Source organism: Oerskovia flava (assembly GCF_026163685.1).
GTDB lineage: Bacteria > Actinomycetota > Actinomycetes > Actinomycetales > Cellulomonadaceae > Oerskovia_A > Oerskovia_A flava.
On the sequence record NZ_JAOXSR010000011.1, the window covers coordinates 114,202 to 171,476 of the forward strand.

Sequence of the window (57,275 nt, forward strand, 5' to 3'; positions counted from 1 at the left end):
GAGCGGACCGAGCAGGTCCTCGCGGGGTGGGGAATCCGGACTGTCGCCGAGCTCGCCGACGCAGACCTGGTGATGATCCAGGCCGCGCTCGGCCGGGTCGCGGGCGCGCACCTGCACGACCTGTCGTGGGGGCGTGATCCTCGTCCCGTGCAGGTCGCCCGCACCGAGAAGAGCATCGGTGCTGAGACGACGTTCGACCGGGACCGGTACGACCGGGGGGCGGTGGAGGGCACGGTGCTGCGGCTGGCGGACCGCTGCGCGGGCCGCCTTCGGCAGCAGGGGCTGGTCGCGCGCACAGTCACGGTCAAGGTGCGGACGAGTGACTTCGCCACGCTGACCCGGTCGCGGACCCTCCACGCACCGACGGACGTTGCCCGTGAGGTGTACCTCGTCGCCCGGGAGCTGGTCGCCGGGGTCGACCTCGGCGGCCTGCCCGTGCGGCTCGTGGGGGTGCGCGCCGAGAACCTCGAGCAGCGGAGCACGGCGGTCGTCCAGCCCACGCTCGAGGACGCGGTCGACACCCGGCAGGGCGCGCAGCGCAGGGCAGAAGCGGCTCTCGACCTGGTCCGTGACCGATTCGGGGTGAATTCGATCGCCCTGGGATCGACGGGACCACGCTCGACTACCAACGGCGCTGATGTCGAACTATCCTGAGGGGGACACTCATCAACCGCGGAGAAACGGGGGTGCTCATGCCTCTGTCTGAGTACGAGCAGCGAGTACTGGAACAGATGGAACGCGCGCTGACCTCGGACGATCCGCGGTTGGCCAGCACACTGCAGTCGTCCCGGCGCAAGTCTCCACTGCGCTTCGTGCTCGCCGGCGTCGGGGTGATCGGCGGGTTGCTCCTGCTGGTGCTGGGCGTAGCGATCTCGATGCCCTGGCTGGGCGTCGTGGGTTTCGTCCTGATGTTCGCCGGCGTCGTCTACGCGTTCTCGGCGCCACGCAAGCCCAGCGGCCCGGTCGGCGCCGTCGACGCGGACGGCCAGGTCGTGCCGCGCACCGCGACGCAGTCGAAGCCGTCCCGCGAGCGTCGAGGCTTCATCGACCGGCTGGAAGAGCGCTGGGATCGGCGACGCGAGCAGGACGGCCGCTGAGCTCGTCGTCCACGACTGCGACCGCGGTCTCGACGAGTTCGTCGAGGCCGGCGGCGTCCGTCGGAGTGCTGCGCCGCGCGTAGCGCTGGTTCTCGAGAGCCTGAGCCAGAGTCGCGAGCGCCTCGACGGCCTCCTCCGGGACTGGACGTCCCGTGCGGACGCGGACCTGGCCGACGATCTCCTGCGGGGCCCTGCGCGGGGTCACCGACACCGGCCACGAGACACCCACCTCGCCCAGCCTTGCGGCCAGGTCCTCCCACGCGCTCTCGGCGTCCCGGACGCCCGCTTCCGTCGGTCCCCGGCGTCGGAGCAGCCAGGCGGCCCCCCCGAGGACGAGCGCGAGGACGGCGCCGGCAGCGCCGAGCCAGGCCCACCCCGGCAGACCGCTCCCGGCCTGGCCGCCGACCTGCGTCGTCGGGGCGGTTGCGGCAGGCTCCTCCTCGGGCGCCGGTTCCTCGGCGGCACCCGCGGTGGGAACCTCGTCGGGCATCTGGCCTTGCTGCTCCCCGTCCCCGGCGACGACAGGGTCCGCCCAGCGCGGCACCGGCCCGGACTGCTGGGCGGGTGTCGGCTCGAACCGCACCCAGCCCTCGCCCGGGAAGTAGAGCTCGGGCCAGGCGTGGGAGTCGCGCCCGGTCACCTGGAACGTGGTGTCGGACGTCCGCTGCCCGGGCAGGAACCCGACGCCGACACGAGCCGGGATGCCGAGCGACCGCGCCATGACGGTCATCGAGGTCGCGTACTGGACGCAGTACCCGGTGCGGTCCTGGAGAAAGTCCCAGACCGAGTCGCCGGTCTCGCCGGGTGGCACCTCGGTCGAGTACGTGAACCGGGTGGTGTCGCGGAAGTAGGTCTGCAGCGCGAGTGCCTGGTCGTACCGCGACCCGGCCCCGGCGGTGACCTCGGCGGCCACCGCACCGATGTCCTCCGACCGGCTCGTGGACGGCACCTCGAGGTAGTTGGGATCGTCCGGGTCGGGACCGCTCGCGGTGCGCAGCGACTCGGGCGTGAGCGGTCGTGCGTAGGCCGTGACCGTGAAGGTCGTGCCCGACGACGTCCTGTCCGGCCCCCGCACCTCGTCACGTGTGGCGTCGTAGCTCCAGTCACCCTCGGCCTCGAGGGTGCGAGGCTCCGTCGGGAGCGGCAGCAACGTGTCGCGAAGGCTCTCGAGCGTGATGCGAGCTTCGCGGCCACCCTCGCGCTCCACGTCGGGGTTCGGCCACAGCATCTCGTCGGCGTCCGCGACGGGCACACCGTCGCGGTCCTGCCCGCGGCGCCAGTTGGTGCCGTCGAAGCCGGTGAGGGTGAACATCCGCAACGGCCCGAGGTTCTGTCCGGCCGTCTCGTAGGTGAGGACCCGCTGGCCCGACCGCTCACCGAGGTTGCGCTGCATGTCGAGGTCGTCGGAGAGTCGCACGGTCTGACCCTCGGACGCGAAGATCCGCGACCAGGACGAGCTGACGACCTGGGGCACGGCGGCGCTGCTCGAGCCCAGCACGAGAGCGCCGACCGTGACGGCCGCCGCCACGGCGAGCGACCCTCCCGTCCGCAGCCCGAGAGCGGCGCGCCGGGTGCGTGGGCTCGTGCTGACGGCAGACCTGCGCACCGCGCGGTACGGGTTGTCGACCGCGAGCATGAGCAGGAGGGAGAGCACGGTGACGACGAACGCGGTGGTGGGCACCGTGCCGACGAGTACCAGGCCGGGCACCCACAGCGCGAGCAGCGGCAGGCCGGTCGCCGCCGGGATGCGCAGACCACCGGCGACGAGGTCCGCGACCAGGAACACGACGACGACCCCGCCGACGGCGAGCAGCTCGATCGGCAGCGAGGGGTCGATCGGCGCGGTCTCGCTGGCCGTGAGCTCGCGGGCCGTCGTCAGTCGGCTGGTGAGACGCTCGACGTTCGTCAGACCGACCGCGATCGAGAACCGGTCGGTCGGTCCGCCGTACAGGCCGAGGAGGCCCCACACGGCCACGGCGGCACCGACCAGGCTCGGCGCGAGCGCCGCGGGTGGCGTGACCTGCTCACGGTCTCGCTCCAGGACGATCCGAGCGAGGCACGTGACGGCGGCGAGCACGAGGACGAGCCGCGTCCCCGTGCCCGTCCAGTCGCCGGCGACGATCACGGTCTCGAGCGCGTGCATCGACGCGATCACCGCCACGGCGACGAGCGCGCTCGTCCCGACCAGGCGGCCGGTGGCCGACGTCAGCGCAGTGCTCGGTCCCTGCGTCATCGTGCTCCCTCGGCGAGTCTGCTCCATGCGTGCTCGATGCTGGTGCGGTCGTCGGCCATGACGACGTGCCACCCGGTGGACCGCAGGACGTCCGCGGTCTCGGTGGCCTCCTGGTGGCCGGGCGTGCCCGGAGGGGGGGACTGGACGACCGCCCAGTGCAGGCCGTCGCCGGCCATCGCCGCCACGGCGTGCCGTGCGACGGGGCGCAACGGTCCGAGGACGGCGATCGTGATCTCGCCGGAGCGGCGGGCGCGGCGCAGCGCGTCAGCGGTCGCCGCGACGGCCTTGTCCGCCTCGCCAGGACCGCGGTGCCCCCGCAGGTCGAGGGTGTCGTCGAGGATGCGGGCGACGCCCTCGCTGCTGCGGCTGACGCTGTAGGCCACCGCCTCGACCACGGGCGCGCTCGAAGAGGTGACGAGCCGTGTCGGGTGCCCGGCCCGCAGGAGCGAGAGGGCGACCGACGCCGCGCACTCGACCGCCCACTCGCCTCGGGCGCGGGTCGTGCCGTCGTCGTTGGCGGGTCCACCGGTCGTGGCCGGGAGACTACCGCGGTCGAGGAAGACGGTGACCGGCGGCACACCGGCGCTCTCGTCCGCACGGACCATCAGCTGCCCGCGGCGGGCGGCTGTCGCCCAGTGCACGCGGCGGGGGTCGTCACCGAGGACGTACTCGCGCAGCACACTGTCGTCGTCGGAGGCGATCTGTGCGCCGGCGGCGCTGCGGTCGAACGCGCCGAAGGCGCGCGAACCGCGGACCGGGAGCTCGACGGTGCGCGGCCAGACCGCGACCGGGGTGGGGACACCGAGCGTCTGCGTGGCGCGCACCAGCCCGAAGACGTCGACGCGGCTCGTCAGCAGCGGGCCCAGCGGCCACCTTCCGCGCTGCCCGGGCTGGAGCCGGTAGCGGACGGCGATCCGCTCGCCCTGGATCACGAGCTGCGCGTGCAGCGCCCCCTGGTCGCACAGCTCGTTCGCGGCCTGCTCACTGATCCGCAAGCGGGAGAGCCGACCGTAGGCGGTCACGGACGGTACCCGCGCGCTCACGGAGAGCCGTGCGGTGGTGACCTGGCCGCGGACGGCAGGGTTGGGGTCGACCCGGCGCACGACGTGCAGCGCCCCGCGTCCGCGGTCGATCCTGCGCACGCTCATCCAGGCCCAGACGACGCCGACCGCGAGGAGCGGCGCGGCCCCCAGGCCGACGACGTCGGGCAGGCCGAGCGTGATGCCCACCGCGACCAGGACGAGGCCCGCGAGTGCAGCGCCGGCGCCCCGCGCAGTGGGGCGCACCCGGATCCGGACCCACTCCGGGCGTGCTCGCCGCGCTCGACGTCTCATCTCAGCGGCGCTCGCGCGGCTCGAGCGACGGGATGGGGGTGCGCCCTACGATCGCATCGACGATGCTCTCGGCGCGCTGGCCGGCGAGCCTGCTCTCGGTGCTGATGATGAGCCGGTGCGCGAGCACCGGGCGCGCGAGGTACTGCACGTCGTCGGGCAGCACGTGGTCACGGCCGGACATCGCGGCGACGGCCTTCGCGGCGCGGAGCAGCTGGAGCGACGTCCGCGGCGAGGCGCCCAGCCGGAGGCCGGGGTGCTGCCGGGTGCCGGTGACGAGGGCCAGGACGTAGCGCTTGACCGCCGCCGAGGCATAGACGGCGCGCGCGGCACGGGCGAGCCGGGCGACGCCGGCACCGTCCGTGACCGGGGTGAGGTGGGCGAGCGGGTTGTCGTTCTCCTGGCGGTCGAGCATCTCGAGCTCGGCGTCGAGCTCCGGGTAGCCGACGGTCAGGCGTGCCATGAAGCGGTCCCGCTGCGCCTCGGGCAGCGGGTACGTGCCCTCCATCTCGACCGGGTTCTGGGTCGCGACCACGAGGAACGGGCTCGGGAGCACGTGGGTCGTGCCGTCCACGGTGGTCTGCCCCTCCTCCATGCACTCGAGCAGCGCCGACTGCGTCTTGGGCGACGCGCGGTTGATCTCGTCGCCGATGACGATGTTCGAGAAGACCGGACCCGGACGGAACTCGAACTCGTGGCTCTGCGTCCGGTAGATGTTCACCCCGGTGAGGTCGCTCGGGAGGAGGTCCGGCGTGAACTGGATGCGCCCGACGTGGCAGTCGATCGTCCGGGCGAGCGCCTTGGCGAGGGTCGTCTTGCCCACCCCGGGGACGTCCTCGAGCAGCAGGTGACCCTCGGCCAGCAGCACCGCGACCGTGACGTGCACGAGGTCCGGTCGACCTGTGATCACCGACTCGATGCCCGACCGGATCCGGCCCGTGACCTCCACCAGCTCGTCGAGTCCGGCGAGGTCGTCACGAGGCGTGACAGGAGCGATGTCGGGCAGCACGGGTACCTCCGGTGGTGACGCCTGCGTGGGGTCCTCAGCGTAGTTGACCGTGGCCACCACTTCCCTCCACCCGCATCCCTGACCGCTGCCCGATCGGCGACCCCGCCGTGGTGCGTTCCGCCTACCACGAGCGTGCGACACACGGGAGGGTAGTTCTGCCCTCCACCTGTCCCCACCGTCCTGACCTGCGGAGATTCTGCGAAGGGGGGTGAATCTGCCGTGTTTCCCCAGGCCTGGTGGAGGGATGTGGAGTACTGTGGAGGACCTGGGAGCGAATGGGGAGGGCAGGCCGATGAGCGACGTTTTCGGCGGTTCTCCCAGTCTGCTCCTGGGGACGTACACGCCTCGTCTCGACGAGAAGGGACGCCTCATCCTCCCTGCCAAGTTCCGCGCCCAGCTCGCCTCGGGGCTCGTGATGACGCGCGGACAGGAGCGGTGTCTCTTCCTGCTCCCGATGGAGGAGTTCCGCCGGATGTACGACCAGATCCGCCAGGCGCCCGTGACGAGCAAGCAGGCACGGGACTACCTGCGGGTCTTCCTGTCCGGGGCGAGCGACGAGATCCCGGACAAGCAGGGACGGATCTCGATCCCGGTGAACCTGCGTCAGTACGCAGGGCTCGACCGGGACGTCGCGGTGATCGGCGCGGGAACCCGCGTCGAGATCTGGGACGCCGCCGCCTGGGAGTCGTACCTGGCGGAGCAGGAGGCGCAGTACTCCGACACGGCAGAGGAGGTGCTCCCTGAGCTCCGCTTCTGAGTCTTCCGCACGGTGAGGCCTCCTCCCGCCCGGTCTGGCGCACTTCCCCGGTGCCAGAAAGGACGCGGAGGGAGACCTGACCGGGCGGGGGACCGCGGCGCAGGCCACACGGCACCGAGACCTCAGCACGACTCCGCACCAGGCAGAAGGGCAGGGACCATGACGGGAACGACAGGCGCGGCGGGCACGCCGGACCGTCACGTGCCCGTGCTCCTGCAGCGGTGCGTGGACCTCCTCGCCCCGGCGCTCGCCGCACCCGGCTCCGTGCTCGTCGACTGCACGCTCGGAATGGGTGGGCACAGCGAGGCCGTCCTCGAGCAGGTGCCGGACGTCCGCGTCGTCGGGATCGACCGCGACCCCCAGGCGATCGAGCTCGCGTCGCGACGTCTGGACCGGTTCGGCGACCGCTTCGTCGCGGTACACGCCGTCTACGACGAGATCGCCGACGTGGTCGCGACGCTGGGGTACCCGCTCGTCCAGGGGGTCCTCATGGACCTCGGGGTCTCCTCGCTGCAGATCGACGAGCGCGACCGCGGCTTCTCCTACGCGCAGGACGCACCCCTCGACATGCGGATGGACCCCACGACGGGCCGCACCGCGGCCGACGTCCTCAACACCGAGGACGAGCGGAGCCTGACCCGCATCCTGCGGGAGTACGGCGAGGAGCGGTTCGCGCAGCGGATCGCCCGCGCCATCGTGCGGCGTCGCGAGAGCGAGCCGTGGGACCGCAGCGCCGACCTCGTCGACCTGGTCCGTGCCTGCATCCCGGCGGCGACACGCAAGACCGGGGGCAACCCCGCCAAGCGCACGTTCCAGGCGCTGCGCATCGAGGTCAACGGCGAGATCGAGGTCCTCGAGCGTGCGGTCCCGGCGGCGGTCGAGGTCCTCGCGGTCGGTGGGCGGATCGTCGTGGAGTCCTACCACTCCCTCGAGGACCGGCTCGTCAAGCGGGAGCTCGCGCGCGGTGCGACGTCGAGCGCGCCCGCCGGGCTGCCTGTCGAGCCAGAGACCCACAAGCCCTACCTGCGGCTCCTCACCCGAGGAGCAGAGGAAGCACCGATCGGCGAGAAGGAGAGCAACCCGCGCTCCGCCTCGGTCCGCCTGCGGGCGGCCGAGCGTCTTCGACCCACACCAGACCACCTCCGTCGCCGTCCCCAGGGGGAGCAGCACCCATGAGCACTCGTTCGTCCGCGGCCGCGGCGCGCCCGGTCCCCACCACCGAACCCGCCCGCCGTGCGACCCTCACGCCGCTGCCCGGCGGGGTGTCCGAGCGCGCGTCGCGTCCTCGGCTGCACGCCGTCCGGGCGCCGTTGCAGTCGCCGTCCCGGATCCCGTTCCTCGTCGCCTGCATGTCGATCCTCGCCGCGGCGCTCCTGGGTGCTTTGCTGTTGAACACGACGATGGCGCACGGCTCGTACGAGATGTCGACCCTGCGCTGGGAGGTGGGGCAGGTGGCACAGGACACGCAGAGCCTCGCGACGCAGGTCCGCCAGGCCGAGACCGGCCTGCCCGACCGCGCTCGTTCGCTCGGCATGGTGCCCTCGGAAGAGCTCGTGATGCTTCGGCTCTCCGACGGGGAGGTTCTCGGGGCCGCGGAGGCGGAGGCGGTTCCGTGACCGGCGGCCCGCGCACGGGTGGCACCCCCGGGCGAGGGGAGCGACCACGTTCCGGCGGCTCGGTGCCCCGTACCCCGCGGACCACGACACCGGGACGGGCCACGGGTCCGGTTCGACGCAGCGACCCGGGACGTCGCGCAGAACCGGCGCGGCGCGGTGCTGCGAACCGTCCTCGCCAGGTCGGCACCGCGCGTGCGCGGCCACCGGCCAGCACCCCCCGTCCCGCCGGACGCCCCGAGCTCCGCCAACGGTGGCTCATGGCCGTGGCGGTCGCGGTCCTCGCGGTCTTCACGGGGCGTCTGGTCCAGGTGCAGGTCGTCGAGGCGTCCGCGCTCGCGCAGGACGCCCTCGATACCCGGCTGGCGACCTCGACGACGCTCGCTCACCGCGGGGACATCACGGACGCCGACGGCGTGGTGCTCGCCACGTCGGTCGAGCGTTACACGGTCGTGGCCGACCAGAAGACGATCGCGGAGTTCACCCCCAGCGCCGGCCACGTCGTCGACGGCGAGCCGTTGACCGAGAGCGGTCCGGTGGGCCTCGCCAAGCTCCTTTCGCCGGTGCTCGGCGTGCCCGCGCCCGAGCTCGCGGCCGATCTCGCGGTGCAGGGCGACGCGCCGAACCGCGCCAAGGTGCTGCAGCGCAACGTGGTCCCGGAGGTCCAGCGCGAGATCGCGAACCTCGGCGTGCGGGCTTATATCAGCACCAACCTCGTCGCGCAGCGCACCTACCCGGCGGGGAACGTGGCGGGGAACCTGGTGGGCTTCGTCAACTCCGAGCAGGAGGGCATGGGCGGGCTCGAGTCGCAGTACGACGAGCTCCTGAGCGGCACGTCCGGCTCGGAGCTGTACGAGCGTGGCCGTGACGGGCCACGCATCCCCACGGGCGTCCGGGAGAGCGTCGAGGCGCGACCCGGCGACGACCTTCAGCTCTCCATCAGCTGGAACATCCAGTGGAAGGCCCAGGACGCGTTGGACGCCGCCGTGGCGGAGACGGGCGCCGAGTACGGGATCGTCGTGGTCGAGGAGATCGCGACGGGCCGGATCATCACGCTTGCGGACTCGGGGACGATCGACCCCAACGACCGCAGCACCAGCGCCGTGGCGGACCCGAGTCGTGCGGTGTCCAACATCTTCGACCCTGGCTCCACGAGCAAGGTGATCACCATGGCGGCCGCGCTCGAAGGCGGGTACGCCACGGCGGACTCGCAGTTCGAGGTCCCGTACATGTACACGACGTCGAACGGCCAGACCTTCCGCGACTCCCACGAGCACGGTCTTGAGCGGCTGACGCTCGCCGGTGTGCTCGCCGACTCGTCCAACACGGGCACCGTCCAGATCGGTGAGCGAATCCCCAAGCAGGTCCGGCACGACTACCTCAGCGCGTTCGGCCTGGGTCAGATGTCCGGCCTCGACCTCCCGGGCGAGTCGGCGGGTATCCTCCACCCGGCCGACGAGTGGGACGGCCGAACCGAGTACGCCGTGCTCTTCGGGCAAGGGCTGTCGGTCAACGCCGTCCAGGCCACCCACGTGTTCTCGACGATCGCGAACGGCGGCGTCCGCATGCCGATGCGACTGGTGGACGGGAGCACGGCCGCCGACGGGACGTTCACCCCGATCGGCGCGGGGGACGGCACCCGCGTCGTCTCCGAGGAGACGGCGGACACCGTGCTGCAGATGATGGAGGCGGTCGTCGAGGAGGGCACCGGCAGCTCGGCGAGCATCCCCGGCTACCGCGTCGCGGGCAAGACCGGGACGGCGGAGGCCGCCGGGCCGGACGGGCGGCTGTCGGGGATCATGGCGTCGTTCATCGGCGTCGCGCCCGCCGACGACCCGCAGTACACGGTGTCGGTCTTCCTCAAGGACCCGCGGACCTCGATCTTCGGCGGTGTCGTCGCCGCGCCCGTCTTCAGCGAGGTCATGGGGTTCACGCTGCAGCACATGGAGGTCCCTCCGAGCCGCGTGCCCTACGAGCCCCTCGCGACCACGTGGTGAAGGGCCCGGTGAAGGTCCCGTGAAGCGTCCCGAGGGCGAGTGCGCGGCGACCGGCGCACCCACCGGCGCACGGTAGGTTCTACCCGTGACGACCCCGACCACCCCGCTCGACCGCATCCGGCCCACGACGACCCCTCGGCGCCGGGTGCGTGACCTGGCCGAGCACTTCTCGCTGGCCTCCGCGACGTCGTCGGGAACCGGTCTTCCCGCGGACGCCGAGGTCTGGTCGGTCGCCTCCGACAACCGCGTGGTGACCACCGGCGACCTGTTCGTGGCCCTCCCGGGCGAGCGGGTCCACGGCGCGACGTTCGTCCCGGCGGCGGTCGCGGCCGGGGCGCACGCGGTGCTGACGGACCTGCGGGGCGCCGAGCTGGTCGCCGCCCACGGGGGGACGACGGTGCCGGTGCTCGTGTGCGAGGACCCGCGGGCGCTCCTCGGGCCGGTCGCCGCCTGGGTCTACGACACCCCGGCCCGCCACCTGACGACCTTCGCGGTGACCGGGACCAACGGCAAGACCACGACGACCTATCTTGTCGACCACGTGCTGCGCGCGCACGGCTGGAAGGGCGGGCTGATCGGGACGGTGGAGATGCGCTCGGGGGACCGCGTGCTGCCGAGCCGGCTGACGACCCCGGAGGCCGCCGACCTGCAAGCACTCCTGGCCGCGATGCACGAGGACGGCGTGCGTACGCTCGCCATGGAGGTCTCGTCGCACGCGCTCGCCCTGCACCGGGTCGACGGCACGGTTTTCGACGTCGCGGGATTCACGAACCTCAGCCAGGACCACCTCGACTTCCACGGTGACCTCCAGGAGTACTTCGACGCCAAGGCCGCCCTGTTCACGCCCGCGCACGCGCGGCGGGGGGTCGTCGTCGTCGACGACGCCTGGGGGGAGCGGCTGTCCCAGGTGGCCACGATCCCCGTCGCGACGCTGCGGGTGGCGCCCGCAGCCGCCGAGGTACCGGTGGCGGACTGGACGGTGACCGACACCCGCCCGCAGTCCACGGGCACCGCCTTCACCCTACGCCACCGTGACGGCAGGTCCGTGAGCACCGCCACGACCCTCCCCGGCGGGTTCAACGTCGCCAACGCCGCGCTCGCCCTGGCGATGGTGCTCGAGGCAGGCGTCGACGAGCGTGATCTCGCCCGTGCGCTGGACGCCGTCGGCGGGCTGAGCGCCGCGGTGCCGGGACGGATGGAGGTGGTCGCGGCCGAGCCTCGCGTCGTCGTCGACTTCGCCCACAACACCGACGCCCTCGAGCTCGCCCTCGCAGCGCTGCGCCCGACGACCGCCGGCCGTCTCGTCGTGGTCTTCGGTGCCACGGGGGACCGGGACAAGGGCAAGCGGCCCAGCATGGGCGCCGTCGCGGTCGAGGGCGCGGACGTCGTCGTCGTGACCGACGACGACCCGCACGGCGAGGACCCGGCGGCGATCCGGGCCGAGGTCCTCGAGGGGGCGCTCGCGGCGCGCGAGAGTGCGATGCACGGCCCCGACCCGCGGCCGGTCGAGGTCCTCGAGGCGGCGCCGCGCGCGAGCGCGATCCACCAGGCGATCCTCGGGGCCTCCGCGGGCGACACCGTGCTGGTCGCCGGCCGTGGGCACGAGGTCTGGCAGGAGATCGCCGGGGTCGACCACCCGCTCGACGACCGGGTCGAGGCGCGGGCGGCGGTCGCGGGACGAGGCGACCGACGGCTGGGCGACCGGGTCGCGGTCGCCGACGAGACGAGAGAGCACTGATGCACCACCACGAGCTGAAGGAGCACCACGGATGATCGCGCTGACTGCGGCGGAGGTCGCCGCAGCGACCGGCGGGCGGGTCGTCGCCGACCCCACGGTGACGGTGACCGGTCCGGTCGTCGTCGACTCGCGGCTCGCCGGGCCGGGCGCCCTGTTCGTCGCGCTCGCGGGCGAGCACGTCGACGGCCACGACTACGCCGACGTGGCCGTCGGTCGAGGTGCACACCTCGTCCTGGCGGAGCGGGAGCTCGACGTGCCGTGCGTGGTGGTGGACGACGTCCAGCGTGCGCTCGGTGAGCTCGCCCGCGAGGTGCTCGTGCGCCTGCGTGCCGCGGGCGACCTGCGGGTCGTCGCGGTGACCGGCTCCGTCGGCAAGACGACGACGAAGGATCTGCTGGGCCAGCTGCTCGGCGCCGAGGGCGCGACCGTGGTCCCACGCGGGTCGTTCAACAACGAGATCGGCCTGCCCCTCACCGTGCTCGAGGCCGACGAGTCCACGCGCTTCCTCGTTCTCGAGATGGGTGCCAGCGGGGCGGGCCACCTGACGTACCTGACGCGGATCGCGCCGCCGGACGTCGCGGTCGTGCTGACGGTCGGCGCGGCCCACCTCGGCGAGTTCGGCGGGATCGAGGCCGTCGCGGCCGCGAAGGCGGAGATCGTGGCAGGCCTTGCCCCCGGGGGTACCGCGGTGCTCAACGCCGACGACCTGCGGGTCGTCGCGATGCGTGAGGGAGCCCCGGGCGACGTCGTGACCTTCGGGACGATCCCGACCGCGGACGTGCGAGCGCAGGACATCCGCATCTCCCGCCAGGGCACGGTCTCGTTCGTGCTGCGCGTGCGCCAGGGCTCGCCCACGGAGGCCGACGAGGTGCTGGCGCCGGTCGACCTGCAGCTCGTCGGCGAGCACCACCTCACCAACGCCCTGGCGGCTGCGGCGGCGACGCTGCGCCTCGGTCTTGACCCGCAGGCCGTCGCGTCGCGGCTCACCGCCGCGCGGGCGCTGAGTCCGCACCGGATGCAGGTGACCGAGCGGCCCGACGGGATCACGGTGATCGACGACTCGTACAACGCCAACCCAGACTCCATGCGGGCCGCGCTCAAGGCGCTCGCCGTGATGGCCGGCAGGGAGCGGCGCTCGGTCGCCGTGCTGGGCGAGATGCTCGAGCTCGGCCCCGACTCGAGGACCGCGCACGACGAGATCGGTCGGCTCGTCGTGCGGCTGAACATCAAGCAGCTCGTCGTCGTCGGCGACGGCGCGGGCGGCATCCACGACGGCGCGACCCAGGAAGGGTCGTGGGGCGACGAGTCGGTCTTCGTCTCGGACGTGCGCGCCGCCTCCGCCGTGCTGGCCGACGAGCTGCGCCCCGGCGACGTTGTCCTCGTCAAGGCCTCGAACGGCTCCGGCCTGTGGCGCCTGGGCGACGAGCTGGCGGAGCAAGGCTCCGCCGCCGTGGAGGGGGGCCGCGCATGATCGCCATCCTCGTCGCGGCGAGCGCGTCGCTCGCGGTCGCGCTGCTCGGCACGCCGCTGTTCATCCGGTTCCTCGTGCACCGCAACTACGGGCAGTTCGTCCGTCAGGACGGCCCGACCGCGCACTTCACCAAGCGCGGTACCCCGACGATGGGCGGGGTGGTGATCATCGGGGCGACGCTCATCGGCTGGGCGATCTCCTACGTGGTCTCCTCGCTGCTGTCGGGCGAGAGCCGGACACCGAGCATCTCCGCGATCCTCGTGCTCTTCCTCATGACGGGACTCGGGCTCGTCGGCTTCCTCGACGACTTCACCAAGATCAAGAAGCAGCGCAGTCTCGGCCTGTCCGCGCGGGCGAAGATCCTCGGCCAGGGGATCATCGGCGTCACGTTCGCCGTGCTCGCGCTGCAGTTCCCGAACCAGAACGGGCGTACTCCGGCCTCCACCCGGATCTCGTTCCTGCGGGACACGAACCTCGACCTCGCGTTCGCCGGGGTCACGGTCGGCCTCATCCTGTTCGTGATCTGGGCGAACTTCCTCATCACCGCCTGGTCGAACGCGGTGAACCTCACCGACGGTCTCGACGGTCTCGCGACGGGCGTCTCGCTCATCGTCTTCGGTGCCTACATCCTCGTGAGCATCTGGCAGCTCAACCAGAGCTGCCAGATCCTCGCGTCCGCGGGTCCGCGCTGCTACGAGGTGCGCGATCCCCAGGACCTCGCCATCGTCGCCGCCGCCATCATGGGCGCGTGCTTCGGCTTCCTGTGGTGGAACGCGAGCCCCGCGAAGATCTTCATGGGAGACACGGGATCGCTCGCACTGGGTGGCGCGCTCGCCGGTCTGTCGATCCTGTCGCGGACCGAGATCCTCGCCGCGATCATCGGTGGCCTGCTCGTGATCATCGTCATGTCGGACGTCATCCAGATCGGCTTCTTCAAGATGACGGGCCGGCGGGTGTTCAAGATGGCGCCGCTGCACCACCACTTCGAGCTCTCCGGGTGGGGTGAGGTGACGATCGTCATCAGGTTCTGGCTCATCGCCGGGCTGTTCGCAGGGCTCGGGATGGGGATCTTCTACGCCGAGTGGGTGGTCGGCTAGTGGGTGCGCACGACGCCGCACCGGTCGTCGACCCCGCAGTGCCCCTGAACGAGGCGCACGTGCTGGTCGCCGGGCTGGGGGTGTCCGGGCGTGCTGTCGTGGCCGCGCTCGACGGCCGGGCCGGGAGGGTCACGACCGTCGACCGCTCGGCACCCGACGCGGACGCCCCGGATGCGGACCCCACCATGCTCGACTCGGTCGACCTGGTGATCGCCTCACCGGGCTGGGCGCCGTCGAGCCCGCTCCTTGAGGCCGCCGCCGCCCGGGGCATCCCGGTGTGGAGCGAGGTCGAGCTGGCCTGGCGGCTGCGGGTGCCGCGCGCCGGGACGAGCACCCCGGCGAGCTGGCTCGCCGTGACCGGGACGAACGGCAAGACGACGACCGTCGAGATGCTCGAGTCGATCCTGCGCGCCGCGGGCCTGCGCGCGGTGGCCGTGGGGAACGTCGGCCCCCCCGTCGTCAGCGCGGCGCTCGACCCGATGCTGGACGTCCTGGCGGTCGAGCTGTCGAGCTTCCAGCTCCACTCGACCCACTCGATGTCCGTGCAGGCGGGTGCGGTGCTCAACATCGCGCCCGACCACCTCGACTGGCACGGCGGCCTCGACGCCTACGCGGCGGACAAGGGGCGGGTCTACGAGCGTGCCGAGGTCGCGTGCGTCTACAACGTCGCCGACCCCCGGACCGAGGACCTGGTGCGTGCCGCCGACGTCGTCGAGGGCGCCCGCGCGGTCGGCTTCACGCTGGGCGCGCCACGGCCCTCGCAGCTCGGGCTCGTCGAGGACGTGCTCGTCGACCGGGCGTTCCACGCGGCGGCGGACGACCCCGCCCGGCTCACCCACGCCCAGGAGCTGGCGACCTTCGCGGACCTCGGCCACCTCGCAGGACCGGACGGCACCGTGCCTGCCCACGTCGTGGCGAACGCGCTCGCCGCGGCGGCGCTCGCGCGGGCCCACGGAGTCGGAGCGGCGGCCGTGCGCGACGGGCTGCGGACCTTCCGGCCGGGCGGGCACCGCATCGAGCAGGTCGCGGTCGTGGACGGCGTGGCCTACGTCGACGACTCGAAGGCGACCAACGCCCACGCGGCTGCGGCGTCCCTCGCGTCGTTCGAGCGGGGGACCGTGGTGTGGATCGCGGGCGGTCTGGCCAAGGGCGCGACGTTCGACGAGCTGGTCGCGACCCGTGCCGACCGGCTCCGTGCCGTCGTGCTCATCGGGGTCGACCAGGCGCCGATGCGGGACGCGCTCGCTCGACACGCTCCCGATATCCCCGTCGTGGCGGTCGATCCTGGGGAGACTGGGACGGTGATGCGCCGAGCCGTCGAACGATCCCGTGAGCTCGCCGAGGCGGGCGGCACGGTGCTGCTCGCGCCGGCCTGCGCGTCCATGGACCAGTTCCGCTCGTACGCGGAGCGCGGCGAGGCGTTCGCGACCGCCGTCCGTGACCTGCACACCCCCGAGGTGCCTACCGGACCGGAGGGGTAGCCCCCATGGCCCAGACCACGAGCCGTCGCCCGGCGACGGACGCCCGGGCGGGGACGGTGAGGCGCCCGGTGCGGCGCGGCTCGACGACGTCGACCGCCTCGAAGTCGGCGGGCTCGACGGCCGCTGCGCGGTCTCCGGCGCGCTCGTCGACGACGCGCGGGAGCGCATCCCGGACGCCTCGCGCGGCGACCGAGCGCGCCCGGCGCCCGGAGACTGCGAGCTCTCGGCCGTGGCTCGGTCAGTGGAACAGCACCGTCACGAGCTACTACCTGCTGATCGGCGCGACGACGCTGCTCGCCGTCATCGGTCTCGTCATGGTCCTGTCGAGCTCGGCGGTCACGTCGATCTCGGACGGCTCGTCGGCGTACGGGGTCTTCTTGCGGCAGGCGCAGTTCGCGCTCATCGGTGTCCCCCTGATGATCGTGGCCACCCGCCTGCCGGTGACGTTCTACCGGCGGTTCTCGTGGGTCTTCCTCCTGGGCGCGCTCGGCCTGCAGATGCTCGTCTTCACGCCCTTGGCGCGCGGCGAGGGCGGCAACACGGGCTGGGTCTACGTGGCCGGCATCTCGTTCCAGCCGGCCGAGTTCGCCAAGCTCGCCCTCGCGGTGTGGCTCGGGGCGGTCCTCGGGCGCAAGCAGCGCCTGCTGGGCAGCTGGAGCCATGCGCTGATCCCCGCCGCGCCTGGTGTACTGCTGGTGTTCGGCCTCGTCATGGCGGGTCACGACCTCGGGACCGCGCTGGTCGTCGCTCTCCTCGCGGCCGGCGCCTTCTTCGTCGCGGGCATCGACCTCCGGTTGTTCGTCGGCGCTGCCGTCGTGGGCGCCGCGGCGATCGTCGGGTTCTTCGTCGTGGGACAGGCCGGCAGCAACCGCATGGAGCGCATCGCGTCGACCTACGGCGCCGCGTGCGACACCGCGAACGAGTGCTACCAGTCCCAGCACGGCCTGTGGGCCCTGGGCACCGGAGGGTTCAGCGGCGTCGGCCTCGGCGCGAGCCGCGAGAAGTGGAACTACCTGCCCGCGGCGCACAACGACTTCATCTTCTCCGTGATCGGCGAGGAGCTCGGGCTGCTCGGGACGCTGCTCGTGCTCGCGCTGTTCGCCGTGCTCGGCCTGGCGATGAGCCGCGTCGTGCGCCGGCACCCCGACCCGTTCGTGAAGATCACGACCGCGGCGATCGCCTGCTGGGTCGTCGGCCAGGCGTTCATCAACATCGGCGTGGTCATCGGCCTGCTGCCCGTGATCGGCATCCCCCTGCCGCTGGTCTCCGCGGGAGGGTCGGCGCTCATCGTCACGCTGATCGCCATGGGCGTCGTCATCTCGTTCGCGCGCACCGAGCCGGGCGCCGCGGAGGCGCTCGCCGCCCGGGGCAGCGTCGTGCGCAGGTCGCTCGGCGTCGTCGGGCGGGCGGGACGTGCCGGGCGCGCACGGATGCGACGCCGGTGATGACGGTGACGACGACGTGACGGCGCCGGCCGGCACGAGGCACTTCTGCAGCAGTCCAGCACAAGACGAAGACAGGTGACGACGTACGTGGTGAGTTCAGCAGTTCTGGCGGGCGGCGGTACGGCCGGGCACGTCAACCCCCTCCTCGCGGTGGCCGACGAGCTCCGCGAGCGTGACCCCGACGTCGCCATCACGGTGCTCGGGACGGCCAACGGGCTCGAGAGCGAGCTCGTCCCGGCACGCGGCTACCCGCTGCGACACGTGCCGCGGGTCCCGATGCCGCGTCGTCCGAGCGCCGAGTGGGTCTCGCTCCCGGGCCGGTTCAAGGCGGCCGTCGAGGCGGCCGGGGCGGTCATCGACGAGTCGCGCGCCCAGGTCGTCGTCGGTTTCGGCGGCTACGTCTCGACGCCTGCCTACGTGGCGGCGCACCGACGCGGTGTCCCGATCGTCATCCACGAGCAGAACGCCCGTCCGGGTCTCGCGAACCGCGCGGGGGCCCGGTGGGCCGCACGCATCGGGGTCACGTTCCCGGACACGCCGCTGCGGGGAGGCGAGGTCACCGGCCTGCCGCTGCGGCGGGAGATCGCCGAGCTCGTGCGCGCGCGGGCCGTCGACGCCCGGGCCGCGCGGGCCGCCGCCGCGCAGGAGCTCGGCCTCGACGCCGGCCTGAGCACGGTCGTGGTGACCGGGGGGTCGCTCGGTGCGCTGAGCCTCAACACGGCCGTGTCCGGGGCGGTCGGCGACCTGCTCGCGGCGGGCGCACAGGTGCTGCACCTCACCGGCAAGGGCAAGGGGGACGCCGTCCGCGAGGAGCTGGGCCGCGCGGTCGCGGCGGGGACCGTCCCGACCGCGCTCGTCGGCCGGTACGACGTGCGGGAGTACCTCGGCGAGATGCACCTCGCCTACGCCGTCGCCGACCTCGTGGTGTGCCGCTCGGGTGCGGGCACCGTGAGCGAGCTCGCCGCCCTCGGGATCCCCGCCGTCTACGTGCCGCTGCCGGTCGGTAACGGCGAGCAGCGGCTCAACGCCGCACCGGTGGTCGACGCCGGGGGTGGGCTCCTGATCGACGACGAGCAGCTGTCGAGCACGTGGGTCGCCGAGCAGGTGCCCGCCCTCGTCGCAGACCCGCAACGGCTCGCGGCCATGGCGTCCGCCGCGGCCGGCGCCGGTGTGCGGGACGGTGCGCAGCGCGTCGCCGACCTCGTCGAGGCCGCCGTCGCCGAGCAGGCCGGCCGTGGCTGACGGCGGGCAGGGCGCCCCGGTGGCCCTTGCGGACCTCGGGCGCACGCACCTCGTCGGGATCGGCGGCGCCGGGATGTCGGTCGTGGCGCGGCTGCTCGCCGCGAGGGGGGTGCAGGTCCAGGGGGCCGACGCCCGCGCGGGCGCGGTGCTCGACGAGCTGCGGGACGCCGGCCTCACGGTGTGGGTGGGGCACGAGGCCGACCACGTCGCGGGGGTCGACACCGTCGTGGTCTCGAGCGCCGTCCGCGAGGACAACCCCGAGCTGGCGGCGGCCCGCGCCGCGGGGACGCGCGTCCTGCACCGGTCCGAGGCGCTCGCCGCGCTCATGGTGGGTCGGCGGTCCGTCGCGGTGGCCGGCGCGCACGGCAAGACGACGACGTCGGCGATGGTCGCCACGATCCTGCGGGCGGCCGGTCTCGACCCGACCTTCGCGATCGGCGGCACGGTCGTCACGGCCGACGGGCCGGTCCCGGGGGGCCACCTGGGCACGGGGGCGGTACTGGTTGCCGAGGCGGACGAGTCCGACGGGTCGTTCCTCAACTACGCGCCGACGATCGGTGTCGTGACGAACGTCGAGCCGGACCACCTGGACCACTACGGCTCGCGCGAGGCCTTCGAGCGGGCCTTCGTCGCGTTCGCCGCGCGCATCGTCCCGGGCGGGACACTCGTGGCGTGCGCGGACGACCCGGGTGCGCGTGCCCTGGCCGCCGCACACCGGGAGACCGGCGGGACGGTGCTCACCTACGGGACGCACCCGGACGTCGACCTCCGGGTGCGCGACGTCGTCCCGGACGGTGCGCACGGTCTGCTCGCCCGGCTGGACCTCGGCGAGGACACCACGGAGCTCGCGCTCCGGGTGCCGGGCCTGCACAACGCGCTCAACGCGGCGGCCGCCGTCGCGGTCGCGACGCTCCTGGGCGTCGGGCTCACCGAGGCCGCGCGCGGTGCGGGGGAGTTCCTCGGCACCGGGCGGCGGTTCGACCCGCGCGGCGAGGCGGCCGGGGTGCGTGTCGTCGACGACTACGCGCACCACCCCACCGAGGTGGCGGCGCTGCTCGCGGCCGCGCGGCCGGTCGCCGGGACCGGGCGGGTCCTGGTCCTCTTCCAGCCGCACCTGTACTCCCGGACGCGTCAGTTCGCGCAGGAGTTCGCCGACGCGCTCGGTGCCGCCGACGAGGTCGTGGTGACCGGTGTCTACGCGGCCCGCGAGGAGCTCGACCCGACGGTGGATGCGTCGACCGTCGTCGACCGGATGCCACCGGGCCGGGGGCGCGCCGTCGCCGACCGGCTCGAGGCCGCGGCGGTCGTCGCCGCCCTGGCGCGCGCTGGCGACCTCGTGCTGACGGTCGGCGCGGGTGACGTCACCGAGCTGGGCCCGGTGATCCTCGCCGCGCTCGGGGAGCGGTCGGACTGATGCGCCCGCCCGCCCGACCGCGGCCGGCGTCCCGCCCTGCCCCTCGGTCCGCTCCTCGCCCGGCCGGCGAGCGGACCGACACCGGTGCGGTGCCACGACAGGCCGGCAAGCCCGCGGCACGCAAGAAGCCGACGGTGCCTGCCGCCGGCGACCCGATCCCGTTCCCCACGGGCCGCGACGTCGAGCGCGTCCGCCGTGGCACGGGCGCGACTCCTGTCGGCCCGACCCCGGCCGCGCGCCGCGCGGCCGAGTCGCCCGCCCGTCCGGGAGTGGTCAGTCTCGGGATGGCGGAGCGCCTCGCCGAGCGGTCGGCGATGCGCAGGCACCGGATCTGGCGGCGGGCGCTGGCATGGACGGCGGGCGCCGTCGCGCTGGGCGCGGCGGTCTGGGTGGTGTTCTGGTCCCCGGTCCTGGGCGCCGACCCTGCCGAGGTGAAGATCTCGGGGGAGGGGACGGTCATCGATCTCGCGGAGGTCGAGGCCGTCGTCGCGCAGGTCGACGGGGTGCCGCTGCCACGCCTGGACACGCTGGCGCTGCGCGAGGAGATCATGGCCCTCAACGGTGTGCGCGACGTGCAGATCCTGCGCGCCTGGCCGGACGGGCTCGACGTCGTCCTGCAGTCGCGCGAGCCCGTCGCGGCGGTGCCGGTCGACGGTGCCTTCGCGCTGCTGGACCAGGAGGGTGTGCGGGTCGCGACCACCGACGCCGTACCCGACGGGCTGCCCGAGATCGACGCACCGCTCGACGAGACGGGAGCGAGGTCGCTGCACGCGGCGCTGGTGGTCCTTGGGGCGCTGCCGCGGGAGCTGCAACTCGAGGTGGAGGAGGTCTCGGCCGCGACGCAGGACGCCGTCGTCATGACGCTGCGGGACGGAGCGGTCGTCGAGTGGGGGAGCTCGCAGGACGCTGCCCTGAAGATCGAGGTGCTCACCATGCTGCGCTCCCTGCCGGAGAACGAGGACGTGGAGTTCTACGACGTCTCGGCCCCGACGCTGCCGATCACCCGCTGACGAGGCCGACCGGCCGACGAATCTGCCGACAACTTGCCGACACGCGCAGGCGGGTCGTTGATAGGACCACGACGGGCACCTACCGTCGACACAGAGCACAACCTGACATAACTATAACCCTCTAGTTGAGGGTGAAGGTTGAGGGCTACAGGATCGAGAGGCATTGACGTGGCAACTCCGCAGAACTACCTAGCAGTGATCAAGGTGGTCGGCATCGGCGGTGGTGGCGTGAACGCCGTCAACCGGATGATCGAGGTCGGCCTCAAGGGTGTCGAGTTCATCGCGATCAACACCGATGCCCAGGCACTGCTCATGTCGGACGCCGACGTCAAGCTCGACGTCGGACGTGAGCTCACCCGGGGTCTGGGTGCGGGGGCCGACCCCGAGGTCGGCAAGAAGGCCGCGGAGGACCACGCCGACGAGATCGAGGACGTGCTGCGGGGCGCCGACATGGTGTTCGTCACCGCGGGCGAGGGTGGCGGAACGGGTACCGGCGGTGCACCGGTCGTCGCGCGTATCGCGCGCTCGCTGGGTGCGCTGACGGTCGGTGTCGTGACTCGACCGTTCACGTTCGAGGGGCGACGGCGCTCGGTGCAGGCGGACCAGGGGATCGAGGCCCTGCGCAACGAGGTCGACACCCTCATCGTCATCCCCAACGACCGGTTGCTGTCCATGTCGGACCGCAGCGTGTCGGCGCTCGACGCCTTCCACTCGGCCGACCAGGTGCTGCTCTCCGGCGTCCAGGGGATCACCGACCTCATCACGACCCCCGGCCTCATCAACCTCGACTTCGCCGACGTCAAGTCGGTCATGCAGGGCGCGGGCAGCGCCCTCATGGGCATCGGGTCCGCCCGTGGCGAGGACCGCGCGGTGCAGGCGGCCGAGCTCGCGATCTCCTCTCCGTTGCTCGAGGCCTCGATCGACGGTGCGCACGGTGTGCTGCTGTCGATCCAGGGCGGCTCCGACCTGGGGCTCTTCGAGATCAACGAGGCGGCGCGCCTCGTCCACGAGGCCGCGCACACCGAGGCGAACATCATCTTCGGTGCCGTCATCGACGACGCGCTGGGCGACGAGGTGCGGGTGACCGTCATCGCCGCCGGGTTCGACGGTGGTGTGCCGCAGACCCGCAAGGACGCTCGTGGGCTCGGTCAGGTCGCGGGTGCGGGTCAGCCCGCCCCGGTCCCGTCCGCGCCGGCGGTCCCGGCGCCGGCGACCGGAGCCCACACGCTGCCGCGCCCGGTCGTCCCGATCACGACGGACGGTGATGACGTCCCCGTCACGCTCGACGGTGGTGTGACCCCGGTACCGGTCCCCGCCGCCCCGGCTCCGGCTTTCACGGTCGTCGGCGAGGAGCAGAACCACAACGCCGACGGGTCGTCCGCCGGACAGAACGGGCAGGTCGAGGTCCCCCGGATCTTCGACGAGGAGCCGGCCCGGCGCAAGGTCGAGGAGCTCGACGTTCCCGACTTCCTCAAGTAAGCACGCGTGCCCCCCCTCCCCGTCCTCACCGTCGACCTCGGTCGCGGCGTGCGCGCCGGTTTCACCGGCCGCGAGGGCGGGGAGTCGCCGTCCCCGTGGGCGAGCCTGAACCTCGGGCTCGGGGTGCACGACGACGCCGCGCGGGTCGTGCGCAACCGCGCGCGGGTGAGCGCGTGGCTGGGCGCCCCGACGACCTACGCGACCCAGGTCCACGGCGCCGACGTCCTGCGGGTCGACGGTCCGGCACCTGCCGGGGAGCACACGTGCGGCGAGGGAGACGCGCTCGTGACCACCGTGTCCGGCGTCGGCCTCGGTGTGCTGGTCGCCGACTGCGTCCCGGTGCTGCTCGCGGACCCGTTCGCCCGCGTGGTCGGCGTCGCGCACGCCGGCCGGCGTGGCGTGCACTCGGGCGTCGTGCTGCGCGCGCTCGAGGCGATGGTCGCGCTCGGTGCGTCGCCCTCCCGCGTGCGTGCGGTCGTCGGGCCGTGCGCGTGCGGACGGTGCTACGAGGTGCCCGACGCGATGCGGGCCGAGGTCGCGACCCGCCGTCCGGCGACGTGGTCGACGACCGAGCGGGGGACGCCCGCGCTCGACCTGCCGGCAGGTGTCGCCGCAGACCTGCGGGACGCGGGGGCGAGCGTGACGCTCCTGGACGTGTGCACCATCACCGACGAGCGCTATTTCTCCCACCGTCGCGCGAGCCGAGGCGGTACCACGACCGGTCGTTTCGCGGGCGTGATCGCCCTCGAGGCACCGGCCGAACGATGAGCGACGCGCTACAGCATCTCGCACCGTCAGGTCAACACGCCTGGGCGTGTCGTGCGCCGGTCGACGCTCGTGCTCGGTTAGCGTGATTGGACCGTCCCGGACGGTGAGTGATCAGACGTAGCCACGCAGGTTGACCACGTGGAGGACGGAGAGAGGGCGATGGCCGGAGCGCTTCGGAAGACCATGCTGTACCTGGGCCTCGCCGATGATCGCGGCGAGGGTGAGCAGGACGAGTACGTCGACGAGCTCGACGAGTTAGGGGCAGACGTGCCGCACGACTACCAGGCCCAGGTGACCCCGCTGCACCGCGCGGTCGGTCCCCGGGAGGTTCCGCAGACGAACATGTCGGCGTCCGAGCTGCGCCGGATCACCACGGTGCACCCGCGGTCCTACAACGACGCGCGGGTCATCGGCGAGGCGTTCCGCGGCGGGACGCCGGTCATCATGAACCTGTCGGACATGGACGACGCGGACGCGAAGCGTCTTGTCGACTTCTCCGCCGGCCTCATCTTCGGGCTGCACGGCGCCATCGAGCGGGTCACCAACAAGGTGTTCCTGCTGTCGCCCGAGCATGTTGAGGTGACGGCCGAGGAGAAGGCGCCCACTACCGCCGCGCCGGGTCGAGCAGGCTTCTTCAACCAGAGTTGAGCCGGAGTCTGGCACAGTTGACCCGTGATCTGGGACTTCCTTACCGGCCTGCTCTCCTTCCTGCTCTTCGTCTACCTCCTGATCCTGATCGGGAGACTCGTCCTGGACTGGGTCCAGGTCTTCGCCAGGGACTGGCGGCCTCGGGGCCTGATGCTCGTGGTCGCCGAGATCGTCTACTCGGCCACGGACCCGCCGTTGCGTGCACTGCGGCGGGTCATTCCGCCGCTCACGCTCGGTCAGGTGCGACTCGACCTCGCGTTCCTCGTGCTCTTCCTCCTCGTCTCGTTCGCGGGCGGGGTGGTCCGGAGCCTCTAGGAGCACCAGCCCGCTCGACCGGCGACCGGTCGTGGAGGCGTGGCGCCCGTCACTGGGCGCCCCGCACCGACGTCCTGAGCCGTCCCATCCCGATAAACTCCGCTACTTTGGACTGTGGTGATCGTCGAGATCGCACGGACCGACAGCGCAAACGCATTGAGGTGAACCGATGGCACTGCTGACTGCAGAGGACATCCTGAACAAGAAGTTCGCGGCGACCAAGTTCCGCGAGGGGTACGACGTCGAAGAGGTCGACGACTTCCTGGACGAGGTGGTGCGCACGCTCAACACCCTCCAGGAGGAGAACGACGGCCTCACGACGAAGCTCGCCGCCGCGGAGCGTCGGATCGCCGAGCTCAGTCGTGCAGACGCCTCGTCCCCCGCACCCGCCCCGGTGGCGCCGGAGGTGAAGCCCGCTCCTGAGCCGGTCGCACCCGCACCGGCCCCGATCTCCGCGGCGGTCACGGCCAAGACCGGTGGGAACGAGCCCGAATCCGCCACGGGTATGCTCCAGCTCGCCCAGAAGCTGCACGACGACTACGTGCGCTCCGGGCAGGACGAGGGTGACCGACTCATCGCCGAGGCGAAGGAGGAGGGTGCGCGGATCGTCCAGGAGGCCGAGGAGACGTCACACCGGACTCTCTCGCAGCTCGAGCAGGAGCGGTCGCTGCTCGAGCGCAAGATCGACGAGCTGCGGCTCTTCGAGCGGGACTACCGCACGCGCCTCAAGAGCTACCTGCAGAACCTGCTCGGCGACCTGGACAACCGTGGCAGCGCCCTGCCGCCGCGCTCCGGGTCCTCCGGGGGCCGGCCGAACGAGCTCTCGCCCGGTATCTGACGCACCACACACACCGCATCGCGGCACGACGCCGCATCGCCCGGTCGCGGCCGGTCTGCGCTCGCACCACGTCGGACATCCGGCGTGGTGTGTTGTGCGGACCGGTCGCGACGTCTACTGTCGGGCGAATTCGACCCAGGAGGGTGACATGGCAAAGCTCACCAGCGCGGCACGCGCAGCCGTTCGTCAGCAGTTCCCGAACCTCGCGCGCGACGTGAAGTCGTTCCCTGTGCGGGACGGCGAGGAGCCGTGGACCCTCAAGGAGGTCGAGGAGCTCGCGGCCGAGCTGATCGAGGAGAAGGACCGCCTCGAGAGCGAGCTCGCCGCGGCCGACGAGGAGCTCTCGGAGCTGCTCCGCAACTCGGGCGACGGGGCCGGCGACGACCAGGCCGACTCGGGCTCGAGCGCGCTCGAGCGGGAGCAGGAGCTCACGCTCGTGAACAACGTGCGCGACCTGCTGCAGCAGACGTCCCACGCTCTCGACCGGATCGCGCAGGGGACCTACGCGACCTGCGAGGCGACCGGCCTGCCGATCGGCAAGGCGCGACTGCAGGCGTTCCCCCGGGCGAACCTGTCCGTCGAGGCGAAGCAGCGCGAAGAGCGTCGCTGACCCTGCGACGTGGCAGACTTGCCGGCGATGTCATCGACCGAGCAGTCCCCCCAGAGTCCAGAGCCCTCCGAGCAGCGATCCGGCCCCGACGACCCGGTCGCAGCACCCGCGCGGACGGCTGCGCCCGCGCCGTCGGGCAGGCCGGTGCTGGGTCTGTGGACCGTCGCGCTCGCCCTCTTCGTCATCGCGCTGGACCAGGTGACGAAGTACTGGGCCGAGAGCGCGCTCGTGCTCGGCGACGACCCCGTCCCGGTCATCGGTGAGCTCATCCAGTGGCGCCTGCTGTACAACCCGGGGGCCGCGCTCTCGATCGCGACCGGCCTGACCTGGGTCCTGACGGTCGTCGTGGTCGTCGTGGTGGTCGTCATCGTCCGGATGATCCGCCGGATCGGTTCGCGTGGTTGGGCGCTGGCGCTGGGACTGCTCCTGGGCGGCGCGGTGGGCAACCTCATCGACCGTCTCGTCCGGGAGCCCGGCTTCGCACGCGGGCACGTCGTGGACTTCATCGACTACGCCGGCTTCTTCGTCGGCAACGTCGCGGACATCGCGATCGTGGTCGCGGCGGTCATGATCGCCATCCTCTCGCTACGGGGGATCGGGCTCGACGGCCGTCGGCATGTCGACGATCCGCAGGGGGCCGAGGCTCCGACCGACCCGACCGAGGCGTCCCGATGAGCCAGCGGTCGCTCCCGGTGCCCGACGGTCTGGCGGGGGAGCGCGTCGACGCGGCGCTGTCCCGGCTGCTCGGGCTCTCCCGGACCAGGGCGGCGGAGCTCGCCGCCGCCGGTCACGTGCAGGTCGACGGTCGACCGGTCGGCAAGTCGGACCGGCTCCTGGCGGGAGCCTGGCTCGAGGTCGAGATCCCCGAGCCGCAGGCCGAGGCGCCCCCGGTCGTGGCCGAGCCCGTCCCGGGCATGCGGATCGTGCACGACGACGACGACCTGGTGGTCGTGGACAAGCCGGTCGGTGTCGCCGCGCACCCCTCGCCCGGCTGGACGGGGCCGACGGTCGTGGGTGCGCTCGCCGCCGCCGGCTACCGCATCTCGACGTCGGGCGCGGCCGAGCGCCAGGGGATCGTGCACCGGCTCGACGTCGGCACGTCCGGACTGATGGTCGTCGCGAAGTCCGAGCACGCGTACACCACGCTCAAGCGCGCGTTCAAGGAGCGCACGGTCGACAAGGTCTACCACGCGCTCGTGCAGGGTCATCCCGAGCCGACGACGGGCACCATCGACGCCCCGATCGGGCGGCACCCGAGCGCGGACTACAAGTTCGCCGTCACGGCGGCGGGCAAGCCGTCCGTCACGCACTACGAGGTCCTCGAGATGCTGCCCGCGGCCTCCCTCGTCGAGGTGCACCTCGAGACCGGACGGACGCACCAGATCCGGGTCCACTTCTCCGCGCTGCGCCACCCCTGCGTCGGCGACCTCACGTACGGCGCCGACCCGTCGCTCGCCGCCAAGGTCGCGCTGCAGCGCCAGTGGCTGCACGCGATGCGCCTGGGGTTCGAGCACCCGTCGACGGGGCGCCGGCTCGAGGTCACGAGCGAGTACCCCGAGGACCTCGCCCGCGCCCTCGGTGTGCTGCGCGACACGTACGCGTGAGCCCTCGGCTGCTCGTCTCGCGCGCCACCGACGCCGCGACGCTCGCCGAGGCGTTCGCCCTGCGGATCGCCGTCTTCGTCGACGAGCAGGGAGTCCCGCTCGACGAGGAGGTCGACGAGCTCGACCGGGCACCGACGACGGCCCACGTCGTCGTCCGGCGCGCTGAGCACGGCGAGGTCGTGGGCACCGGTCGCCTGCTCACCGACGCGGCGCACCCCGGCGAGGTTCATGTCGGACGGGTCGCGGTGGCGCCGTCCGCGCGCGGGCACGGTGTCGGAGCCCTCGTGATGCAGGCCCTCGAGGAGATCGCGCTCGCCGACCACGCGTCGTCGGGCACGACGGGTCGCGCCGAGGTCCGTGTGCTCCTCAGCGCTCAGACGCAGGCCAGCGGCTTCTACGAGCGCCTCGGCTACGAGCTCCACGGCCCTGTCTACCTGGACGCCGGGATCGACCACCGGGACGCCGTCAAGGTCCTCCGGCGCCCGCAGGACCTGGGCTGAGACAGGGCTGAGACAAGACCCACGGAGGACGCACCGGCGACACGCCGAGGAGTGTCCGAGGCTCGACCTAGACTCTTCGCATGCCGTCTGCCGTCGCCGAGTCCCGGAAGTCCGACGACTTCGTCCACCTGCACGTCCACACCGAGTACTCGATGCTCGACGGCGCGGCGCGGCTGGGCGACCTGTTCACCGAGACCGCGCGGCTCGGGCAGAAGGCGATCGGCACGACCGACCACGGGTACGTCTTCGGTGCGTTCGACTTCTGGTCCAAGGCGACGAACGCCGGGATCAAGCCGATCATCGGCGTCGAGGCGTACGTCACGCCCGGCACGAGCCGGTTCGACCAGACGCGGGTGCGGTACGGGGACAAGGGTCAGGAGTCCGACGACGTCTCGGCGCGCGGCGCGTACACGCACATGACCATGTGGGCCCGGGACAACGAGGGCCTGCACAATCTGTTCCGGGCGAGCTCGCTGGCGTCTCTCGACGGGCAGATGGGCAAGTGGCCGCGCATGGACCGCGACCTGCTGCAGACGTACGGCAAGGGCCTCATCGCGTCCTCGGGCTGCCCGTCCGGAGAGATCCAGACGCGGCTGCGCCTCGGTCAGTGGGACGAGGCCGTGCGGGCTGCCGGGGAGCTGCAGGACATCTTCGGCAAGGAGAACTTCTACATCGAGCTGATGGACCACGGGCTCGATATCGAGACCCGGGTCCTCAAGGACCTCCTGCGGCTGTCCGAGACCATCGGCGCACCGCTCGTGGCGACGAACGACCTGCACTACGTCAAGCAGGAGGACTCGACGTCGCAGGAGGCGCTCCTGTGCATCAACTCCGGGTCCACCCTCGCGGACCCCGACCGCTTCAAGTTCGACGGCGACGGCTACTACGTGAAGTCGGCCGCGGAGATGCGTCGGATGTGGTCCGAGCTCCCCGAGGCCTGCGACAACACGCTGCTCATCGCCGAGCAGTGCGACGTGTCGTTCAACACCTCGGCGAACTACATGCCGCGCTTCCCCGTCCCCGAGGGGGAGGACGAGACGAGCTGGTTCGTCAAGGAGATCGAGCGCGGACTGCACACCCGCTACCCCGGCGGCGTGCCGGACGCCTCGCGCCAGCAGGCGAAGTACGAGACCGACGTCATCATCCAGATGGGTTTTCCCGGCTACTTCCTCGTCGTTGCGGACTTCATCAACTGGGCCAAGGCGCAGGGGATCCGCGTCGGTCCGGGGCGTGGCTCCGCGGCCGGGTCCATGGCGTCCTACCTCATGGGCATCACCGAGCTGGACCCGCTGCAGCACGGCCTGATCTTCGAGCGGTTCCTCAACCCCGAGCGTGTCTCGATGCCCGACGTCGACGTCGACTTCGACGAGCGCCGGCGCGCCGAGGTCATCCGGTACGTCACCGACAAGTACGGCGACGACCGGGTCGCACAGATCGTCACGTACGGCACCATCAAGGCCAAGCAGGCTCTCAAGGACTCCTCCCGGCTGCTCGGGTTCCCGTTCGCGATGGGGGAGAAGCTCACCAAGGCGATGCCCCCTGCCGTCATGGGCAAGGACATCTCCCTGGGTGGCATCTTCGACAGCGCGGACTCGCGGTACGCCGAGGCCGAGGAGTTCCGCCAGCTCCACGCCGGCGACCCCGACGCGCAGCGGGTGGTCGAGCTCGCGAAGGGCATCGAAGGGCTGAAGCGCCAGTGGGGCGTGCACGCCGCGGGCGTCATCATGTCGAGCGAGCCGCTCATCGACATCATCCCCATCATGCGGCGCCTGCAGGACGGCGCCGTCATCACGCAGTTCGACTACCCGACCTGCGAGGGCCTCGGCCTGATCAAGATGGACTTCCTGGGGCTGCGCAACCTCACGATCCTCGACGACGCGCTCGAGAACATCGTGATGAACGGCAAGGACCCGATCGAGATCGAGACCCTCGAGCTCGACGACCCGAAGGCCTACGAGCTGCTCTCGCGCGGCGACACCCTCGGGGTGTTCCAGCTCGACGGCGGCCCGATGCGCTCGCTCCTGCGGCAGATGCGCCCGGACAACTTCGAGGACATCTCCGCCGTCATCGCCCTGTACCGGCCGGGTCCGATGGGCATGAACTCCCACACGAACTACGCGCTGCGCAAGAACGGCCAGCAGCCCATCACCCCGATCCACCCCGAGCTGGCGGAGCCGCTCGCGGAGGTCCTCGACGAGACCCACGGCCTCATCGTCTACCAGGAGCAGGTGCAGAAGGCTGCCCAGGTTCTCGCCGGGTACACCCTCGGGCAGGCCGACCTGCTGCGCCGCGCGATGGGCAAGAAGAAGAAGGAGATCCTCGACAAGGAGTTCATCCCCTTCCAGGCCGGCATGCGCGAGCGCGGGTACTCCGACGGCGCGATCCAGGCGGTGTGGGACACGCTCGTGCCGTTCGCGGGCTACGCGTTCAACAAGGCCCACTCCGCCGGGTACGGGCTCGTCGCGTACTGGACCGCCTACCTCAAGGCGAACTACCCGACCGAGTACATGGCCGCGGTCCTCACGAGCGTGCGCGACGACAAGGACAAGTCGGCGCTGTACCTCAACGAGTGCCGGCGGATGGGGATCACCGTCCTGCCGCCGGACGTCAACTCCTCGGCCGCGAACTTCACCGCGGTGGGTGTCGACATCCGCTTCGGCCTGACCGCGATCCGCAACGTGGGCGCGAACGTCGTGGACGCGATCGTCGCCACGCGCGAGGCGAAGGGGGAGTTCACGTCCTTCACGGACTTCCTCGACAAGGTGCCCGCCGTGGTCTGCAACAAGCGGACCATCGAGTCGCTCATCAAGGCAGGGGCGTTCGACTCGCTGGGTCACGCGCGGCGCGCGCTCCTGGTGGTGCACGAGCAGGCCGTCGAGTCCGTGATCAGCGTCAAGCGCGAGGAGGCCAAGGGCCAGTTCGACCTCTTCGCGGACCTCGGCGGGGAGGACCCGACGATGTCGTTCAGCGTCGACGTCCCCGACATCCCCGACTGGGACAAGAAGCAGCGCCTGGCCTTCGAACGGGAGATGCTCGGGCTGTACGTCTCGGACCACCCGCTGTCCGGGCTCGAGCACGTGCTCACCCGCGCCGCCGACACCGGCATCGCCGCCCTCATGACGGACGAGGGCCGCCAGGACGGGTCGACCGTCACGGTCGCGGGTCTCATCACGTCGTTGCAGCGCAAGATGAGCAAGAACGGCAACCCGTGGGCCGCGGTGACGATCGAGGACCTCGAGGGCGCCGTCGAGGTGATGTTCTTCGGCGAGACCTACCTGGCGTACTCCACGATCCTCGCGGAGGACCAGGTCGTCGTGCTGCGCGGACGCGTGCGCCGGCGGGACGAGACCATGCAGCTGCAGGCGATGGAGGTCTCGCTGCCCGACGTCTCGACGGTCGCCGAGAGCCCGGTCCTGGTGAGCCTGCCGGAGTCGCGCTGCACCCCGCCCGTCGTCGAGCGGCTGCGGGAGATCCTCACGACCCACCCGGGCGTCACGGAGGTGCACCTGCGGCTCGCGAGCCCCGGCCGGACGAAGGTCATGCGACTGGAGGACCGCCTGCGCGTCGAGAAGTCACCCGCGCTCTACGGCGACCTCAAGGCGCTGCTCGGCCCGTCCTGCCTCTCCGTCTGACGGTTCGCCGTCAGGCCCGGAGGTCACACGGCGGACTCGCATAGACTCGACCCTCGTGATCCACCTGAACCCCGAGCAGCGCGTCTTCGTCACGGAGCGACACCTCGCGACCCTCACGACACTGCGGGCCGACGGCTCGCCGCACGTGGTCCCCGTCGCGTTCACGTGGGACTCCGAGGCGGGTGTCGCCCGTATCACCGCCAACCGCGCCTCGGTCAAGGCGCGCAACGCCGGCCGCACGGGTGACCAGGACGGGCACCGGCCGCGGGCCGCGCTCTGCCAGGTCGACGGCGGTCGCTGGCTGACGTTGGAGGGCACCGTCGAGGTCGTCGAGGATCCTGCGGAGATCGCCGAGGCCGTCGAGCGCTACGCCCGTCGGTACCGCCAGCTCCAGCCCAACCCGGAGCGGATCGTGCTGCGCCTGACGCCGGACAAGGTGATGTCCTCGACGTACATGGCGTCCTGAGCTCAGCCGACGACGGCTTCGGCGCTGCCCTGGGGGTGCGCGACGGCCACGACGTCCCCGCGGTGCAGCTGGCGGCCGCGGCGTGTCTCCACCTCACCGTTGACGCTGACCTCGCCCTCGGAGAGGAGGACCCGGGCGTGGGCGCCGGACTCCACGAGCCCGGCGAGCTTGAGGAACTGGCCGAGGCGGATGACGTCGTCGGTGATCTTCACCGTGGTCGGGGTGCTCATCCCGCCATTGTCTCCTGCGCATCGTCTCCTGCGGACGGGGCGCCCGGGCCACGCGGGCCGGAACTAGACTGGTCGCGTGATCAACCGCATCGACCTGAGGGGTCGCGACCTGTCCGCCCGTGAGCTCGTCCACGTCCTGCCGCGCGCCGAGCTCGGCGTCGAGGACGCGACGCATCTCGTGGCGCCGATCATCGACGCGGTCCGGACCCGCGGTGCGGACGCGCTGCGCGAGTACGCCGAGCGGTTCGACGGGGTACGTCCCGAGCACCTGCGCGTTCCCGCGCAGGCGCTGGCCGATGCGCTGAACGACCTGGCGCCCGACGTGCGCGCAGCCCTCGAGGAGTCGATCCGGCGGGTGCGCACGGTGCACAGCGCGCAGCGCCCGCAGGACTTCACGGTCCGGCTCGCGGACGGCGCCGAGGTGCGTCAGCGCTGGGTGCCCGTACGGAGGGTCGGTCTCTACGCCCCGGGCGGGCTCGCGGTGTACCCGTCCTCGGTCATCATGAATGTCGTCGCCGCGCAGGAGGCCGGTGTCCCCGGGCTCGCAGTCGCGTCCCCGCCGCAGAAGGACAACGGCGGACTGCCGCACGCGACGATCCTCGCGGCGTGCGAGCTCCTCGGCGTCGACGAGGTCTATGCCGTCGGTGGTGCCCAGGCCGTGGCGATGTTCGCCTACGGTGCGGCCGGCACCCAGCCCCAGGACGGCGAGACGCTCTGCGATCCCGTGAACGTCGTCACGGGTCCGGGCAACGTGTTCGTGGCGGCGGCCAAGCGCCTGGTGCGCGGCGTCGTCGGGATCGACGCCGAGGCCGGGCCGACGGAGATCGCGATCCTCGCCGACGGGGGCGCGGACCCGGGTCACGTGGCGAGCGACCTCATCAGCCAGGCCGAGCACGACCCGCTCGCGGCGGCCGTCCTCGTGACGCCGTCCGTCGAGCTCGCCGGCGCGGTCGAGGCCCGTCTGGTCGACCTCACCTCCGCGACGAAGCACTCGCAGCGGGTGGCGCTGTCGCTCGCCGGGCCGCAGTCCGCCGTCGTCCTCGTGGACGACGTCGAGCACGGGCTGGAGGTGGTCGACGCCTACGGGGCCGAGCACCTCGAGATCCAGACCGCCGACGCCGCGGCGCTCGCGGAGCGGGTGACCAGCGCCGGGGCGATCTTCGTCGGTGCCTACTCGCCGGTCTCCCTCGGGGACTACATGGCGGGCTCGAACCACGTGCTGCCGACCGGGGGGTGCGCGCACTTCGCGAGCGGTCTCGGTGTGCACAGCTTCGTCAAGGCCGTGCAGGTCATCGAGTACGACCGTGAGGCCCTCGCCGAGGTCGCGGACCGGATCGTCGCCGTCGCGAACGACGAGGACCTCCCCGCGCACGGTGAGGCGGTGCGCGCCCGGTTCCTGTGACCGGTGCTCGGCGACCTGTGCCGGTGCCCGTGCTCAGCGGACCGCGAGGACGAAGGGGTAGACGGCCGAGGCGCCGGCACGGCGCAGGAGCCGGGCGGCCACGGTGAGCGTCCAGCCCGAGTCGGTCGAGTCGTCGACCAGCAGCACCGCGCGTCCGGCGAGCCCGGCGAGCGCCGCCTCGCCGAGCTCGAGGCGCAGCCGTTGCGTGACACCTGCGAGCCGCATCGCAGAGTTCACGTCGTGCCGCCCGGGCTCCTCCCGGCCCGGCTCCGGACCGATCGAGCCGATGAGCGGCCGCCCGAGGTAGGCGGCCAACCCGCCGGCGAGGTGGTGCGTGAGCTGGGGCCGGGTCACCGAGCGCACGGCGACGACACCGTCGATCACCAGCTCGCCCACTGTGCCCACTGCGCCGTCGGTGCCGGACGGTGTGCCGGACCCCGTGCCGTCCTCGGTGTCGGCACCCGCGGGCACCGGTGTGCGGATCGCGGGCCACTCGTCGAGCACGCGTGCGGCGGCGCGGCGCAGCGGGACGGGCGTCTCGCCGTCGGGCGCGCCGGGCGCGAAGAGCTCGCGCAGCGGGGCGGACCAGCCGAGGCCGTCGAGGCGTGCGACGGCACGGCCCGTCTCGGCGAGCTCGTCGGCCGGGATCCGGCCGCGCAGGTCGAGGCCGAGGCGGTCCAGCCCGCTCGGCCACTGTCGCCGCGCGGTGACGTCCACGCCGGGTCGGTCCATGTCGGCGCGCGCCGCGGTGACGGCCTCCGGGTCGGGTGCGGCCGGCAGGTCGACCCCGCCGCACCGGTCGCAGCGGCCGCAGCGCCAGCCGTCGGTGAGCTCGGGGTCATCGAGCACCGCGCGCAGGAACTCCATCCGGCAGCCCTCGGTGCGCTCGTAGTCGAGCATCGCCTGCTGCTCCGCCCCGCGGGTCTCCTCGACGCGCGCGTAACGGTCGGCGTCGTACGACCAGGGCTGCCCCGTGGACACCCAGCCGCCCTTGACGCGACGCACGGCCCCGTCGACGTCGAGCACCTTGAGCATCATCTCGAGGCGTGAGCGCTTGAGGTCGACCTGGGTCTCGAGCACGGCCACGGACTGGGTGCCGCCGCCGTCGAGGGCCGCGAGCGTCTCGCGGACCTGACGCTCCGCCGGGAAGGCGAGCGAACCGAAGTAGTCCCAGATCCTGCGGTCCTCCTCCCCGGGGAGCAGGACGACGACCGCGTCGTCGACACCACGCCCGGCTCGACCGACCTGCTGGTAGTACGCGATCGGCGACGATGGTGCGCCGAGGTGCACGACGAACGCCAGGTCGGGCTTGTCGAAGCCCATCCCGAGGGCGGACGTCGCGACGAGCGCCTTGACCCGGTTGTCCTTGAGGTCCGCCTCGAGCTGCTCGCGCTCCGCCGTGTCCGTCTGCCCGGTGTAGGCCGCCACGGCGAGGCCGGTGGCGCGCAGCTGGCTCGCGACCTGCTCCGCCGCCGAGACCGTCAGGCAGTAGACGATGCCCGACCCGTCGACGTCCTGGAGCGTCTCGGCGAGCCACGCGACCCGGGACGGCTGGTCCGGGAGGTTCAGCACGGCCAGGTGCAACGACTCGCGGTCGAGCCCGCCCCGCAGCACCAGGACGTCCTCGTGGGTGAGGTCGGCGCCGGACCCGGCGCCCGAGACCCCGAGCTGCTCCGCGACGTCCGCGGTCACGCGCGCGTTCGCCGTGGCCGTCGTCGCGAGGACGGGGATGCCGGGCGGCAGGTCGGCGAGCAGGGTGCGGATGCGCCGGTAGTCGGGGCGGAAGTCGTGCCCCCAGTCGCTGATGCAGTGGGCCTCGTCGATGACGACGAGGCCGGCGTCCGCGGCGAGCCGGGGGAGGACCTCGTCGCGGAAGCCCGGGTTGTTGAGCCGCTCGGGAGAGCACAGGAGCACGTCGACGTCGCCCGCGGCGATCGCGGCGTGCACGTCGTCCCACTCGGTGACGTTCGACGAGTTGATCGTCACGGCACGGATGCCGGCGCGCGCCGCGGCGCCGATCTGGTCACGCATGAGGGCGAGCAGGGGAGAGACGATCACGGTGGGCCCGGCGCCACGGGCCCGCAGGAGCGAGGTCGCCACGAAGTAGACCGCGGACTTCCCCCAGCCGGTGCGCTGGACCACCAGCGCCCGACGGCGGAACGCCACGAGGGCCTCGATGGCGCGCCACTGGTCGTCGCGCAACCGGGCGTCGTCGCGACCGACCAGCGAGCGGAGCGCGACCTCCGCCTCCTCGCGCAGGTCCTCGCCCTGGGCGCCGTCGAGCAGCCCGCGGAGCATCTCGACCTTGGCGCGCCGTGCTGCGTCGTCGGGCACGGGCACCGCCGGCCCAGCGGCCGGTCCGCCCGCTGCCGGCCCCCGAGCAGTCCGTGCACCCTGACCGGTGGCGGACGCACCGCCCGGCTCGTCATCAGGGTTGCCGAACCCGTCCTCAGGAGGGGGCTCCTCGCTCGGGTCGAAGGGGATGTCGCCGTACGGGTCGAAGGAGGACGTCACCTGGCGATCGTAGGCGCCGCCGCCCACGACGCGCAGCCGCCGTCCCCAGGCCGAGGTCCCCGTGGTCAGGCGGCGACGGGACGGCGCAGGACCCGCTCGCGCGCGAGCGCGGCGAGCCCGGCGATCACCGCGACCCACTCGCTGACCGCGGCGAGCACCTGCTGGGTGCCGCCGACGGTCTCGTTGACGCCGAAGAAGCCGACCGTGGTCGACAGGTAGAAGGCGGCGAGCGTCAGCGCCCCGAAACCGACCGCGCCCAGCAGGGGGAGCCAGCTGCCCCACGTGAGGACCAGCAGGCCGAGCGCGAAGCCCGCGACGGCGTTGAGGAGGAAGAGCGGTCCGACGACCTCGATGTCGCGGTAGCCCTCGAGGTAGAGCACGAGGTGGATGTCCGCGGACAGGAGCAGGCCGGCCGCGGTGATGCCGCGCAGGACCCAGGCGCGCCGTGACCGGGCGGGCGGCTCGGGGGGCCCGGGGACGGCGTCGGGCTGTGCGACGGGCGTCGTCATCGAGGCCTCCGTGGTGCTCCGGCCGGGGCGCGCGGTCCGCGCCCCGATGCTTCAATTGAAGCGTCGGTGCGCCGTGCGCGCACCACGAGGACCGCGAGGGCGCGACGGGCGTCCCGACGCCCGCCCGACGAAGGAGCCGCGCATGGCCCAGAGCACACCGCCCGACGTCGGTCACGTCTGCACCGCCGGCAGGACGTGCGCCGCCCGGTCGGGTCCGAGCCGGCGTGCCGTGCTGGCCGGCGGCGGGGCGGGCGCCGTGGTCTGGCTGCTCGCCGCGTGCGGGAGCGAGGGCTCCACGGACCAGCAGGAGCCGGCTCCCGGCGCGGACGGCACAACGGACGGGTCCGAGCCCACGGGCAGCGGCCTCGTGGACGCGGGGCAGACGCTCGCGGCGACGGCCGACGTCCCGGTCGGCGGTGCGCTCGCGGTCACGGTCGGTGGCGTCGAGCTGCTCGTCACGCAGCCCGTCGCGGACGAGTTCGCGGCGTTCAGCGCGATCTGCACGCACGAGGGGTGCAGCGTGGCGCCCGACGCCGACGACGGGCTGCGCTGCCCGTGCCACGCCTCGAGGTTCGACCTCGCGACGGGGGAGGTGCTGGGAGGACCCGCTCCCACCCCGCTGCCGCAGGTCGACGTCGTGGTCGAGGACGGGAACGTCGTCTCCGCCTGAGACCGGCGCGCGACCGCCGACCGCCGGCGCGGCGACCGGCAGCCGGACGGCGCGGGACGCTGCTCGCAGAGTTCGTAGACTGTCCGGGTGACCACTCCCATCGTGCGGCTACCGGTGCGCCCCGAGCACGCCGGCATCGAGCCCTACGGCGCACCGCAGCTCGACGTGCCCGTGCTGCTCAACGTCAACGAGAACCCCTATCCTCCCGGCGAGGACGTCGTCGCCACGATCGCCGCCGACGTCGCGAGCGCGGCACGGAGCCTCAACCGGTACCCGGACCGGGACTTCTCCGCGCTGCGCGCCGACCTGGTCGAGTACCTCGCGGGCGAGTCAGGGGTGCGGCTGTCGCCCGAGCGTCTGTGGGCCGCGAACGGCTCCAACGAGGTCATGCTGCAGATCCTCCAGGCGTTCGGCGGACCGGGGCGCACGGCGCTGTCCTTCGCCCCCACCTACTCCATGTACCCCGAGTACGCGCGGGACACCTCCACGCGCTGGGTCGTGGGCCGGCGCGCCGAGGACTTCTCGCTCGACCTCGAGCACGTGCGGCGGACGATCGCCGCCGAGCGTCCCGCCGTCATCCTCCTCGCGAGCCCCAACAATCCCACGGGCACGGCGCTGCCGACCGCGGTGGTCGAGGCCGTGTGCGAGGCCGCTCTCGAGGTGCACGCGGCGGGCACGGACGGCGCACCGGCGGTCGTCGTCGTCGACGAGGCGTACGGGGAGTTCCGGCGTGCGGGCACGCCCTCGGCGCTCGAGCTGCTCGACCGCTACCCCCACCTCGCGGTGAGCCGCACCATGTCGAAGGCGTTCGCGCTCGCCGGTGCCCGGGTCGGCTACCTCGCGGCGTCGGCCGAGCTCGTCGACGCGCTGCGCGTCGTGCGCCTGCCCTACCACCTGTCGGCGGTCACCCAGGCGGTCGCCCGGGCGGCGCTCGCGCACGCGCCCGCGCTGCTCGCGCAGGTCGAGGCGCTGCGCGTCGAGCGCGACGCGACGGTGGGGTGGCTGCGCTCGCAGCGCTCGGCCGCCGCGGGCGGCGCCGCCCTGCAGGTCGCGGACTCCGACGCGAACTTCGTGCTCTTCGGGTCGTTCGACGACCGGCACGCGGTCTGGCAGGGTCTGCTGGATCATGGTGTGCTCATCCGGGAGACTGGACCCGACGGCTGGCTGCGGGTGTCGATCGGCACCCCTGAGGAGATGAGGGCGTTCAAGGACGCCCTCGTGGAGGTGGCAGGACTGTGAAGCGCACCGCGCGCATCGAGCGCGCGACGTCGGAGTCGAGCGTGCTCGTCGAGCTCGACCTCGACGGGACCGGGAGGACGGACGTCTCGACGACCGTCCCGTTCTACGACCACATGCTCACCGCGCTCGGGAAGCACTCGCTCATCGACCTCACGGTCAAGGCGACCGGTGACACCCACATCGACGCGCACCACACGGTGGAGGACGTCGCGATCACGCTCGGCGAGGCGCTTCGGGTGGCGCTCGGCGACAAGACCGGGATCTCCCGGTTCGGCGACGCCCTCGTGCCGTTGGACGAGGCGCTCGCGCAGGCCGTCGTGGACGTGTCCGGCCGGCCCTACCTCGTCCACTCCGGCGAGCCGGAGGGGCAGGAGTACCACCTCATCGGCGGGCACTTCACGGGTTCCCTGACGCGCCACGTCCTGGAGTCGATCGCCCACCACGCGGCGATCTGCATCCACGTGCGGGTGCTGTCGGGTCGCGACCCGCACCACATCGTCGAGGCGCAGTTCAAGGCGCTCGCCCGTGCGTTGCGTGCCGCCGTCGCGCCCGACGCCCGCGTCGAGGGCGTCCCGTCCACCAAGGGCGCGCTGTGAACGGCCGGGACCCGGACAGGGACCAGCCGGACCTGGGCGACCTGGGCTTCGAGATCCCGGACGACCTGTCGTCGCTGGACCCCGCCTCGACCGTGCCGGACCTCGCGGTCCTCATCACGCAGATCGCGGGCGCCGAGCCGCTCGCCGCAGCCTGCGCGCTCGCGCAGATCGACGCCGACGTCGTCGCCACCGACGTCGGTGCGCTCGCGGTGTGCCGAGACCTGTCCGACGGCGCCCCGCAGCGCGCGGCCGCCGCGATCTCCGGCCTCGTCAAGGGCGTGCCGCTGGTGCTCGTCGTGCGTCGGGCCGAGCAGCTCTCCGCGACGCGCTGGGAGAACGGGGCGCAGGCCGACGAGCTCGCCCCCGGCCTCGTGCTGGGCGGGGCGCCGGAGGTGCTCGAGGACCTGCTCACGGGTCAGACGTCGGTGGCGGACCTGACGGGTGTCGTGCCCAGCAAGGGGATCAGCCGCCTCAAGGCCATGCGGCTGCTCACCGCCGCCGCCCGCAAGGCGCGCAAGCGGTGAGCGCCGCCCAGGGCACCCCGTCCGTCGTCGTGCTCGACTACGGGTTCGGCAACGTGCGCTCCGCCGTGCGTGCGCTCGAGCGGGTCGGGGCGAGCGTCGAGCTCACGGCGGACCGTTCCCGTGCGCAGGACGCCGACGGTCTCGTGGTGCCCGGCGTCGGCGCGTTCGCGGCCGTGATGCAGGGGCTGCGCGCGGTCCGGGGCCACGAGATCGTCGGGCGCCGGCTGGCCGGCGGACGCCCGGTCCTCGGGATCTGCGTCGGCATGCAGGTGATGTTCGAGGAAGGCGACGAGCACGGGACGCTGACGGAGGGCCTCGGTGAGTGGCCCGGCCTCGTGGACCGGCTCGACGCCCCGATCGTCCCGCACATGGGCTGGGCCACGGTCGAGGCCCCGAGCGACAGCACGCTGTTCGCCGGGATCGCCGACGAGCGGTTCTACTTCGTCCACTCCTACGCGGCACGCACCTTCACGCTCGGTGAGGACCTGCCCGCGGACTCCCCGATCCGACGTCCGCTGGTGACCTGGGCGGAGCACGGCGGGCGGTTCGTCGCCGCCGTGGAGAACGGCCCCCTGGTTGCGACCCAGTTCCACCCGGAGAAGTCCGGGGACGCGGGCGCGGCCCTCCTGGAGAACTGGATCCGCTCGTTGTAGGACCCGCGCAGCACCCCGTACGCCGGCCGGCTCGTCCGGCCCCCACCTCTCGTCCCCACGCTGGACCCCTCGGAAGGACCACCTCATGACCGATCGTCTCGTCCTGCTGCCCGCCGTCGACGTCGCGGACGGGCAGGCCGTGCGCCTCGTCCAGGGGGAGGCCGGGTCCGAGACCTCCTACGGCGACCCGCTGTCCGCCGCGCTGGACTGGCAGGCCGGCGGCGCGGAGTGGATCCACCTCGTGGACCTCGACGCCGCGTTCGGCCGCGGGTCGAACGCCCAGCTGCTCGCCGACGTCGTCGCCCGCCTCGATGTGAAGGTCGAGCTCTCGGGCGGTATCCGCGACGACGCCTCGCTCGAGCGGGCGCTCGCGACCGGTGCGTCCCGGGTGAACCTCGGCACGGCCGCGCTCGAGAACCCCGAGTGGACGGCGAAGGTGATCGACTCGCACGGGGACGCGATCGCCGTCGGGCTGGACGTGCGCGGGACCACCCTGGCCGCTCGCGGCTGGACCCAGGAGGGCGGGGACCTGTGGGAGGTGCTCGAGCGCCTCGACGCCGCGGGCTGCGCGCGCTACGTCGTCACCGACGTCACCAAGGACGGCACGCTGCGCGGGCCCAACATCGAGCTGCTGCGCGACGTGTGCGCGCGTACGGACGCTCCCGTCGTCGCGTCGGGAGGCATCTCCAGCCTGGCCGACCTCGAGGCGCTGCGTGCGCTCGTCGCCGAGGGCGTCGAGGGCACGATCGTCGGCAAGGCGCTCTACGCGGGCGCCTTCACCCTGCCCCAGGCGCTCGACGTCGCAGGCCGGCCGTGAGCGTCGGCGACGAGCCGCAGCAGGACCCCGGCACGGCGGCGTCCACGTCCGGCAAGGCCCTGCCGCCGTCGTCGGGCTTCTCGGGCGACGACGGGTCCGCCGACCCTGAGCTGGCGCGCCTGCTCGCGGAGCACGTCGCGACGGGCGCCGGCCTGGGTGCGGCCGTCGCGCGCCTCGCCGAGACGCGGGTCCTCGTCCCGATCCTGGCCGAGCTCGGTCGCTCGGAGACCGGCGCCCACGGGCACGAGGTCGACAAGGAGGCCTCGGCCGGGGTCGTCGCGATCGAGGCACCCGACGGCCGTCGCGCGCTGCCCGTGTTCACGAGCGTGCAGGCGATGGCCGCGTGGCGTGCCGATGCGCGCCCCGTGCCCGTGGACGCCCGCCGCGCGGCGCTGTCCGCGGTGAGCGAGGACTGGTCTCTGCTCGTCGTCGACCCGGCGGGCCCCGCGACGGCACTGGTCCCGCGTCCCGCCGTGTGGGCCCTCGCCCAGGGCAAGGACTGGCTCCCGGCCGTCCTCGGCGGCCAGGTGTCCGACGACGTGGCGCGTGCGGTCTCCGAGGCGGTCGCGGGTGTGCCGCACGTCGCGCAGGTGCACGCCGAGACCGGCCGCCGGGCGGAGGTCGCGGTGGTGCTGCGCATCGACTCCGGACTCGACCGCACGGGCCTGGACGGCGTGCTCGCCCAGGTCAACGCCGCGCTCGCGGGCTCCGAGATCGTCTCCGAGCGGGTCGACTCGCTCGAGCTGCGGGTCGGCCGCGCCGACTGACCGTCCGGGCCGACCGACCGTCCGGCGCGCGCTACGCGCAGGGCTCCGCGGGGGTGAAGGACCCCTCGTCGGCCAGCATCGACTGCACCGTGCTGACGGGCACGAGCAGGCTCTTGTCCGTCGACGTCTTGGCGTACACCACGCCGATGACCTCACCGGCGTCGTTGAGCGCCGCCGAGCCGGAGCTGCCGGGCTCGACCTCCGCGTCGGTGATGAGCACCTCCCCGAGGTTCGCGTTGAGCGGGTCGGTCGTGGTGCCGATCACCTCGCCCTGCGTCACCGTCAGACGTCCACCCTCCGGATACCCCACGACGGTCACCTGGTCCCCACGTTCCGGGTCCTGGGTCGCGAGGGTCGGGTAGGCGGGAAGCTCGTCGGTCGTGCGGACGATCGCGAGGTCGGCGAGGTCGGCCGTGCTCGCCGTCGCGGCCGGGATGTCACGCCCGTCGTACGTGAGCAGCTGCAGCGACTCCGAGGAGTCCACGACGTGCTTGTTGGTGATGAGCGTCGTGGCGTCGATCGCGAAGCCCGAGCCCGTCGAGAGCCCTTCGCAGCCGATGTTGCGGATCCGCACGGCCATCCGGCTCACCGCGTCGAAGCCGTCGGGGGAGAGGATCTCCGACCCCTCGACCTCCTCGGGCGGCGGGAACGACGGGACGACCGTGTCGGGAAGCGGCTCGGGCAGGTCCGGCAGGACGCCGCACCCGGCCGCGCCCACCGCCACGATCCCGACGAGGGCGGCGGCGACCCGTCGGCGCGGGCGAGCGCTCACTGGTCGAGCTCTTCCTGCAGCTGGGAGTTCGCGTCCTCCGCGGCGGTGCACAGGTCGTCGACCTGGTCCGCGAAGCGCTCGATGTCGTCCGGGTCGTACGCCTCGCGGTTGTTGAGGTACCCGATGAGCTCCGACTGCGCGGACGTGCACTGGTTGAGCGCGGCCGCCACCCGGCCGGCCGCGTCCGAGACGCGCGCCTGGTAGTCGAGGTACTGCTGCGACGCGACGTTCTCGTCGCCGAGCTGGGCCTTCTCGTTCGCGAGGTCGGAGATCCGGTCCTGCGCGGTGGAGAGCTGTCCGCGCGCGGACTCGAGCTCGGCGTTCACCCCGTCCAGGTCGGCCTGCAGGCGCGCGACGTCCTCACCGAGAGCACGGGACTGGGCCTCCCAGTCGGCACTGGACTCCTGCCACCGGGTCGTCGTCACGTACAGGTAGGCGCCGACGCCCGACGCGGCCAGGAGCGCGAGCACCAGGAGCACGATCGCCACGGCCGCGCCCCGCCGCCGCCGCGCAGGAGGCGCGGGGGGCGGCGGGGCCGGCGCCGGCTGACCGCCGGTGGCGGGGGCGAAGCTCGGCGCGGGCGTCCCGCCGGCGTACGCGCCGTGCGGGTGGCCGCCGGGCGTCGGACCCGGGCCGGGTGGCCAGCCCTGGGACGACGGTCGGTACGGCGGCTCGGACGGTGGCTGGGACGGCGGTCGGTGGGACGGCGGTGGCGGGCCGGGCGGGGTGGTCAACTCACCGCTCCGGTGAACTTCTCGCCGGGGCCGTCGCCCGGGGCGTCGGGGATGACCGAGGCCTCTCGGAAGGCGAGCTGGAGGGAGCGCAACCCGTCCCGCAGCGACCGGGCGTGCTGGTTGCCGATGTCCGGTGCGCTCGCGGTCACCAGCGCGGCCAGGGCGGTGATGAGCTTGCGCGCCTCGTCGAGGTCGAGGTGGCCCTGCTCGGCGGCGTCCTCCGCGAGCCCGCACTTCACGGCGGCCGCACTCATGAGGTGCACCGCGGCGGAGGTGATGACCTCCACGGCCGCGACGTCGGCGATGTCCCGCACCGCGTCGGAGGAAGCGTGCGGTGCCGGGGACTCGGGTGCCGTGCCGGCGTTCTCGGTAGTCATGGGTCCATCCTTCCAGAGCGTGGCGCCGGGGTGCGCCCCGCCCGGACGCACGCCTGGCCGGACCCGCGGGGTGCAGGTCCGGCCAGGGGTACGGAGCGACGAGGGGGCGCGTCGGGCGCGCCCCCGAGGAGCTAGACCGAGACCGGCTCCGAGGCGGTCCCGGGCTCACCGGTCTCCAGCGGAGCGTCGCCGGCGAGGTTCGCCCGCAGCGCGGCACCGAGGTCGGCGTCGACGTTCGTCCAGTAGCCGATCGCGCGCTCACGGATCTCGTCGCTCGTCACGCCACCGACGTGCCCGGTGATCGTCTCGAGGAAGCGCGCACGGGCCGCGTCGTCGAAGACCTCGCGGTACAGCGTGCCGGCCTGCCCGAAGTCGTCGTCCTCGGGGTGCAGCGTCGCGGCGGAGCGGGTGAGCTCGCCGTCGGCCTCCCACCCGGTGGACTCCGCCGCACGCGCGGGGTCGGCGTGCGCGCCACCGACCGAGTTCGGGGCGTACACGGGGGTCGTGGCCGAGGAGAAGGAGTAGCGCATGGCGCCGTCCTTCGCGTAGGAGTGGCCGTGGGGGTCCGCGTGCTTCGGGGCGTTGACGGGCAGCTCGGCGTGGTTCGTGCCCACGCGGTACCGGTGCGCGTCGGCGTAGGAGAAGATGCGCGCGAGCAGCATCTTGTCAGGGCTGGCCGCGATGCCGGGCACGAAGTTGCTCGGCGCGAACGTCGCCTGCTCGATCTCGGCGAAGTAGTTCTCCGGGTTGCGGTTGAGCTCCATGACGCCGACCTCGATGAGGGGGTAGTCGCCGTGCGGCCACACCTTGGTGAGGTCGAAGGGGTTGAACCGGTAGGTCTTCGCGTCCTCGTACGGCATGACCTGGACCGAGACCGTCCAGCGGGGGAACTCGCCGGCCTCGATGTGCTCGTACAGGTCGCGGATGTGGTGGTCGGCGTCCGACCCCGCGAGCTGGGCGGCCTCGTCGCCCGTGAGGTTCTTGATGCCCTGCTGGGTCGTGAAGTGGTACTTGACCCAGAAGCGCTCGCCCGCGGCGTTGATCCACTGGTACGTGTGCGAGCCGAACCCGTCCATGTGGCGCCACGAGGTCGGCAGGCCACGGTCGCCCATGAGCCACGTCACCTGGTGCGCGGACTCCGGCGAGAGCGACCAGAAGTCCCACTGCATGTCGTTGTCGCGCAGGTTCGAGCCGGGCAGGCGCTTCTGCGAGCGGATGAAGTCGGGGAACTTGATGCCGTCGCGCAGGAAGAACACGGGCGTGTTGTTGCCGACGAGGTCGTAGTTGCCCTCGGACGTGTAGAACTTCAGCGCGAACCCGCGCGGGTCGCGCCAGGTGTCGGGGGAGCCGTGCTCACCGGCGACCGAGGAGAAGCGGGCAAGCATCTCGGTCTCGGCACCGGGCTGGAACAGCGCTGCGCGGGTGTACCGGCTGACGTCGCCGGTCACGCGCAAGGTCCCGAACGCACCGCCGCCCTTGGCATGCACGACACGCTCCGGGACCCGCTCGCGGTTGAACTGTGCGAGCTTCTCGACCAGGTAGTGGTCGTGCAGCACGATGGGGCCGTCGGGGCCGACGGACTGCGAGTGCGCGTCGGACGCGACGGGGGCGCCGGCGTTGTTCGTGGTGAACGGTGTCGTCATGGTGTGACTCCTTCGATCGTTCTTCGGGGCATGTGGGGGGAACGTGATGAATCGGGCGGTGGTGCGACGGAGCGGGGCGCGCAGGGGCGTGTCGCGTACCGGGGGTGTCAGGTGGTGCAGGCGGGGCACAGGCCCCAGAAGGTGACTTCGGCGGTGTCGATCGCGAACCCGTTGCTCGAGCTCGGGGCCAGGCAGGGGGTGTGCCCGACCGCGCAGTCCACGTCGGCGACGGCGCCGCAGGCGCGGCACACGACGTGGTGGTGGTTGTCGTCCAGACGCCGCTCGTACCGGGCAGGGTGGCCGGCCGGCTCGATCCGGCGGAGGAGCCCCTTGTCCGTGAGAGCCTTGAGGACGTCGTAGACGGCCTGGACCGAGACCGAGCCGAGGGCGGACCGGACCGTCTGCAGCACGGTGTCGGCGTCCGCGTGCTGATGATGCGTCACGGCGTCGAGCACCGCGAGCCGGGCGGCCGTGACCCGCAGGCCGTGGGTACGCAGCTCGCTCGCGTGCTGCGAAGCCGTCGCCGGGGGCTCGGTCACCTGTTCCGTGGTCACATCGAAACCCTAGCCCACTTCTCTGGAACAATTCCAATGAACGAGACGGTCTACTTTGCGGTGCAGGGTGCAGGGTGCAGGCAGGTGTCGTGCTAGTCTTGGCCGTTGACCGACCTGTGGGTCTGTTCCTTGAGCGCGTCATCGCTCAAGGAGCACCTCGCAGGTGCGCAAAGTGGATTCCATCCCACCCGAGCTTCGACCGTCGACGTACGTCACGACAGAGGCCGGGTCCCGGTCCGGAGCGTCTCGCCTCGTGCGACGACGCTGCGGCGTCGACCGTCCCGGTACTCCGGGACGGCTGGCGAACCGATGGCCTCCACCCTGTGCTCAGGAGTGGGGGCCTTTCCCGTTCCAGGCGGTCTACCGACGACTTCCTAGGAGCATCACATCAGCGAGCCTCGCATCAACGATCGGATCCGCGTCCCTGAGGTCCGGCTCGTCGGACCCGGTGGGGAGCAGGTCGGCGTCGTCCGCATTGAGGTCGCCCTGAGCCTTGCCCAGGACGCAGACCTCGACCTGGTCGAGGTCGCCCCCGACGCGCGCCCGCCCGTCGCCAAGCTCATGGACTTCGGCAAGTTCAAGTACGAGTCCGACATGAAGGCGCGCGAGGCGCGGCGCAACCAGGCGAACACGGTTCTCAAGGAGATCCGTTTCCGCCTGAAGATCGACCCGCACGACTACGGGACCAAGAAGGGCCACGTCGAGCGCTTCCTCAAGGCCGGCGACAAGGTCAAGGTCATGATCATGTTCCGCGGTCGTGAGCAGTCGCGCCCCGAGATGGGTGTTCGTCTGCTGCAGCGGCTGGCCGACGACGTCGCCGAGCTCGGTTTCGTCGAGTCCATGCCCAAGCAGGACGGGCGCAACATGACGATGGTGCTCGGCCCGGTGAAGAAGAAGGCCGAGGCCAAGATCGAGCAGCGTCGCCGCGCCGAGGCCGTCGAGCCTCGTGTGACGAAGTCGGCGGCCAAGGCCGCGGCGGCGTCCGCCGACGCGGAGCCTTCTGCGGAGGAGCCCTCGGTCGAGGAGTCCTCGGTCGACCAGGCGACGGTGCCGGAGTCCACGACGCCGGAGCCCACCAGCACGCCTGAGCCTGCTGCCGAGCCGGCGAGCGCACCCGAGCCTGTCGCACCGGCGCCCGAGCCCGAGGCGCCGCGCGCCGAGGTCGCTGCGCCGGTGGCGTCGAAGCCTGCGGCGTCGAAGCCGGTCGACTCGAAGCCTGCGGCCTCCAAGCCCGCAGCCTCGAAGCCGGCGACGGCCTCGAAGCCTGCGGCGTCGAAGCCCGCAGCCTCGAAGCCTGCGGTGGCGCCTGCTCCGGCGGCGTCGACCCCGGCGGCCGCACCGAAGCCCGCGACCCCGCGGCCGCCTGCACCGAAGCCCGGTGCTCCGCGGCCCGCACCTCGCGGACCCAAGACCAGCTGACCAGCACGAGCACGAGCCAGGCCCACCGGCCACGGCCCGAACACGTCGGTCATCGCACGATGATCGACCGGACACAAGGAGACACGGCAGCCATGCCGAAGAACAAGACGCACTCCGGCGCCAAGAAGCGGTTCCGTATCACCGGCAGCGGGAAGGTCATGCGCGAGCAGGCCAACAAGCGCCACCTGCTCGAGCACAAGTCGAGCCGACGGACCCGCCGCCTCTCGGTGGACCAGGTCGTCGACCCCGCAGACGTCAAGAAGATCAAGAAGCTGCTCGGCAAGTGATCCCCGCGGTGCGCGCCATGAGCGACGTACCAGCAGGACACTTCCGGACCCGAACTGCAAGGAGCATCACGTGGCACGCGTGAAGCGGGCGGTCAACGCCCACAAGAAGCGCCGTACGACCCTCGAGCGCGCCGCAGGCTATCGCGGCCAGCGCTCGCGCCTCTACCGTAAGGCGAAGGAGCAGGTCACCCACTCCCTCGTCTACTCCTACCGTGACCGTAAGGCGCGCAAGGGAGACTTCCGCAGGCTGTGGATCCAGCGCATCAACGCGGCCTCCCGTGCGCAGGGCCTCACGTACAACCGCCTCATCCAGGGCCTCAAGGCCGCTGGCGTCGAGGTCGACCGTCGTGTGCTCGCCGATCTGGCTGTCAACGACGTGACCACGTTCAACGCGCTGGTCAAGGTCGCGAAGGACGCTCTGCCCGCAGACGTCAACGCGCCGAAGGTCGCAGCCTGACCGAGCATCGCGTCTCCCCGGACGCCCGGACAGCCGTTCCTGTGCCCGCACGGGCAGGAGACGGACCGCGCACCCCCTCGCTCACCAATCCCCGGAGCGACAGGGTGAAGGCGGTCCGTGCGCTGGCCGGGCGTTCTGCGCGCTCCCGCCACGGTCAGCTCCTCGTCGAGGGCCCGCAGGGCGTCCGCGAGGCGGTGCGGTGCGCGGCCTCTCGCGTCCGGGACGTCTACGCCACGTCGGAGGCGCTCGACCGGAACCCCGAGATCGGTGCGGACGCCGCCGCAGCGGGCGTGCGGCTGCACGTCGCGACGCCCGAGGTGCTCACCGCGATGAGCGGTGACGCGCAGGGTGTGCTCGCCGTCGTGCACCAGGAGGCGGTGAGCCTCGACGTCCTGCTCGGCGCGGGAGCCGCCCGGCCCTCGCTGGTCGCGGTCCTGGCTGCCGTCCGCGACCCTGGGAACGCCGGCACCGTCATCCGGGCGGCGGACGCCGCGGGCGCCGACCTCGTCGTGCTCGCGGGCGACAGCGTGGACGTGCACAACCCCAAGGTCGTCCGGTCGACGGCGGGCTCGCTCTTCCACGTCCCGGTCGTCACGGGTGTCACGCTGGCCGACACCGTGTCGCAGCTCCACTCGGCCGGTCTCACGGTCCTGGCGGCCGACGGAGCGGGCGACCTCGACCTCGACGACCTGCTCGACGTGGCGGGCGCACGCGACGTCGAGCGTGAACCGGGGGAGCGTGCTCCCGGTGTCCCGGACCTGTCGTCGCCCACAGCGTGGGTCTTCGGCAACGAGGCCTGGGGATTGCCCGTCGCGGACCGAGAGCTCGCGGACGCGGTCGTCCGTGTCCCGATCCGTGGGCGGGCCGAGTCGCTCAACCTCGCCACGGCCGCGACCGTCTGCCTCTACGCCTCGGGTCGCGCCCAGCGGCCCGCGCGCCGCGGCTGAGGGCCGCGGTGCGCCTTTTCGCCGCGCTCTACCCCGACAGCGGCGCCCTGGACCACCTCGAGCTCGCGCTGGACGCGATCGGGCGCGGGTCTCCCGGGCGGCCGGGTGCGTCGGAACCGCGCTGGACCTCCCGTGAGCTCTGGCACGTGACGGCCTCCTTCTTCGGCGACGTGCCGGACGGCGCGGTCGGCGACCTCACGGCCGCGCTCGAGGCGGTGGCCGGCTCGGTACCGCGCCCGATGCTCGCGCTGCGCGGTGCGGGGGTGTTCGACCGCCGTGTGCTGTGGGTCGGTGTCGGCGGGCAGACCGACGTCCTGCAGGACCTCAGCTCTCGCACGGCGCTCGCCGCGACCGAGATCGGTCTGCGGGAGGACCGGCGACCGCGGCACCGTGCGCACCTCACCGTCGCGCGGGCCTCCGCCACCGGTCGCCGTGCGGGTCGTCGCCGTCGGTCAGGTCCGACCGAGGCGGAGGGGCCTGCGCTCGAGGCGCGGGCGGCGGTGCTCGCCGTCTACGCGGGCCCGGAGTGGACGCCGACGCACCTGGCGCTCGTGAGCTCCGAGCGGGACGACTCGCGGGTCGTGCATCGGGTGCTCGACCGGTTCGTGCTCGCCGACTGACGCGACCTCACGCCGAGAAGCCGACGGCCAGCGGTGTGGCCACGACGAAGCCGACGAGCGCGCCGAGCGCCCGCACGAACCAGCGCAGCACCCTGCCTGCGGTCCTGTCCCCGGCGGTCCGCGCGATCCACACGATCGGGACGGCCACGAGCATCGGGACCCCCACGAGGATCGCGACCACGCTCGGCGTGACGACGGCGTCGTGTCCGGGATCGAGCCCGAGGACACGCATCGAGACCACCACGATGAGCACCGCGGCACCGGCGCCGTACGCCGCTCCCCGGCGCAGCGAGCGCCAGAAGCCGGGAGGTCTCGAGGGCTGTCGGCTCGACGCCCCGACGGTGGACCTGCCCGACGACGCGCGCGTGTGTCCGCCGTCGGCCACCGGTGGACGTCCACCCGGTGCGACCGACGGGACGTCGCCCCACGGGGTGCGCCGTGCGTCGTCCTGGATGCCGTCCTGTACGGCGTCGTGCAGGGTGCCCTGCGTCGGTGTGCCGCGCCGCGCCGCGCTGTGCAACCGCGCGTCCACGGTGAGCTCGAGGGGGTCGGTCGTCGCGCCAGGGCCATGCCCGTACACCGGCCACGCGCCGGCCGGGCTCGGGGGCGCGGTGGACAAAGGCCGGAAGCGCTCGTGGTCGTCCGCCGTCACGCCGCCCAGTCTCTCATCGTGCGTGCCGGGCGCCTAAGATGTGTCCCTGGTCGGCACTCCTCGCGCCACGCCGCGCACGGGTGGCCGACCGTCAACCGCCACCCGCCAGGAAGGCTCGCATGTCCACCCCGGATCACGCCCCGGAGACTGCCCGGGAGCACCCCGCGGCGCCGTCGCCCCTCGACGCACCGGCTCTCGAGGCCGTCGTCGACGACGCGCTCGCGGCGGTCGCCGCAGCCCGCGACCTCGACGCCCTCAAGGCCGTCCGCATCGACCACACCGGTGACCGCAGCCCGCTGGCCCTCGCGAACCGGCAGATCGGCTCCCTCGCCCCGTCGGACAAGGCGGTCGCGGGCAAGCTGCTCGGGCCGTTGCGCGGTCGCCTCAACCAGGCGATCTCCGCGCGCCAGGCGGTGCTCGAGGCGGAGCGCGACGAGCGTGTCCTCGTCGAGGAGTCGGTCGACGTCACCCTCCCGGTCGACCGGGAGCCTCGCGGTGCCCGCCACCCGCTGTCGACCCTGCAAGAGAAGGTCGCGGACTTCTTCGTCGGGATGGGCTGGGAGATCGCCGAGGGGCCCGAGCTCGAGACGGAGTGGTTCAACTTCGACGCGCTCAACTTCGGCCCGGACCACCCTGCCCGGCAGATGCAGGACACCTTCTACGTGGCAGGGGAGCCAGGCCCGGACGGCGAGGTGGCGCTGTCGAACCTCGTGCTGCGCACGCACACCTCGCCCGTGCAGGCGCGCGCGCTCCTCGAGCGGGACCTGCCTGTCTACATCGCCTGCCCCGGGAAGGTCTATCGCACCGACGCCCTGGACGCGACGCACACTCCCGTCTTCCACCAGGTCGAGGGCCTCGCGGTCGACAAGGGCCTGACGATGGCGCACCTGCTCGGCACGCTCGACGCGTTCGCGCGCGCCATGTTCGGGCCCGAGGCGAAGACCCGGCTGCGGCCGAGCTTCTTCCCGTTCACGGAACCGAGCGCCGAGATGGACCTGTGGTTCCCGCAGAAGAAGGGTGGCCCGGGCTGGATCGAGTGGGGCGGGTGCGGCATGGTCAACCCGCACGTCCTGCGTGCGGTCGGGGTGGACCCCGAGGAGTACTCCGGGTTCGCGTTCGGTATGGGCATCGAGCGAACGCTCATGCTGCGCCACCAGATCGCGGACATGCACGACATGGTGGAGGGTGACGTCCGCTTCGCCACCCAGTTCGGAATGGGGATCTGATGCCGCACATCGACATCGACTGGCTCGGCGACCACGTCGAGCTGCCCGAGGGCCTGGGCGCGGAGCAGCTCGCGGCCGACCTCGTGCGCGTGGGCCTGGAGGAGGAGGCGATCCACACCGCGGACGTCACGGGTCCGCTCGTCGTCGGCCGGGTCGTCGAGATGACTCCCGAGCCGCAGAAGAACGGCAAGACGATCAACTGGTGCCTCGTCGACGTCGGCACCCACAACGCCGACGGGCGCCCGGCCGGCGAGGGTGGTGAGCCGCGCGGCATCGTCTGCGGTGCGCACAACTTCGCGCCCGGCGACCTCGTGGTCGTCGCCCTGCCCGGCGCCGTGCTGCCCGGGCCGTTCCCCATCGCGAGCCGCAAGACCTACGGGCACGTCTCCGACGGCATGATCTGCTCCGCCAAGGAGCTCGGCCTCGGCCAGGACCACGCCGGCATCATCGTGCTCGAGCGCTACGGGTACACCGCCGGTGCCGGGTACGACCTGGCCCCCGGCACCGACGCCGTCGCGCTGCTCGGCCTGGGCGACGAGGTGCTGGAGATCAACGTCACGCCCGACCGCGGGTACTGCTTCTCCTACCGGGGCGTGGCGCGCGAGTACGCCCACTCGACCGGAGCGACCTTCACGGACCGCGGGCTGCCCACGGGCGCCGAGCCCGCGGCGACCCCGGACGGCTTCCCGGTGCTCGTCGAGGACGCTGCGCCGCTGCACGGCGCCGTGGGCTGCGACCGGTTCGTCACGCGGGTCGTGCGCGGCATCGACCCGCAGGCGCCGACCCCGGCGTGGATGCAGCGCCGGCTCACCCGGTCGGGGATGCGGCCGATCTCGCTCGCGGTCGACGTGACGAACTACGTCATGCTCGACCTCGGCCAGCCGCTGCACGCCTACGACCTCGCGCAGGTCGCGGCTCCCGTCGTCGTGCGTCGCGCCGCGCCCGGCGAGCGCCTGACGACGCTGGACGACGTCGACCGCGCCCTCGACCCCGAGGACCTCCTCATCACGGACTCGCCGGACGGTGCGCACGCCGCGCGTGTCCTCGGGATCGCCGGTGTCATGGGGGGAGCGTCGAGCGAGGTCACCGCGGCCACCACCGACGTGCTCGTCGAGGCGGCCCACTTCGACCCGGTGACCGTCGCGCGCAGCTCCCGGCGGCACAAGCTCTCGAGCGAGGCCGCGAAGCGGTTCGAGCGTGGCGTGGACCCGCGGCTGCCCGCGGTCGCGGCACAACGGGTCGTGGACCTGCTGGTCGAGCTCGCGGGCGGCACGGCCGACCCGGCGGTGAGTGACCTCGACACGACGCGTGCGCCGGCAGCCGTCAGGCTGCCGCTGCACGAGGCCGAGCGGCTCGTCGGCGTGCCGTACACGCCCGAGCAGATCACCGGCACGCTCGAGGCGATCGGTTGCACGGTGTCGAGCGAGGTGTCGAGCGAGGTGTCGAACGGGACGACGAGCGGGTCGGCGGCCGTCGAGGTCGTCCCGCCGACGTGGCGCCCCGACCTCACCGAGCCGGCCGACCTCGTCGAGGAGATCGCCCGCATCGTCGGGTACGACCACATCCCGTCGGTTCTCCCGGCCGCGCCGGGCGGGCGCGGCCTGACGAGCGAGCAGCGCGCCCGTCGCTCGGTCGCGCGGGCGCTCGCGGAGGCAGGGTTCGTCGAGACGCTCAGCTACCCGTTCGTGAACCCGGCCGAGCACGACGCCCTGCGCCTGCCGCTCGACGACCCGCGTCGCCGGGCGGTCCGGCTGGTGAACCCGCTCGCGGACGACAAGCCCGAGATGCGGACGAACGTGCTCACGACGCTCCTGGAAACCGTGCGCCGCAACGTCGGGCGGGGGCTGACGGACCTCGCGCTCTTCGAGATCGGTCTCGTCACGCGCCCGGTACCCGGCGCTCCGGCCGCGCCGACCCTCCCGGGCGGGGTCCGGCCGTCACCGGCCGACCTCGAGGCGCTCCGGGCAGCGGTCCCTCCGCAGCCCCGGCACGTCGCGGGGGTCCTCACCGGACGCAGCGAGCCTGCCGGGTGGTGGGGCGAGGGGCGCGCGGCGGACTGGACCGACGCGCTCGCGGCGGCCCGGCTCGTCGCCGAGCGCGCCGGGGTCGGGCTGGACGTCGCCGCCGACCGGGACCACGCCCCGTGGCACCCGGGCCGGTGCGCCCGTCTGAGCACCCCGGACGGCGCGGTCGTCGGCCACGCCGGGGAGCTGCACCCGAAGGTCGTCGAGACCCTCGGGCTGCCGCCGCGCTCCGTCGCGTTCGAGCTGGACCTCGACGCCGTGGTCTCCGCGGCCGGTGACGTGCCGGTGCAGGCCGTACCGGTCTCGGCGTTCCCGGCGGCGAAGGAGGACCTGGCGTTCGTCGTCGCGGACGACCTGCCGGTCGGGGACCTGTGGGCGGCGATCGTCGACGGCGCGGGCGACCTGCTCGAGGACCTCGCGCTGTTCGACGTCTTCAGCGGCCCTCAGATCGGTCCCGACAAGACGTCCTTCGCGTTCTCCCTGCGCCTGCGCGCGCCCGACCGCACGCTCTCGGCCGACGACGTGCGGGCGGTGCGTGCGGAGGTGGTCGCGTCCGCCGAGACGCGGGTCGGGGCGCAGCTGCGTGGCTGAGGTCGCACCGGCACGGACGGCGCTGGTCACGGGGGCGTCGCGCGGCATCGGCCGCGCGATCGCCCTCGGGCTGGCCGACGCCGGCCTCGACGTGGCGCTCCTCGCCCGGGACGCGGCACGGCTCGAGGACGTCGCGGACGAGATCCGCGCGACCGGTCGGCGCGCCGTCGTGCTCGGGGTCGACGTCACGGACGCCGCGGCGGTCGGGGCCGCGGTGCGCCGCGCGCAGGAGCACCTCGGCGGCCTCGACCTGCTCGTCAACAACGCCGGTCGCATCGACGCCGAGGTGCCGCTGTGGGAGGCGGACCCCGAGCAGTGGTGGGCGGTCGTGGAGACCAACGTGCGCGGCCCGTTCCTGCTCGCCCGCGCGGTGGTCCCGGGCATGCTCGGGCGCGGCGGCGGCCGGGTGGTCGACCTCAGCAGCGGCGCAGGGTCCCACGACATGGACGGGGCGAGCGCGTACAACGCGAGCAAGACCGCGCTGCTGCGCCTGGGCGCCAACCTGCACCGGTCGGGGTACGCCCTCGGCCTGCGCACGTTCGAGGTCTCGCCCGGCGTGGTGCGCACGGACATGACCGGCTCGATGGACATGCACCGCGGCCGCACCGAGTGGACGCCCGTCGAGCGGACCGTCGAGATGGTCGTCGCCATCGCCGCGGGGACGCTGGACGCGTACTCCGGAAGCTTCCTGCGGGTCACCCACGACACCCCGGAGCTGTTGGCGGCGGCGGCGCGGTCGGCCCCCGGCGAGGTCCCCGGACCCGACGGGCGCCGGCTGCGGGTCACGCGCTGGGGCGACGACGACCCGATGCCCGGCGAGCTCCCGGCCCGCTGATGTACCCGGTCTGCTGATGTACCCGGTGTCGCCGCCGCACGCGGCCGGCCTTCTCGAGGTCGGCGACGGGCACGAGGTGTACTGGGAGACGCGCGGCGCCCCTGCCGGGGTGCCCGCCGTCGTCCTGCACGGCGGGCCGGGGTCGGGATGCACGCCCGGGTCCGCGCGCCTCTTCGACCCCGAGCGGTACCGGGTGGTCCTCCTCGACCAGCGGGGCTGCGGTCGCAGCCGCCCGCTCGCGAACGAGCCGGACGCCGACCTGTCGACGAACACGACCGCCCACCTCGTGGCCGACCTCGAGCGGCTGCGTGAGCACCTGGGCATCGACCGCTGGGTCGTTCTCGGGGTCTCGTGGGGCACCACGCTCGCGCTCGCGTACGCGCGGTCGCACCCGGCGCGCACGAGCGGGCTCGTCCTGGGCGCGGTCACCACGACGACCCGCCGCGAGGTCGAGTGGATCACGCGGGACATGGGCCGCCTCTTCCCCGAGGAGTGGGACCGGTTCGTGGCCGAGCTGCCGCCGGCCGAGCGCGGCGGCGACCTCGCCGGCGCCTACCACCGTCTCCTCATGGACCCGGACCCGGACGTCCAGGAGCGCGCCGCGCGGGCGTGGTGCCGCTGGGAGGACGTGCACGTCTCGCTCGTGACCGGCTTCCGGCCCACGCCGCGCTACGACGACCGGGCGTTCCGGCTGCTCTTCGCCCGGCTCGTGACGCACTACTGGTCCCACGCCGCGTTCCTGCCCGACGGCGCGCTGCTGGCCGGGGCGTCCCGGCTCGCCGACGTACCGGGGTTCCTCGTGCACGGCCGGCAGGACGTCTCGGGTCCGGCGGACGTCCCGTGGCGGTTGCACCGGGCGTGGCCCGGCAGCGAGCTCGTCGTCCTGGAGGACGCCGGGCACGGCGGGCAGGGCTTCCCGGAGGCGATGATCGCGGCCACCGACCGGCTGGCCGGGCGCTGCACGCCCTCTTCCTGACACTCGTCCGGGCACGTGTCCCGGCACGCCTGCTGACACGCGTCCTGAGACGGCCCGTCGCTTAGGATCGGTCACTGACACGGGGTGCCCCGGCACGCGCCACCACGGCGCGGACCGGTGCTGAGATCACACCCGCCGAACCTGATCTAGCTCGTACTAGCGAGAGGGATGTCCGCGATGACGCACGCTCCGACGCCTACCACCACCCCCCGCCGGCCGCGCCCACGGGTGCTGAGCATCGCGGGCACCGATCCCACGGGTGGTGCGGGCATCCAGGCCGATCTCAAGGCGTTCGCCGCGCACGGGGCGTACGGCATGGCCGTGACCACGGCCCTCGTGGCGCAGAACACGCACGGCGTGCGCTCGGCGCACGTGCCGGGGCCCGCCTTCCTGCGCGAGCAGCTCGACGCGGTGTCCGACGACGTGACGATCGACGCCGTGAAGATCGGGATGGTCGCGGACGAGCCCAACGCCCGGGTCATCGCGGCGTGGCTCGACGCGCTCGACGCGCGCACCGACGGTCGGGCAGCCGTCGTCCTGGACCCCGTGATGGTCGCCACGAGCGGGCACCGCCTGCTCGACGAGGGCGCGGAGCAGGCGGTCCGCGACCTGGTGCGCCGTGCCGACGTCGTCACGCCGAACCTGGCCGAGCTCGCCGTCCTCGTCGGCGAGCAGGTCGCGACGACCTGGGCCGGTGCCCTGGCGCAGGCGCGCTCGCTCGCCACGTCGAGCGGCGCCGTCGTGCTCCTCAAGGGCGGCCACCTCACGGGCGAGGACTGCCCGGACGCGCTCGTGCCCCCCGGGGCCGGCGTGCGGGGGAGCGGCGACGGCGCGTTCGACGACGTCACCGTCTTCGACGGGGAGCGGGTCGCGACGCCGCACACGCACGGGACCGGCTGCTCGTTGTCGGCCGCGATCGCGGCGCTGCGCCCGCAGCGGCCCGGCTGGGCGGAGGCCGTGCGGGACGCCAAGGAGTGGCTGACGGGTGCGCTGCACGCCGGGGGCGCGCTGCAGGTCGGGTCCGGACGTGGTCCCGTCGACGCGCTGCACGCCACGAACCTCGGCGCCCGACGCTTCACCGACGAGGCGTGGGACCGCGTGGCGGGGTGGCGGGCCGCCGTCGAGCACATGCCGTTCGTCCGGGCGCTCGCGGACGGGTCGCTGCCCGCGGACGCCTTCGCGTTCTACCTCGCCCAGGACGCCGCCTACCTCGCGGAGTACGCGCGGGCGCTGTCCGCGGCGAGCGCGCTGGCCCCGGACCCGGCCGCGAGGTCGTTCTTCGCGGCGTCGGCCGTCACGTCCCTCGAGGTGGAGACCGCGCTGCACCGCGACTGGCTCGGTGAGCACGCCGGCCTCGACCGGACCGCGATCGAGCAGGTCGAGCCGTCACCGGTGACCGCCGCGTACACCGACCACCTGCACGCCGCGACCACCCGCTCCTACGC

55 protein-coding genes (2 of these 55 only partly in view) are annotated in these 57,275 nt (G+C 72.9%); 43 read left to right on the forward strand and 12 right to left on the reverse strand.

The window, feature by feature from the left end:
• Both dinB and OHL10_RS16495 read left to right on the forward strand, forming a co-directional pair.
• Positions 1-654: the 3' portion of a DNA polymerase IV gene (gene dinB, locus OHL10_RS16490; protein ID WP_265523326.1), read on the forward strand. It extends 606 nt beyond the left edge of the window; the window shows 654 of its 1,260 coding nt (coding positions 607-1,260); the start codon falls outside the window, past its left edge; the stop codon is at positions 652-654.
• Positions 655-692: 38 nt separating this feature from the next.
• Positions 693-1,097 carry a DUF3040 domain-containing protein gene (locus OHL10_RS16495; RefSeq protein ID WP_265523392.1) on the forward strand — a complete coding sequence of 135 codons (405 nt, stop codon included), beginning with the start codon at positions 693-695 and terminating at the stop codon, positions 1,095-1,097.
• On the opposite strand, the gene OHL10_RS16500 is transcribed toward OHL10_RS16495, so the two are convergent.
• Genes OHL10_RS16500 through OHL10_RS16510 form a run of 3 tightly spaced genes read right to left on the reverse strand, consistent with a single transcriptional unit; the run spans position 1,042 to position 5,667 of the window.
• Positions 1,042-3,330, reverse strand: a complete 2,289-nt coding sequence (locus tag OHL10_RS16500) for a transglutaminase TgpA family protein (protein ID WP_265523327.1) — start codon at positions 3,328-3,330, stop codon at positions 1,042-1,044. The genes OHL10_RS16495 and OHL10_RS16500 overlap by 56 nt on opposite strands.
• Positions 3,327-4,616: a DUF58 domain-containing protein gene (locus OHL10_RS16505; RefSeq protein WP_265523328.1), complete on the reverse strand. Its 1,290-nt coding sequence runs from the start codon at positions 4,614-4,616 to the stop codon at positions 3,327-3,329. The genes OHL10_RS16500 and OHL10_RS16505 overlap by 4 nt, the downstream gene beginning before the upstream one ends.
• 49 nt (positions 4,617-4,665) lie before the next feature.
• Positions 4,666-5,667 carry an AAA family ATPase gene (locus OHL10_RS16510; RefSeq protein ID WP_425499031.1) on the reverse strand — a complete coding sequence of 334 codons (1,002 nt, stop codon included), beginning with the start codon at positions 5,665-5,667 and terminating at the stop codon, positions 4,666-4,668.
• 325 nt (positions 5,668-5,992) lie between these two features.
• On the opposite strand from OHL10_RS16510, the gene mraZ reads away from it, so the two are divergent.
• The 23 genes from mraZ (at position 5,993) to OHL10_RS16625 (ending at position 31,795) form a co-directional block, all read left to right on the forward strand.
• Positions 5,993-6,427 carry a division/cell wall cluster transcriptional repressor MraZ gene (gene mraZ, locus OHL10_RS16515; RefSeq protein ID WP_265523394.1) on the forward strand — a complete coding sequence of 145 codons (435 nt, stop codon included), beginning with the start codon at positions 5,993-5,995 and terminating at the stop codon, positions 6,425-6,427.
• Between the two features lie 159 nt (positions 6,428-6,586).
• On the forward strand, positions 6,587-7,603 hold the full coding sequence (rsmH, locus tag OHL10_RS16520) for a 16S rRNA (cytosine(1402)-N(4))-methyltransferase RsmH (RefSeq protein ID WP_265523329.1): 1,017 nt from the start codon (positions 6,587-6,589) through the stop codon (positions 7,601-7,603).
• Positions 7,600-8,043, forward strand: a complete 444-nt coding sequence (gene ftsL, locus OHL10_RS16525; protein WP_265523330.1) for a cell division protein FtsL — start codon at positions 7,600-7,602, stop codon at positions 8,041-8,043. Before rsmH ends, ftsL begins: the two co-directional genes overlap by 4 nt.
• Positions 8,044-8,300: 257 nt before the next feature.
• Positions 8,301-10,037: a peptidoglycan D,D-transpeptidase FtsI family protein gene (locus tag OHL10_RS16530; protein ID WP_265523331.1), complete on the forward strand. Its 1,737-nt coding sequence runs from the start codon at positions 8,301-8,303 to the stop codon at positions 10,035-10,037.
• Between the two features lie 85 nt (positions 10,038-10,122).
• Positions 10,123-11,775: a UDP-N-acetylmuramoyl-L-alanyl-D-glutamate--2,6-diaminopimelate ligase gene (locus OHL10_RS16535; RefSeq protein WP_265523332.1), complete on the forward strand. Its 1,653-nt coding sequence runs from the start codon at positions 10,123-10,125 to the stop codon at positions 11,773-11,775.
• 31 nt (positions 11,776-11,806) lie between these two features.
• Positions 11,807-13,246: a UDP-N-acetylmuramoyl-tripeptide--D-alanyl-D-alanine ligase gene (locus tag OHL10_RS16540; protein WP_265523333.1), complete on the forward strand. Its 1,440-nt coding sequence runs from the start codon at positions 11,807-11,809 to the stop codon at positions 13,244-13,246.
• Entirely contained in the window at positions 13,243-14,343 is a 1,101-nt protein-coding gene (mraY, locus tag OHL10_RS16545; RefSeq protein WP_265523334.1) for a phospho-N-acetylmuramoyl-pentapeptide-transferase, read from the forward strand. Before OHL10_RS16540 ends, mraY begins: the two co-directional genes overlap by 4 nt.
• A complete protein-coding gene (gene murD / locus OHL10_RS16550; protein ID WP_265523335.1) occupies positions 14,343-15,824 on the forward strand; it encodes a UDP-N-acetylmuramoyl-L-alanine--D-glutamate ligase in 1,482 nt (493 codons plus the stop codon). The genes mraY and murD overlap by 1 nt, the downstream gene beginning before the upstream one ends.
• 5 nt (positions 15,825-15,829) lie before the next feature.
• Positions 15,830-17,269 (forward strand): putative lipid II flippase FtsW, encoded by a 1,440-nt coding sequence (gene ftsW, locus OHL10_RS16555; protein ID WP_265523336.1) that lies wholly within the window; start codon positions 15,830-15,832, stop codon positions 17,267-17,269.
• An 87-nt stretch (positions 17,270-17,356) separates the two neighbouring features.
• On the forward strand, positions 17,357-18,511 hold the full coding sequence (gene murG / locus OHL10_RS16560; RefSeq protein WP_425499032.1) for an undecaprenyldiphospho-muramoylpentapeptide beta-N-acetylglucosaminyltransferase: 1,155 nt from the start codon (positions 17,357-17,359) through the stop codon (positions 18,509-18,511).
• A gap of 73 nt (positions 18,512-18,584) precedes the next feature.
• Entirely contained in the window at positions 18,585-19,925 is a 1,341-nt protein-coding gene (gene murC, locus OHL10_RS16565) for a UDP-N-acetylmuramate--L-alanine ligase (protein ID WP_265523395.1), read from the forward strand.
• A gap of 89 nt (positions 19,926-20,014) precedes the next feature.
• Complete coding sequence (locus OHL10_RS16570; RefSeq protein WP_265523338.1) at positions 20,015-20,935, forward strand: cell division protein FtsQ/DivIB; 921 nt, start codon at positions 20,015-20,017, stop codon at positions 20,933-20,935.
• A gap of 168 nt (positions 20,936-21,103) precedes the next feature.
• Positions 21,104-22,414, forward strand: a complete 1,311-nt coding sequence (gene ftsZ, locus OHL10_RS16575) for a cell division protein FtsZ (RefSeq protein ID WP_265523339.1) — start codon at positions 21,104-21,106, stop codon at positions 22,412-22,414.
• A gap of 6 nt (positions 22,415-22,420) precedes the next feature.
• Positions 22,421-23,182 carry a peptidoglycan editing factor PgeF gene (gene pgeF / locus OHL10_RS16580; protein WP_265523340.1) on the forward strand — a complete coding sequence of 254 codons (762 nt, stop codon included), beginning with the start codon at positions 22,421-22,423 and terminating at the stop codon, positions 23,180-23,182.
• Positions 23,183-23,341: 159 nt separating this feature from the next.
• A complete protein-coding gene (locus OHL10_RS16585; RefSeq protein ID WP_265523341.1) occupies positions 23,342-23,830 on the forward strand; it encodes a cell division protein SepF in 489 nt (162 codons plus the stop codon).
• A gap of 24 nt (positions 23,831-23,854) precedes the next feature.
• Positions 23,855-24,145: a YggT family protein gene (locus OHL10_RS16590; protein ID WP_265523342.1), complete on the forward strand. Its 291-nt coding sequence runs from the start codon at positions 23,855-23,857 to the stop codon at positions 24,143-24,145.
• Between the two features lie 169 nt (positions 24,146-24,314).
• On the forward strand, positions 24,315-24,983 hold the full coding sequence (locus tag OHL10_RS16595) for a DivIVA domain-containing protein (RefSeq protein WP_265523343.1): 669 nt from the start codon (positions 24,315-24,317) through the stop codon (positions 24,981-24,983).
• A gap of 148 nt (positions 24,984-25,131) precedes the next feature.
• Complete coding sequence (locus OHL10_RS16600) at positions 25,132-25,593, forward strand: TraR/DksA family transcriptional regulator (protein WP_265523344.1); 462 nt, start codon at positions 25,132-25,134, stop codon at positions 25,591-25,593.
• Positions 25,594-25,620: 27 nt separating this feature from the next.
• Positions 25,621-26,268, forward strand: coding sequence for a signal peptidase II (gene lspA / locus OHL10_RS16605; RefSeq protein WP_265523345.1), 648 nt, complete (start codon positions 25,621-25,623; stop codon positions 26,266-26,268).
• A complete protein-coding gene (locus tag OHL10_RS16610) occupies positions 26,265-27,197 on the forward strand; it encodes an RluA family pseudouridine synthase (RefSeq protein WP_265523346.1) in 933 nt (310 codons plus the stop codon). The genes lspA and OHL10_RS16610 overlap by 4 nt, the downstream gene beginning before the upstream one ends.
• Positions 27,194-27,697, forward strand: a complete 504-nt coding sequence (locus OHL10_RS16615) for a GNAT family N-acetyltransferase (RefSeq protein WP_265523347.1) — start codon at positions 27,194-27,196, stop codon at positions 27,695-27,697. The genes OHL10_RS16610 and OHL10_RS16615 overlap by 4 nt, the downstream gene beginning before the upstream one ends.
• A gap of 80 nt (positions 27,698-27,777) precedes the next feature.
• Entirely contained in the window at positions 27,778-31,329 is a 3,552-nt protein-coding gene (gene dnaE, locus OHL10_RS16620) for a DNA polymerase III subunit alpha (RefSeq protein ID WP_265523348.1), read from the forward strand.
• A 55-nt stretch (positions 31,330-31,384) separates the two neighbouring features.
• Positions 31,385-31,795, forward strand: a complete 411-nt coding sequence (locus tag OHL10_RS16625) for a pyridoxamine 5'-phosphate oxidase family protein (protein WP_265523349.1) — start codon at positions 31,385-31,387, stop codon at positions 31,793-31,795.
• 2 nt (positions 31,796-31,797) lie between these two features.
• On the opposite strand, the gene OHL10_RS16630 is transcribed toward OHL10_RS16625, so the two are convergent.
• Positions 31,798-32,025 (reverse strand): RNA-binding S4 domain-containing protein, encoded by a 228-nt coding sequence (locus tag OHL10_RS16630; protein ID WP_265523350.1) that lies wholly within the window; start codon positions 32,023-32,025, stop codon positions 31,798-31,800.
• Positions 32,026-32,101: 76 nt separating this feature from the next.
• On the opposite strand from OHL10_RS16630, the gene hisD reads away from it, so the two are divergent.
• The gene (gene hisD / locus OHL10_RS16635; protein WP_265523351.1) at positions 32,102-33,427 is read left to right on the forward strand and encodes a histidinol dehydrogenase; all 1,326 of its coding nucleotides are present in this window, start codon (positions 32,102-32,104) and stop codon (positions 33,425-33,427) included.
• A gap of 33 nt (positions 33,428-33,460) precedes the next feature.
• On the opposite strand, the gene OHL10_RS16640 is transcribed toward hisD, so the two are convergent.
• Entirely contained in the window at positions 33,461-35,725 is a 2,265-nt protein-coding gene (locus OHL10_RS16640) for a RecQ family ATP-dependent DNA helicase (protein WP_265523396.1), read from the reverse strand.
• A 281-nt stretch (positions 35,726-36,006) separates the two neighbouring features.
• Positions 36,007-36,450 carry a hypothetical protein gene (locus tag OHL10_RS16645; RefSeq protein WP_265523352.1) on the reverse strand — a complete coding sequence of 148 codons (444 nt, stop codon included), beginning with the start codon at positions 36,448-36,450 and terminating at the stop codon, positions 36,007-36,009.
• 142 nt (positions 36,451-36,592) lie between these two features.
• Here OHL10_RS16645 and OHL10_RS16650 point away from each other — a divergent pair, with 142 nt between their 5' ends.
• From OHL10_RS16650 to OHL10_RS16680, 7 genes are all read left to right on the forward strand, one after another.
• Complete coding sequence (locus OHL10_RS16650; protein ID WP_265523353.1) at positions 36,593-37,120, forward strand: Rieske (2Fe-2S) protein; 528 nt, start codon at positions 36,593-36,595, stop codon at positions 37,118-37,120.
• Between the two features lie 87 nt (positions 37,121-37,207).
• Positions 37,208-38,359 (forward strand): histidinol-phosphate transaminase, encoded by a 1,152-nt coding sequence (locus OHL10_RS16655; protein ID WP_265523354.1) that lies wholly within the window; start codon positions 37,208-37,210, stop codon positions 38,357-38,359.
• Positions 38,356-38,955, forward strand: a complete 600-nt coding sequence (hisB, locus tag OHL10_RS16660; RefSeq protein WP_265523355.1) for an imidazoleglycerol-phosphate dehydratase HisB — start codon at positions 38,356-38,358, stop codon at positions 38,953-38,955. The genes OHL10_RS16655 and hisB overlap by 4 nt, the downstream gene beginning before the upstream one ends.
• A complete protein-coding gene (locus OHL10_RS16665; protein WP_265523356.1) occupies positions 38,952-39,479 on the forward strand; it encodes a hypothetical protein in 528 nt (175 codons plus the stop codon). Before hisB ends, OHL10_RS16665 begins: the two co-directional genes overlap by 4 nt.
• A complete protein-coding gene (gene hisH / locus OHL10_RS16670) occupies positions 39,476-40,132 on the forward strand; it encodes an imidazole glycerol phosphate synthase subunit HisH (RefSeq protein ID WP_265523357.1) in 657 nt (218 codons plus the stop codon). The genes OHL10_RS16665 and hisH overlap by 4 nt, the downstream gene beginning before the upstream one ends.
• 85 nt (positions 40,133-40,217) lie before the next feature.
• Positions 40,218-40,949: a bifunctional 1-(5-phosphoribosyl)-5-((5-phosphoribosylamino)methylideneamino)imidazole-4-carboxamide isomerase/phosphoribosylanthranilate isomerase PriA gene (priA, locus tag OHL10_RS16675; RefSeq protein ID WP_265523358.1), complete on the forward strand. Its 732-nt coding sequence runs from the start codon at positions 40,218-40,220 to the stop codon at positions 40,947-40,949.
• Positions 40,946-41,716, forward strand: coding sequence for an SseB family protein (locus OHL10_RS16680; RefSeq protein WP_265523359.1), 771 nt, complete (start codon positions 40,946-40,948; stop codon positions 41,714-41,716). The genes priA and OHL10_RS16680 overlap by 4 nt, the downstream gene beginning before the upstream one ends.
• A 31-nt stretch (positions 41,717-41,747) precedes the next feature.
• Here OHL10_RS16680 and OHL10_RS16685 read toward each other — a convergent pair whose 3' ends face one another.
• From OHL10_RS16685 to OHL10_RS16705, 5 genes are all read right to left on the reverse strand, one after another.
• On the reverse strand, positions 41,748-42,488 hold the full coding sequence (locus OHL10_RS16685) for a S1 family peptidase (protein WP_265523360.1): 741 nt from the start codon (positions 42,486-42,488) through the stop codon (positions 41,748-41,750).
• Positions 42,485-42,976 (reverse strand): hypothetical protein, encoded by a 492-nt coding sequence (locus OHL10_RS16690; protein ID WP_265523361.1) that lies wholly within the window; start codon positions 42,974-42,976, stop codon positions 42,485-42,487. The genes OHL10_RS16685 and OHL10_RS16690 overlap by 4 nt, the downstream gene beginning before the upstream one ends.
• A 242-nt stretch (positions 42,977-43,218) precedes the next feature.
• Positions 43,219-43,599, reverse strand: coding sequence for a DUF1844 domain-containing protein (locus OHL10_RS16695; RefSeq protein WP_265523362.1), 381 nt, complete (start codon positions 43,597-43,599; stop codon positions 43,219-43,221).
• A 131-nt stretch (positions 43,600-43,730) separates the two neighbouring features.
• Positions 43,731-45,242 (reverse strand): catalase, encoded by a 1,512-nt coding sequence (locus OHL10_RS16700; RefSeq protein ID WP_265523363.1) that lies wholly within the window; start codon positions 45,240-45,242, stop codon positions 43,731-43,733.
• 107 nt (positions 45,243-45,349) lie between these two features.
• Positions 45,350-45,796 carry a Fur family transcriptional regulator gene (locus OHL10_RS16705; protein ID WP_322645579.1) on the reverse strand — a complete coding sequence of 149 codons (447 nt, stop codon included), beginning with the start codon at positions 45,794-45,796 and terminating at the stop codon, positions 45,350-45,352.
• A 414-nt stretch (positions 45,797-46,210) separates the two neighbouring features.
• Here OHL10_RS16705 and infC point away from each other — a divergent pair, with 414 nt between their 5' ends.
• From infC to thpR, 5 genes are all read left to right on the forward strand, one after another.
• Positions 46,211-47,215, forward strand: coding sequence for a translation initiation factor IF-3 (gene infC / locus OHL10_RS16710; protein WP_265523398.1), 1,005 nt, complete (start codon positions 46,211-46,213; stop codon positions 47,213-47,215).
• Between the two features lie 92 nt (positions 47,216-47,307).
• Positions 47,308-47,502 (forward strand): 50S ribosomal protein L35, encoded by a 195-nt coding sequence (rpmI, locus tag OHL10_RS16715; protein WP_265523364.1) that lies wholly within the window; start codon positions 47,308-47,310, stop codon positions 47,500-47,502.
• Between the two features lie 70 nt (positions 47,503-47,572).
• Entirely contained in the window at positions 47,573-47,959 is a 387-nt protein-coding gene (gene rplT / locus OHL10_RS16720; RefSeq protein WP_265523365.1) for a 50S ribosomal protein L20, read from the forward strand.
• Between the two features lie 41 nt (positions 47,960-48,000).
• Positions 48,001-48,906, forward strand: a complete 906-nt coding sequence (locus OHL10_RS16725; RefSeq protein ID WP_425499030.1) for a TrmH family RNA methyltransferase — start codon at positions 48,001-48,003, stop codon at positions 48,904-48,906.
• Between the two features lie 8 nt (positions 48,907-48,914).
• The gene (gene thpR, locus OHL10_RS16730) at positions 48,915-49,526 is read left to right on the forward strand and encodes an RNA 2',3'-cyclic phosphodiesterase (RefSeq protein WP_265523367.1); all 612 of its coding nucleotides are present in this window, start codon (positions 48,915-48,917) and stop codon (positions 49,524-49,526) included.
• Positions 49,527-49,533: 7 nt separating this feature from the next.
• Here thpR and OHL10_RS16735 read toward each other — a convergent pair whose 3' ends face one another.
• Positions 49,534-50,178, reverse strand: a complete 645-nt coding sequence (locus OHL10_RS16735; protein WP_265523368.1) for a hypothetical protein — start codon at positions 50,176-50,178, stop codon at positions 49,534-49,536.
• 119 nt (positions 50,179-50,297) lie between these two features.
• On the opposite strand from OHL10_RS16735, the gene pheS reads away from it, so the two are divergent.
• The 5 genes from pheS to thiD all read left to right on the forward strand — a co-directional run.
• Complete coding sequence (pheS, locus tag OHL10_RS16740; RefSeq protein ID WP_265523369.1) at positions 50,298-51,404, forward strand: phenylalanine--tRNA ligase subunit alpha; 1,107 nt, start codon at positions 50,298-50,300, stop codon at positions 51,402-51,404.
• Positions 51,404-54,019, forward strand: coding sequence for a phenylalanine--tRNA ligase subunit beta (pheT, locus tag OHL10_RS16745; RefSeq protein ID WP_265523370.1), 2,616 nt, complete (start codon positions 51,404-51,406; stop codon positions 54,017-54,019). The genes pheS and pheT overlap by 1 nt, the downstream gene beginning before the upstream one ends.
• Positions 54,012-54,854, forward strand: coding sequence for an SDR family NAD(P)-dependent oxidoreductase (locus OHL10_RS16750; protein WP_265523371.1), 843 nt, complete (start codon positions 54,012-54,014; stop codon positions 54,852-54,854). Before pheT ends, OHL10_RS16750 begins: the two co-directional genes overlap by 8 nt.
• Before the next feature lie 16 nt (positions 54,855-54,870).
• Positions 54,871-55,830 carry a prolyl aminopeptidase gene (pip, locus tag OHL10_RS16755; protein WP_265523372.1) on the forward strand — a complete coding sequence of 320 codons (960 nt, stop codon included), beginning with the start codon at positions 54,871-54,873 and terminating at the stop codon, positions 55,828-55,830.
• Positions 55,831-56,007: 177 nt separating this feature from the next.
• Positions 56,008-57,275 carry the 5' portion of a bifunctional hydroxymethylpyrimidine kinase/phosphomethylpyrimidine kinase gene (gene thiD / locus OHL10_RS16760; RefSeq protein WP_265523373.1) on the forward strand. 334 nt of this gene lie beyond the right edge of the window, so 1,268 of the gene's 1,602 nt are visible here — the first part of the coding sequence; the start codon lies at positions 56,008-56,010; the stop codon falls past the right edge of the window.

Coding starts and splice junctions, on each gene's coding strand:
- OHL10_RS16595 (WP_265523343.1), top strand. CDS start 24,315: ATGGCACTGCTGACTGCAGAGGACATCCTGAACAAGAAGTTCGCGGCG.
- pheS (WP_265523369.1), top strand. CDS start 50,298: ATGTCCACCCCGGATCACGCCCCGGAGACTGCCCGGGAGCACCCCGCG.
- pheT (WP_265523370.1), top strand. CDS start 51,404: ATGCCGCACATCGACATCGACTGGCTCGGCGACCACGTCGAGCTGCCC.
- ftsW (WP_265523336.1), top strand. CDS start 15,830: ATGGCCCAGACCACGAGCCGTCGCCCGGCGACGGACGCCCGGGCGGGG.
- OHL10_RS16585 (WP_265523341.1), top strand. CDS start 23,342: ATGGCCGGAGCGCTTCGGAAGACCATGCTGTACCTGGGCCTCGCCGAT.
- OHL10_RS16530 (WP_265523331.1), top strand. CDS start 8,301: ATGGCCGTGGCGGTCGCGGTCCTCGCGGTCTTCACGGGGCGTCTGGTC.
- OHL10_RS16540 (WP_265523333.1), top strand. CDS start 11,807: ATGATCGCGCTGACTGCGGCGGAGGTCGCCGCAGCGACCGGCGGGCGG.
- OHL10_RS16495 (WP_265523392.1), top strand. CDS start 693: ATGCCTCTGTCTGAGTACGAGCAGCGAGTACTGGAACAGATGGAACGC.
- ftsL (WP_265523330.1), top strand. CDS start 7,600: ATGAGCACTCGTTCGTCCGCGGCCGCGGCGCGCCCGGTCCCCACCACC.
- lspA (WP_265523345.1), top strand. CDS start 25,621: ATGTCATCGACCGAGCAGTCCCCCCAGAGTCCAGAGCCCTCCGAGCAG.
- OHL10_RS16700 (WP_265523363.1), bottom strand. CDS start 45,242: ATGACGACACCGTTCACCACGAACAACGCCGGCGCCCCCGTCGCGTCC.
- mraY (WP_265523334.1), top strand. CDS start 13,243: ATGATCGCCATCCTCGTCGCGGCGAGCGCGTCGCTCGCGGTCGCGCTG.
- rpmI (WP_265523364.1), top strand. CDS start 47,308: ATGCCGAAGAACAAGACGCACTCCGGCGCCAAGAAGCGGTTCCGTATC.
- rsmH (WP_265523329.1), top strand. CDS start 6,587: ATGACGGGAACGACAGGCGCGGCGGGCACGCCGGACCGTCACGTGCCC.
- OHL10_RS16695 (WP_265523362.1), bottom strand. CDS start 43,599: ATGACTACCGAGAACGCCGGCACGGCACCCGAGTCCCCGGCACCGCAC.
- OHL10_RS16500 (WP_265523327.1), bottom strand. CDS start 3,330: ATGACGCAGGGACCGAGCACTGCGCTGACGTCGGCCACCGGCCGCCTG.
- OHL10_RS16630 (WP_265523350.1), bottom strand. CDS start 32,025: ATGAGCACCCCGACCACGGTGAAGATCACCGACGACGTCATCCGCCTC.
- priA (WP_265523358.1), top strand. CDS start 40,218: ATGACCGATCGTCTCGTCCTGCTGCCCGCCGTCGACGTCGCGGACGGG.
- OHL10_RS16600 (WP_265523344.1), top strand. CDS start 25,132: ATGGCAAAGCTCACCAGCGCGGCACGCGCAGCCGTTCGTCAGCAGTTC.
- pip (WP_265523372.1), top strand. CDS start 54,871: ATGTACCCGGTGTCGCCGCCGCACGCGGCCGGCCTTCTCGAGGTCGGC.
- murC (WP_265523395.1), top strand. CDS start 18,585: ATGTCGGTCGTGGCGCGGCTGCTCGCCGCGAGGGGGGTGCAGGTCCAG.
- OHL10_RS16650 (WP_265523353.1), top strand. CDS start 36,593: ATGGCCCAGAGCACACCGCCCGACGTCGGTCACGTCTGCACCGCCGGC.
- OHL10_RS16640 (WP_265523396.1), bottom strand. CDS start 35,725: ATGCTCCGCGGGCTGCTCGACGGCGCCCAGGGCGAGGACCTGCGCGAG.
- dnaE (WP_265523348.1), top strand. CDS start 27,778: ATGCCGTCTGCCGTCGCCGAGTCCCGGAAGTCCGACGACTTCGTCCAC.
- OHL10_RS16645 (WP_265523352.1), bottom strand. CDS start 36,450: ATGACGACGCCCGTCGCACAGCCCGACGCCGTCCCCGGGCCCCCCGAG.
- OHL10_RS16610 (WP_265523346.1), top strand. CDS start 26,265: ATGAGCCAGCGGTCGCTCCCGGTGCCCGACGGTCTGGCGGGGGAGCGC.